Raw genomic sequence first — 57,671 nt, forward strand, 5'->3', positions numbered from 1 at the left:
CTTCTAACGTTTTTAGTAAAGCATTAAAACTGTGGCGAGATAACATATGTACTTCATCGATCAAGTACACTTTAAAGCGTCCACGAGCAGGCTTATACTGAACGTTATCGAGCAATTCACGAGTATCTTCTACTTTGGTACGAGACGCCGCATCTATCTCTAATAGATCAACAAAACGTCCTTCGTCAATTTCACGACATGTTGCACATTTACCACAGGGTGTTGCCGTGATCCCTTCTTCACAGTTCAGTCCTTTAGCAAAGATGCGCGCGATAGTTGTTTTACCCACACCACGAGTACCACTGAACAAGTAAGCATGATGAAGGCGATTTTGCGTTAACGCATTGCCTAAGGCTGTCAACACATGTGACTGACCTACCACATCAGAAAACTGAGATGGACGCCATTTACGGGCCAGAACCTGATAACTCATTAATAACTACCTTACTCTATCTAGACAGCGTCTTATAAATACACTCGCCTCTATTTCTATTATTCTCTAAACCTTATTTTAGGTACTAATAAAACAAATAGTTCGTAGAAAATAAGAGAAATACTAAGACATGATGTATTGATGGTGAAACCTGCGCTAATGCTAGCATATTGCGTATTTTTGAGCGAGAGAAGAGATAATTGAGAGCGCAATCATTAAGCAAATAAACAGTAAGTAAACATCTGGCTTACTTACTGTTCATTATTCTACTTATACTTAGTGGCCTGGGAAGTCACAAATAGCATATACATTTAAGCCTAAGCCTTGAAGACGCGCTTCACCGCCGATATCTGGCAAGTTAATAACAAATGCAGCATCATCGACAATACCACCTAAGCGACGCACTAAATTCGTTGTCGCTTCAATAGTGCCACCTGTTGCCAATAGATCGTCTACAAGCAAAACGCGATCTCCAGGTTTAATTGCATCTTTGTGAATTTCTAAGGTGTCTTTGCCGTATTCTAACTCGTAGCTTTCAGCAATCACTTCACGCGGTAATTTACCTGGCTTACGAACAGGCACAAAACCAACGCCAAGTTCTAAAGCAAGTGGCGCACCAAACAGAAAACCGCGCGCTTCAGTACCGATAATTTTTGTAATACCTTGGTCTTTATACTTTTCAGCTAAAATAGCAATCGTTGCACGGTAAGCTTCAGGCTGCTCCATCAAGCTCGTCACATCACGGAATAAGATCCCCGGCTTTGGGTAATCTTGAATTGATTGAATACTATTTTTAATCAAGTTAAGTGTTTCTTGGTTCATAATCGTTTCCGTGCTTTCACAATGCTGATAAGTATCAAGCGAGAAATAAAATGCTTACTGAATCGTAGGCAATATCATCAACTCCAGCAGATAAATATCAAAATTATCTGTCATGAATTATTGATGCAGTTTATTGGTTTTCCTGTTTCTCAGCAACTAGCTCTACAGCCATAGTTTTATCAATTACTGTCAATCTATTAAAGAAAAAGAGCAATGTCATCGCCATCACCAACAACATCACTTTATGCCACCATAACGGTACAAGAAAAATAGACAGTGCAAAACTACACACTATCATGATGTTTCCACGACGTTTTACTGTAGAAGAGACCGCGCGATGCTGATACCAATTATCTAAAATCGGTCCAAAGGTAGGATGATGACGTAGCCAATGATTTAAACGTGGTGAACCTCGCATAAAACACGCACTGGCTAGTAGTAAAAATGGGGTGGTAGGCAACAGTGGTAAAAAAATCCCTATCACGCCTAAGACAACACAGGTTGCTCCTGTAACTACATATAAAGATGAGACAACTCTTGTTTTTAAATTAGCACTCTGTCGCATTATTGCGTTATTCCTTGTATCCATTACTACCTCCATATTGAAGCAAGAGATAACGTTAGTATAGCGATGATTAAAACTTATAAATCAATAATAACTAACAAGGAAAATAAGTCACAAAATTGACTAGTTTAATAAAATCCCTAGTGAAGTCAGTATTGCTGGCAAGGTAAGTAAAGCAAGTACTAACAACAAAACAAAGACATATTTAGCACTATACGGGTCTTTAAATTCACGACCCATCTCTAAATCCTTATATAAGATAATTGACAGTGCTATGACGGAGCCAAAAAAATTGTTGTTTTTTCTTTATACTTGTTAAGAAATTACTCTATCTGATAATTTTTTTAGTAAAAACCGAAAGAAAATAAGGTTATTGATATAAATTCACACAAAGACTTGATTCAAATCACAACTCAACAATGAATATCGCCTAAACTAAAAATGAACTCGGGGTATTCGCTAATATTTGAAATTTGTCGCTGCTCTCTTGTTTCATATCAATCCCCATAATTAATGACAGTGATGTTTAATTTTCTCTATTGAATCAATCATTACGGCAATGGTAGACATGAATTATCAACAATTTCAGAGCCCGCTAAATACAGAATTTTTAACCCTAGCGGAAGAATTAAAAAATAAAATACAGCTCAATAGCCTAGTTACTGATCCTGCAAAGATTAATGATGCAGAACTTAACGACCTGATTGCGATGGCGAAAGCATCATTCATTCCTGCTCTTTTTGATACTGCAATTCGTCTTGAAAAAGTAGATGCCGCAGTCTGTTCATTTAAACTCGGTATGTATGGTTTATGTACTGATTGTGAAGAAGAAATTGAATACAGTGATTTAGAACAAGATCCAGCACAACCTCGCTGTAAAGCATGCCGTGAACATAGCCGTTATCACCACGACTGATCTTCATTAATAAATGACATATATAGAAAAAGGCAGCGATAGTCGCTGCCTTTTGCTTTTTATAATGTAGCGCAAGTCTTAATTAAAATCGTGCTCTGCCATCCAAATTTTAAACGCTTTTTTATCGTCTTTAGATGCCTTGCTATACCATAACTTTAATTGCGTTAACGCATCACCCGTTATCTGAACTTTTCCTGTTTTATCATCAACTTCTACCACTGTTTTTTGTAAATCGACAGGGTTACCGTTTTCAATAATGATGCCGTTGTTTTTATTATATTCAGCCACAAGTGCAGGCATGTCACTATACGCTCCAAAACCTTCACCGATCAGTTCAACAGTATCTAACGATAGTTTCTCACCACCCTCAGTCTCTAATAACCATTTTGGATCACGGTCAAAATATGCTTTTGCTTGTGATTCTGTTGTTAAACGCGGCAAAGTAATTTCAACATTTTGTTCACCCATATTAATATCGAATAAATAAGGGCGTGTTGTATAAATCACTTTTTTAGAACCACGTTTTACTTCGCCATCAAACCGAACAACCACTTGATGTTTACCAGCAGAAAGTTCAACACTATCTGCTTTTTTAAAGCGTTCTGCTTTCACTGCTTTTCCATCAACCACCAACAAGTCAATTTTATTGCCAACAGATAAGGTTGCAGCATTCACCACACCAGAAAATAATGCGACTAACAATAAGATTTTTTTCATTTTATATCCCTTATATACAGCGTTGGATCATTAAACTCTTTCTATAGCAATTTATATCAACAGCTATAGAAAAAACGTAATAATAAAAAAGCCGCCAAAATGGCGGCTTATTAGCAGTAAACTCTATAATTAGAATTTAACTTCTAGACCTGCAACGTAACCGAAGTCAGCACTACGGTCAGCAAATTTAGCGTCTGTATCACCGATTTCTGCGTATACTTTAACGTTACTGTGAAGCTGTTGCGTTACGTTAGCGTAAACTGCGTAGTTGTCACCAGACTCATCACGGCGATCGTAGTTGTTGTAACCAATCGCAAATGTTGTCTTATCGATTGTGTAATCAGCTGCAACTTGGTATACGTTTGCACGTAATTTGTCTGCACCAAATGAGTTTTTGTACTCAACTTGACCGAAAGAAGCAGCAAGGCCAACAGCACCGAAGCCGTACTCAGCTTCTACGTTGTAACCTTCAACATCAACAACACCGCTGAAGAAAGAAGTTCCTGCTACATTGTCACCTGTGTAGTAGTAAACACGAGCATCAAGGCCCGCTACGCGGTAACCAATACGTGCATCTGTAATTGATGTATCACGATCTTGGAACTCATTACCGTCTTTATCAACAATAACGCCGCTATCTTTAATGTCATGAGATGCACCAAAGTAGAATGTACCGTTATCGTATACGTATTTAACTACTTCGTTACCGTTCGTTTGAACGAAATTGATGCTTTCAGAACCTAACTCGTAATCTTTACCAACACCTGAGTCATCAGAAATCATGTATTGACGACCAAATGTTAGTGTACCGAAATCACCACCAAAACCAGCCCATAGCTCATCGTTACGAACGTCACCACCTTCGTATTCAAAAGCCGTACCTGCAACTGCGTTTAGTTGATCAGAGATAGCAACTGTAGTGTTAATTGCTAGATCTGCATCATCGATACGTAGTTCAGCATCGTTTGATGGTTTGTAATCTTCACGGTACTGAACTTCAGCTGCACCAGATAGGTCAACTTTAACACCGTTTGCGTCATATAGGTTGATGCCTGCATTTGCAGAACCAGCTGTTAGTACAGCAAGAGCTAAAAGAGTTTTTTTCATGATAAGTCCACTGCCTTTCTTTATCTTATTAATGGAGAACCATTCCCGGCACTCCTGTTTATATTCTCCTTGTTACACAACAGTTCTGAAAAATAAAAAACTAAAATAACAAGGAGTTGGTGTTCGTGGTTCGCATCCTGACAGAAGTTCAATATTTTTGTCAAATCTCATAAAAAAAATATAAAAAAACATAAAACGATTTTAATTTTCAATTAGTTACAGTTACAAAACGCAAATAACAAACACTCTCAAAAGGCATTTTTTCTTTTATTTAAACCATTAAAAAGTGTAAATAAACAGAATAAAAAACTAAAAAACCAACACTGAAATAGACATTCAAGCCATTTAAACTTTAAAAAACATTATGGATGGACGATCGTTGTCAGTCGTCATTTCTGGTATTTAATATTGCAGATATCTATTCGTAATCGTGATCCAAAGCACAATACAACTATTATTTGTTTCCGTTTATCACTCCAATCACCCAAATAAATTCCCAACAATCACCTTTCCTGTAATTTCACATTCAATACTTTATGAGGTGTTTATCTTTATTTCTGAAACGCCAGTGCTAATACATATAAAACCTCCACGCAGTTCAACGCCCTGAATTTCATCTCACTCCACGTTATTCACTTTGAACACCGATACTTCATGCTACAATGCCATCCCCTGCCATTATGAAATTTCAGCCATGTTACACAGCCAAGTAAAAACCGATATCAAGCAGTGCTATGAGAATTTAGGAAAACAGCTAGATAACTTTATTCCGCGTCGCGCACAAAACTATTTGGTGTCAGAAATAGCAAAAACGCTGGCTGGGGAATACCACAAAAAAAATCGAATGTTAGTGGCTGAGGCTGGTACAGGGATCGGTAAATCTTTAGCCTATTTACTCGGTGGGATCCCTTTCGCGTTATTCAATAATAAAAAGCTATTGATCTCGACTGCGACCGTTGCGCTGCAAGAACAGCTAATCAACAAAGATCTCCCGTTGTTTAATCAAATTTTTCCGAAAGAATTCAGTTTTATTCTCGCCAAAGGCCGTCAACGCTATTGCTGTAACCATAAGTTAGAAGCGTGCTGTTCACCTGATGGTGATCCTCAACTCGCTATGTGGGAAGAAAAACCTAAAAAATCTGATCTCGATCTGCTAAAGCGAATGCTAAAGGCTACCGAGCAAAAGAAATGGGATGGCGACAGAGACAGTTGGCCGACAACGATTCCCGATCGTGTTTGGATGCAAATCATGGCGGATAAACATAGCTGTCATGCTGGTATGCCTAAACATCGTACATGCCCTTTTGCTAAAGCACGTGAGCACTTAGATAAAGCGGATGTTATTGTGGCTAACCATGCTTTGTTAATGGCTGATATTGAGTTAGGTGGTGGTGTTATCTTGCCTGAGCCTGAGCAAACTATTTATGTGATTGATGAGGCCCACCATCTTCCACAAGTCGCACGTGACTTCTCATCTGCCGCTGCGAGTTTGAAAGGTGCAGCAAGTTGGCTAGAAAAACTCAATCAAAATGTTAGTAAATACGCAGAGCTCGCTGACTATCAAAAAGCCAATCGCTTTCAAAATGCAATACAGGATAATATCCAGCACTTAATTCCAACATTAAGTCAAATTGCCAATAATATTGATCCCGCTATTTTTAACAAAGATGGCGTGTATCGTTTTGAACATGGTGAATTACCACAATGGTTAGAAGAAGAAGCCAAAGGCTGTAAAGAAGCCAGTAAAAAAGTCATGCAATCATTGGGGAAGATCCAAGATTTAATCTCCGAGCGTACGAAAGAAAACGAAATTATTCCTCGATTAGGTGAGCAAGCACTTACTGAAGTCGGTTTTTATCTTCAGCGCGTGGAAAACCTTGAAAAAGTCTGGACACTGATGGCGCAACCAAACAATAAAAAAGGTGCTCCGTTAGCTCGTTGGATAGAAAAAAGTCCTGAACGAGAAAATGACTACATTATTGAAGTGTCACCACTTGAAGTCGGTTATCGTTTAGATCAGCTGCTTTGGAGTCGCGCTGCAGGATCTATTTTAGTTTCAGCAACCTTGCGTGCTTTAAACCAATTTAACTTTTTCTGCCGTCAAGCTGGTGTTTCTGAATCTGATGGAACACGCTTTTTAGCACTGGCATCTCCATTTGATTATCAAAATAATGCGCGCTTAGTGATCCCCTCTTTAAAAATGGAGCCACAGGCTGAAGCGTTTACTGATTTATTGATTGAAATATTACCCGAATACCTTGAAGGTGAAACCGCAAGTTTAGTGTTGTTCTCTTCTTACTGGCAAATGAATAAAGTCGCCGATGCACTACGTCCGCTAGCGAAAAAAAATAAGTGGGAATTATTGGTACAAGGCGAAGAGTCGCGTAATGAAACCCTAAAAAAACATAAAGAAAACTGTAAGAACGGTAAAGCTAGCATCTTATTTGGTACTGGAAGTTTTTCTGAAGGTCTTGATTTACCAGGTGATTTACTTACAAATTTAATTATTACCAAGATTCCGTTTGCAGTACCTACATCACCAGTAGAAGAAGCCCACGCTGAATATATTGAAAGTAGAGGCGGAAATCCCTTCTTGCAAATTTCAGTACCAGAAGCCAGTAAAAAGCTTATTCAATCCGTCGGTCGCTTACTGCGAAAAGAGCAGGACTCTGGTAGAGTAGTGATACTTGACCGTCGAATTATTACCCGTCGATACGGAAAATCATTATTAGACTCTCTGCCTCCTTTTAAACGGGTTATTGAATATAACTAAATGAATAAAAAGAATAATAAATGATTGAGATGATAGAACCGAGTACCTTACTGATACTCGGTATTATTGCCCTCGCCGCAGGCTTTATTGATGCGGTTGCAGGCGGTGGCGGAATGCTCACCGTCCCTGCTTTGCTATCACTAGGATTACCGCCGCATATTGCTTTAGGGACCAATAAACTCGCAGCAAGTTTTGCCTCTGCAACTGCTGCTTGGACTTATTATAAAAAGAATCTATTCTCACCACGCTTTTGGCTTGCTTCCTTTATCGCTACATTTATAGGTGCAATAACAGGGACCTTAATTGTTAATCTAATTAGTAGTGAATGGCTAGAAAAAGGCTTACCTCTGCTTATTTTTGCAGTGGCTATTTATACTATTTGGCATCCCCAGCCAAAACATGAACAATACGTATTACCACCAGTCACCCCTATACTAAAACTAAAGCAATGGCTTCAAGGAACAAGTATCGGTTTCTATGACGGTATTGCAGGCCCAGGTACTGGCGCTTTTTGGACAGTTTCTAGCATGATTTTATATCGTTTAGATATGCTACGTGCATGTGGCCTTGCAAAAGCGATGAATTTCACCAGTAACATTACTTCATTAGTTACTTTCATTATTTTAGGGCAAGTCAATTTTGCACTAGGTTTAACGATGGGGATATGTTTAATGCTAGGTGCTTACATTGGTGCTCATTCTGCTATACGCTTTGGCGCAAAGTTTATTCGACCTGTTTTTGTAACTGTTGTTTTAATTTTAGCGATTAAATTAGCTTGGCAAGCTTGGTTTTAACTTAGCTTGTAATACAAGGTTTCTCTATGATTGACTTATCTCGTCTTATTTCACTGATTGAACAATTAAAGCAACAAGCGGCTGAAGTTGACCGTAAACGTGGTGAATCCTTTAAGCCTCTGTTTGACGAAACGCTGTTTAAAACACGTAGCAAATTGCTTACTCCTTGTGTTAATGAAGTCCATAATGAGCTCCAATTATTACAAAAAGAACAACAAGCAGGACGCTTATTACCCGCAAGAACACAACACCTCTGTGAAAAAATTGTAAGCCAAATTCAAGCTATCCAGCGTGAATTAGCCACACTAAACATTCGTAAAAAAGAGCCGAAAAACCAAGCTGTCTGGCACAGACCAATTAATGAAATATATCAAGACCTTAATCAACATAAAGATTGGGAACGTCGCTTAAAAGCTATGCTTCGTGATAAAGAATTATTAATTAGCCGTTGTGCTTCACAATTTGAGCAACAACAGCTTCAAAAAGAAATTCTTGCGCTTGAAGGTAGGATAAGTCGCTGCCAAGCAGCCTTGATCAAAATCGAAACCGACATCAGTAACAGAGAGAGAAAAGGCTAACAATGCTTCCTCTGATTTATCATTCTCAATACTCGGCTCTAACCTTGCCAGAAAAGCATCGTTACCCGATTAATAAATACCGACTGCTGTTTGAGGCTATTTTTCACTCAGAATTAAGTAACAAGGTAAGTATTCACCAACCCAATAGGGCTGATATTGCCAAAATTAAGGCGATTCATGATAGTGAATATGTTGATGACTTACTCTTTAATCGATTGCCAGCAGCAAAAATGCGCCGTATCGGATTCCCTTGGAGTGATGAATTAATCAATCGAACCCTACTCTCAACAGGCGGAACTCAATTAACTGTTGATTTAGCACTTGAGCACGGTATCGCGATTCATTTAAGTGGTGGTTATCATCACGCCCATCATGACTTTGGTAGTGGTTTTTGTCTATTTAATGACTTAGCCATCGCAGCTAAACATGCTTTATCTTATTCTCATATCGACAAGGTCATGATTATTGATTGTGATGTACATCATGGTGATGGCACTGCAACACTATTTGCCGATAATCCCAACATCATTACCTTCTCAGTGCACTGTGATAAAAACTTCCCTGCTCGTAAGCCTGATTCAGATGTAGACCTTGCTTTAGAAAGAAACACTTCAACAGATGATTACCTCACGGCATTGCAAGGTGTTCTTCCTCTTTTACTGGCTCAGCACCAACCTGACTTGGTGATATACGATGCAGGCGTTGACATCCACCAGCATGATGAACTGGGATATTTTAATATATCTAAACAAGGTTTATACCAACGAGATCATTATATTTTAACCCAATCTAAATCGCAGGATATTCCAGTAGCCGCAGTCATCGGTGGTGGATATAGAACAAGTCATCAAGATTTAGTCGATCTTCACTTACAACTGATTCATGCAGCATTATTCGTACACAACAAATAGCGATAAAGAGAAATTATGTCTGATAACCAACAAACAACAAATACATTAGAGAATGCACCAGAAGAAATAAAACTCGCGGTAGATTTGATCTATTTATTAGAGAGTAATGACATTGCCCCAGAGATCGTACTTTCAGCTTTAGAAATTGTTCGTAAAGACTTTGAAAACAAAGCATAGAAGTCATTTTTTTAATGAATTTGCTCACTTCCCACCAAAGATAAAAGATACAACTTATCACCATTAGTATCTTTTATCGACTTAACCAAATATTTAAAATGGTAATGGTATACCATAATGGCATGTTTGTTTAATTAGCCGTTATATTAAAGTGTGAAACAAATTTCATTATGTCATTTACAGTAAAAAAAATGTTTCAATTAGCTTTGTTAGCTATTTTAATTGCTACGCCTATTACATTTACATACTTAAATATTAGGTGTGATAATTTAAGTAAAGATATTGCGATCGCATTAAATAAAACTTTAAATAAACGTATATCTAGCGTTTTACATCTACCAGAGAACCAACCAGATGCAAAAAGTATGCATGAATTGGTTACATTAGTTCTTTCATCTCGCTCACTACGAAGTGTTGCATACTTTCAAAACAATCATTACATCTATTCAGATCGTAATGCCTCTTTGCATACTCCAATTTCACCTAGCCTGATTGAACGATTAAAAAAAGATAAATTACCGCTACTTTATCGCAAACGTAGTTCACTTAATCAGGTCGATGAATTACACCTTGTCGTTAAAGGTACAAAGGGCTTTTATCAGTTATTTATAAACGCACCTTATATGGATGACTGGTTAACTAATGCGGATGAGTATTTACGAGGTTATGTCGTTACCAATAAAGGTAATATATTAATTAATAATAAGAAAAATTACTTATTCCATAAGTCATATCACTCTGCTCAATTTCCTTTTAAAGTGATTGTTGGCGCTAAATCTTCTCAGGTGTTATTAGGCATTTGCGCATTGTCTGCATTTATTTTTATTTTATGCATGCTCATTGTCCTTATAATTAATTACATTCAAACTAATAACTTCTCATTTAAAAAGGATATAGACAGAGCAATAAAAAATAATGAGTTTATTCCTTATTATCAACCTATTGTGTGTAATAAAACTCACCAGATAATTGGAGCTGAATTACTCTGTCGCTGGCTATATCGCCATGCCCGATTGATTTCTCCAAATCAATTTATTACGAAAGTAGAGTCGAATGGGCAAATAAAACCGATAACGTTACATTTATTAAAACAGCTTTCAATTGATAAGCCTTTAATAGCTCATTCAAATAAAGATTTTTACGTTTCTATAAACGTTACTCTATCTATGCTCAACGATCCCAGATTTGTTGATGATGTTATATTGTTAATTAAGCAGAATCCGACATTACAACAAGGCTTAGTCTTTGAAATGACAGAAAGAGAAAACACAACCAATGCATTCATCAAATTAGATAAGATCATGCAACGTTTTCGTACCTTAGGCGTTCGTTGGGCTCTTGATGATTTTGGAACGGGTTATTCCAGCCTATCGAGCTTAAAAGAGCTCAATTTTGATATTATTAAAATCGATAAGCTGTTTGTAAATTCTGCAGATACAGATGCAGTTACGAGCTCAATTTTGAATAACATCGCTTCACTAGGCAAAGAGTTACAATGTAAGTTAGTCGCAGAAGGAGTGGAGACAGAGACGCAGTTAAATACTCTAAAATCGTTGCTAATTGACTATACCCAAGGGTTTTACTTTAGCGCTCCAACTAGCCGTTGTGATTTTATAGAGTTTAAAACAGAGCATAATGACCAGATTCTAAAGACAATGAATAAATATGCAAATCGTTGTGTTGCATTAAAATATCATGGTCCTACTCTTAATATTTAACACGTTGAAACTTTATCGTACTGGATGGCAATAAAAAAGGGCTGATAATAATCAGCCCTTCGAATATATATTAAGTATCAATTAGATACCAGCACGCTTTAACAAGCCAGCCATTAATGCTGAGCTTGATTTCACTTGCTTAGACTTATTTTTAAACTCTTTAGCTAATGACACATCTTTAATTTCATTAGCAATATAAATCATAGAGTTGTACATATCTTTTGGCGTTTTTACACGATCTTTATCATTCAAAGGCTTCAACAACGTCACAACGTCTGCACCTTTCATTTTATTTTCAGTCGTGTATGCAAGCATTGATTCTAGTAGCTTATCCATATCTACCATAAACTCAGAGTTTTCAATGCCCTGCTTTTTCATTTCTTTCAGGTTTTTCTTACGTACCTGCTTAATCACAAATGCAGGTTGGTTAATTTTCTTATAACCATAAATACCGGCAATGATTAATAAAACCACGCCACCTGCTACATAACCCCACACTGAACCTGAAGACTCAGCAACCGGCTGAGCGACAGCAGCAATATTTGCAACAGACTCTGGTACATCAGACATATTTGTAACCTTTTACTTTAGGAATTCGGAATGCGGCGAGACATTATCACCAACTCGGTAAACAACAATGTGTTTTATGAAAAATTAATTCAAATAGAGTGACCGAGTTCAAATGTGAGGCTATTCTGCCGTTTTCACTGACAAAAATAAAGCATTAACTGCACACTTTTTAACCGCATATTGTTAACTAGTTGTCTCACCACAAAAAGTTCGCACTATTATCTCATGCTATTCGTTATTTGCTATGAATAATTATAGACAATTACACATTACCTATTATTTTGTGATCCTATTTGCACCTACTGTATATCAGCATAAGATTTATGATTATAGTTTAGTCAATTTAGCGTCAACCCAGTCATAGTAAGCCTCTTTAGCTTAAGACGTTGTTGCTGTAGCAAAGAAAAATAGATACCAGAAAGAAATGGGAAACTTATCAGTAGCTATACTGACGGTATGTAGAATACAAAGTGTTTAAAGTAACTTATGGGAAGTAAAGCAGGTAGGTAAAACAGGAATAGCAGATGGGTGGAAGCCCCCACCAGCCACATCCCGGCACACACATCGCCTGCTGCGGTTGCTCCCTTCCGGGCCTGGCCGAGTTCACAAGTTAGTGTTGCGGGAGGACCAATGGGGGCCTCCATAGATTCTTTGTCTCTTGCGAGAACGGAGAGGATTATCTATTAAGCGCATCGATATTGCAAGTTGTTATATAACAACAATCGTTCAAGTGTGCGTTATTTATCCAAACACTAAGATATTGAAAATAAAACCATCACCTTGATTCATTTAACTTACTCTTCTTCCTCGGGATCTTCTAATAACGATTCACCAAGTAACCCACCACCTAGTACGAGTAACCAAGATACTAATATCGGATTAGCAACATCAAATTGCGGCATAATGACTAGCGTGGCAAAACCAACAGCGGGTAATACACAGGCCAATTTAGGGATCCATTCATCAAGATGTAATTTATCTAAAGACTGAAGTGCAGCAATAATCCCAGTAACACATAGAGCCAATAATGCGGCATGCTCCATGCCACCAACCCATAATGGGATCACGAGTAAAAGCGGCCACCACGTATTGCCTTCTACAGGCCGCCAACTTCTAGCAGCAAACCAAATAATGGCAATACCAATAATTTGAATAACAGTCGCACCAATAGAGCCCGGCAGTTTACCCTCTGCTTGTAATGCCATTAAACCTGCATTCATGGCTAATACAATAGAGATCATCAATGAACCTAATTGCCAACATCCCTTAGGCGATGTACAAATCATCAAAATAGGTAACATCATAAATAAACTGACAGACAACGCGACAGGTTGTTCAGGCAACACATAACCAAATGCACCTAATCCAATCAATAATAGCCATGCAGCAACCCCACCTTGAGGTAGCAGCCATAATGCTGGAATCGCAAGGGCAATAATAGGTAAATCTCCCTGACTATGTGCCAAGGCATTAACCCCTAATACGGTCAATAGTAAAGTGACAATGATTAGTAGTGTTTTATACAACATGGCAACACCTCCTTGCGTTATCCTGTTGTTTAAGAAAAGATGAGGGTTTTATCTCTAATTATAAATATGGACGATTTTTCTCAGCAAATCTACAGTCAGGTGTATCAAATACCTATTGGTAAAATATCGACTTATGGCGATATTGCTAAATTTGCAGGATTTCCTGGCTATGCACGTCAAGTAGGCCGCTTACTCTCGAACCTTCCCCAAGGTTCAACGTTACCTTGGCACCGTGTTATTAATAGCCAAGGAAAAATATCATTATGTGAAGACGGTAGAGCTCGCCAAATAGAAGCATTGCGTAATGAAGGAGTTGTTGTGACGGAACAAGGACGAGTAAGCCTTAAAGCATATCGTTGGGATGGGTACCCTGAATAACAAAATGCCCGACCTTCTTATTTCGATGAAAAAAATAGAAGAAATCGGGCATTGCTAATCTTGTTTAAAACGGTTGGATTACACTTTCACTAATGGAATATCTAGGTGTGTCGTTTTTAACGGTTCAATACTTAAATCTACTGTTGATTGACTACTGAATAACACTTCATCATTGATTTCAATCTTAGCAATAACACGATATAAGGTATCTGGCTTTAATTTACTTTTCACATAATTCAATGTGAAAGCAACAGGCGGCTGTTCACCTTCTGCTAAAAATGAATGTTGGCTGATAACTTTACTCTTACCATGATCGGCTTGAGTAGACTGTTCAACCAATGACACAATTATGCGCGCATTATTCGGTAACACTACACGCTCACGATAACTCACTGTTCCACTTAATGTTCCAACATCACTGTCGGTCGGCATGAAGTTAGTACAAGCAGTGATCACTAGCGCCGCAATCAAAACCCCAAACCATGCAAAAGAATTTTTCATATTCTTCTCTATTAATCCCTAATCTATATTGCTATAAAGCTCAAATATAATAAAACCAATCCAATCTCTATTTGAACTTGATTTCCCTAAATCGTACTGATAGTAACATAATTAATGGTGCTTAGATGAGTAAAGAACTGAATGAACTTCTCAATCTTCTACAGTTAGAACAACTTGAACTTGATCTTTTCAGAGGTCAAAGTGAAAACCTCGGTCTACCGCAAGTTTATGGTGGACAAGTGATTGGGCAGTCCTTATCCGCAGCTAAGCAGACGGTAGAAAAAGAACGTTACTTACACTCCTTTCATAGCTATTTTTTACGTCCTGGTAATTCTGAAAAACCAATTATTTATGATGTGGAAAAATTACGTGATGGTAAAAGCTTTAGTACTCGTCGTGTAAAAGCAATTCAGAATGGTGAGCCTATCTTTTTCTTAACAGCTTCTTACCAAGCAAATGAAGAAGGATTTAACCACCAATCAACAATGCCTAATGTAGCAGGACCTGAAGGTTTAGCATCTGAAACTCAACTTGTTGATGCCATTGCGCAATATCTACCACCCAAAATAGTGGAAACCTTTGGTAAGAAGCGCCCTGTTGAAGTGCGCCCAGTAACTATTATTAATCCATTAAAACCAACCGTTGCTGAGCCTAAACAATATTTATGGATTAAAGCCAATGGCACAATGCCAGAAGATCTTAATATCCATCACTACCTATTGGCGTATGCATCGGATTGGGGCTTTCTTGTAACATCAATGCATCCGCATGGTGTAACGCTATTTAGCCCGAATATGCAAGTGGCAACTATTGATCATTCTATGTGGTTCCACCGTCCATTTAAGATGGATGAATGGTTGCTTTACGCTATTGATAGCCCATCGGCTAGTGGCTCTCGCGGTATTGTTCGCGGTGAAATTTATAACCAGAAAGGTGAACTCGTTGCATCAGCCGTTCAGGAAGGTTTGATCCGTCAACGATAAACTCGTCGTCTTAAGGTTAACGCAATCAAGGCAGCCACTAGTAATAAATAGTGGCTGCCTTGATTATATAACCTATACAGGTAATGCTGTGGTGTACTTAAGGGGCTCCATAGCAAATGTCGATGTTACATTTGTCAGTCCCTCAATGCTGTTCACCAATTTCTTATAAAACAGATCAAAAGCCTGCATATCTGCTACTTGTACTTTCATCATATAATCGTAATCGCCCGCCATACGGTAGAATTCCATCACCTCAGGAAACTCTTCAACCGCATGAACAAAACCGTTATACCACTCCTTAGAATGATTACTGGTTTTAATCTGCACAAATGCTATAAATGACAATCCAAGTTTTGCCGCATCTAACAGTGCAACACGTTGACGTAATATGCCGTCTTCTTCTAAACGCTTTAACCTTTTCCAGCATGGTGTGGTCGTTAAATTAACAGCTTCTGCTAATTCCGATAACGCTAACGTTGCGTCTTGTTGCAACAAACGCAGTAATGTTCTATCTACAGCATCCAAACTTGACATTCCATACCACCAATAAACAATAAAATAGAAAAATTTTCTAAATTTTATCGTTTTATTGCAAAACAAAGCAAAGACTTTTCCCTATAACTTGGTAATATAATTGTTAAGCAGTCAACATAAAGACAACAACAATAATAAAATCAATACAGTGGAGTCACGCTATGACACAACAACTAAACAATCAATGGGTTAATAACGCCATTCGTAAAATTGATGCTGATTACCAACGCTCAGCAGATACCCACTTAATTAAATTAGAGTTACCTAGCCTAGACGGTATTGATATTTATCTTAAAGATGAAAGCACGCATCCAACAGGAAGCTTAAAGCATCGTCTTGCTCGTTCGTTATTCCTATATGCTTTATGTAACGGTTGGATTAAAGAAGGTACACCGATCATTGAATCATCATCAGGTAGTACCGCCGTTTCTGAAGCGTATTTTGCACGTTTACTTGGATTACCATTTATTGCTGTCGTGCCACGTAAAACAGCGTGCAAAAAAATAGAACAAATTAAGTTTTATGGTGGTAGCGCCCATTTTGTTGACTCTCCTGCTGCGATTTATGACGAATCTCGCCGTTTAGCAAAAGAGTTAAATGGTCATTACATGGATCAATTTACCTATGCTGAACGTGCCACCGACTGGCGTGGTAATAACAACATCGCTAACAGTATTTTTGATCAAATGAAGTTAGAGCGCTTCCCTATCCCAAGTTGGATTGTAATGAGCCCTGGTACTGGTGGTACATCAGCAACAATTGGTCGTTATATTCGTTACCAAATGCAACCAACACAACTGTGTGTGGTTGATCCAGAGAACTCAGTATTCCACGACTACTTTATGCAGCGTGATAATACGATTACTGGCAACACAGGCAGCCGTATTGAAGGTATTGGTCGTCCTCGAGTTGAGCCAAGCTTTATTCCTGATGTGATCAATGAAATGCGTAAGATCCCAGATGCGGCAAGTGTTGCCACTGTTCACTGGTTAGAAAAAATTATTGGCCGTAAAGCCGGTGCATCTACAGGTACAAACCTATTTGGTGTCCTACAAATCGCAGCCGAAATGAAACAACGTGGCGAAACAGGCTCTATCGTTACGCTGTTATGTGATAGTGGCGAGCGTTACCTAGACACCTACTACAACCCTGAATGGATCAGCGAAAATATTGGCGATTTATCAGCATATACCGAACAGTTAGAACAATTGGAAAAATTCGGTCAATGGTAAGTATCACGCTTCAATGAACAACCCCTTGGGGAGGTTAGCCACAGCGCCTCCCCCCTCTATTAAACTTTGTGTCTGTGTACGTTGAACGTTGATAAACCAAGTACTGCCTTAACTTGGATAATCTTTAAACGCGATACGTTATTTTGCCGTACTTTATGTGCGGCTTTTTTTCGTCTATTACATCTAAAACTTTGCAGCGGACAACAGCTGAGTTAGCATAGATAGACGTTCTAAAGAATGTCTATCTACCGACTGTTTCTCGGTAATTTTTCAAAAAAGGAACACTTAAATGTCAAAAGCAGTTGTTGTTTTCAGTGGCGGTCAAGATTCGACTACGTGCCTTATTCAAGCTCTGGCGCATTACGATGAAGTGCACTGTATTACATTTGATTATGGTCAACGCCATAAATTAGAGATTGAAGTGGCAGAAGCTATTGCCAAAGATCTTGGCGTAACAGCGCATAAAGTAATGGATGTCGGCCTATTAAATGAATTAGCCATTAGTTCACTAACACGTGACAATATTGCTGTCTCTCATGAACTACAAGAAAACGGATTACCGAACTCCTTTGTTCCTGGTCGTAATATTCTATTTTTAACCTTGGCTGGTATTTACGCCTACCAAATTGGTGCTGAAACCGTTATCACCGGTGTATGTGAAACTGACTTTTCTGGCTACCCTGATTGCCGTGATGAATTTGTTAAATCATTAAACCAATCATTAGTGCTAGGGATGGATCGTCCATTAACGATTGCAACACCATTAATGTGGCTAAATAAAGCAGAAACATGGGCGCTAGCAGATCAATACGAAAAACTAGACTATGTTCGTGAAAAAACACTGACTTGCTATAACGGTATTATTGGTGACGGTTGTGGTGATTGCCCATCTTGTGATTTGCGCCGAGCAGGACTTACTGATTACTTAGATCATAAAACCACTGTGATGAATGCTCTGAAAGCAAAGCAAGCGCAGCAAGCATAATAACCACTGAGTAACCTATAAAAACGGCATGATAGTACTGAGAAAGTAACCATCATGCCGTTTTTCTTAATCGTGTTTAACTGCGCTTTAATTAGTCGCGAAAAGCCGCAAAATCATCTGCACAATCAACAAGCTGATCACGTGTTAACAAAAACACACCATGACCACCATTTTCAAACTCTAACCATGTGAATGGAATATGCGGATATTGATCTTCCATGTGGATCATGGAGTTACCCACTTCACAGATCAAGAAGCCATCATCTTTTAGGTAATCGGGTGCATTCGCTAAAATACGACGCACTAAATCTAAACCATCAAACCCTGCCGCAAGACCGAGTTCAGGCTCGTGACGGAACTCATCAGGTAGACTATCCATATCTTCTTGATCCACATACGGTGGATTAGACACGATAAAGTCGTACTTATCTTTTGGTACATCACGAAGCAAATCAGAACGAAGTGGGATCACTTGTTGCTCTAAGCCGTGATCAGCGATATTCTGCTCAGCAACAGCCAGTGCTTCAGGTGAAATATCAACGATATCCACTTCCGCTTCTGGGAACATGTGTGCACACGCAATACCAATACAACCACTACCCGTACATAAGTCCATAATACGTGTAGGCTCTTGGTTTAAAAGTGGCTCAAAACGGTTTTCAATCAATTCGCCAATCGGAGAACGTGGAATAAGAACACGCTCATCAACGAAGAATTCCATACCACAGAAATAAGCAATATTTGTTAGGTATGATACGGGTGTACGATCGTCGATACGGCGAATAACGCGCTCAACAATACTCTGACGCTCACTACGAGTTAAACGAGAATCTCGAACTTCAGGTGGAACATCTAACGGTAAATACAATGTAGGAAGAACAAGCTGAACTGCTTCATCCCACGCATTATCGGTACCGTGACCATAAAATAGACCTGCGGCATTGAAACGACTTACCGTCCAACGTAACATGTCTTGCAATGTATGAAGTTCGTTGACAGCTTCGTCGACAAAAATCTTATCCAAAATAGCCTCCGAAAAACGCGACATTACCGCTATATAGTTGTTGGAATTTCATTATGAGTAAAAAAGATCCAAACCTTGATGAAGAGATGGCTCTCTTCAAAGATGCGATAAAAGGCGTAAAAAAGTTTTCGCATGATACCATAATCGCGCCACGCAAACAGACTACAAAAGCTGATAAAGCAAAAGTCATGGGTAAAGAAAGTCAAAACCATGACTTTTATTTCTCAGATGAGTTTGAGCCTCATCTTAATGAAAATGGCCCAGTGCAATATGCGCGCGACGGCGTTTCTAAGTATGAAGTAAAAAAGTTACGTCGTGGTGTTTACGTACCTGACATTTATTTAGATATGCACGGCATGACGCAACAAGAAGCTAAGCGAGAACTCGCCGCTATGATTGCGGCCTGTATTAAAGAGAATGTGTCTTGTGCGTGTGTGATGCACGGTATCGGAAAGCATATTTTGAAACAAAAAGCGCCGATGTGGTTAGCTCAACATCCGGATGTACTCGCTTTTCACCAAGCTCCCCTTGAATTTGGTGGGAATGGTGCACTACTCGTGCTTATCGAAGTACCTGAAAGATAAAAGAACATCGAGTAAGCAAGATGCACATCGCAATATCACTTACTCGGTTGTTCTATTTAATAGCTCGGTTTTACTATATGCCCAACCTTCACTACTTTACCGTGATTAAATAGCGTCACTTCTCCAGTGGCGCATATTTTTAAACGTCGTTTAATCACTGTTTCATCGTAAAAGTATTCACAGTCATCATTTCGTGCACTATCAATACGCGCAAAGATACGAATAGGCCCTTCACCGATCGCATTGGAATAATTAGCAAAGGTCAATGTACTTCCCGTACTCGATACATGCATACCTTCTTTTCTTCCATCAGACCATTTGATCATACCATTTGCTGAAATACGTATTGGCTCAGCGGTAGAAGCGCAGCCCATTAGCAATATCGAAGTGAGAAAAGAAATTAACGCTACTTTTACCATAACCAGCACTTACCTATTGTCTGTCATCAAAGCCATATTATTGTGGTACGTTTTGCCAAACTAATTCTGCACTATCCATGTCAGGATCGTAATCAATCGCAGCAATGGCTGAAGTACTAAACATAGGGGGCTGTATGCCTGCCACCAGCTCTGAGGTTAAATATCCCACAAGAGGTAAATGTGAAACTAATAGTACCGATTGTGGCTTTTCAACCCCAATCATTGCTTTTAAATAATCGACTACCGTTGCAGCATCACCATAAGGGGTGATCTCATCACTCACTTGAACATTTGCAACACCCGGTAATACACTTTCCATACATTGCCATGTTTGCTGCGCGCGTAAATACGTGCTCACCAGTACAGTATCTAATGGTTGATTTAATTGCTGGGCTAGCATTTCCGCCATCTGTTTTGATTGACGTGAACCGCGCTCTGTCAACGGGCGCTCTGCATCACTCGCCGCAAAATTTTCAGCTTCACCGTGACGCATAATATAAATTCGCATAAGTTTCCGTTTCTCTTCGTTAAACAGGTCGTTCAATTAGTTGTGATAATGAGGCTTATTTTATTACTAATTGACATGCTAATGCATTTTTTTCAACGTATCTCTCTATCATGCTAGCAACTCCCTTTCATATCGCATACTCCTTAAGCAAATTTGATAACGAATCCGTGACAAGGTTAGCCAACCTGAACAAATCATTTCGTAAAATAGGATTAAGCCTTGACGTTAGGTTTTCATATCACGCTCATAACTACGTAAATAAAGTTAACTATCAGTTTGCCAGTCTGTGTATTGGAGGTCATAATTGATCCAATTCTCCTTTAAAAATAGGCTCTTCCTGTGCATATAAGCCCAAATGATCACAAGCAGTATCGCTATCTTACTTTAGCGAATGAACTACGCGTATTGCTGGTTCATGATGCTGAAGCGCCTCGCTCCGCTGCTGCCTTATCCGTCGAAATTGGTCATTTTGATGATCCTCTCGATCGTCAAGGTATGGCACACTTTCTCGAACATATGCTGTTTCTCGGTACAGAAAAATATCCGCGTGTAGGGGAATTTCAAACCTTCATCAATCGTAGTGGCGGGAGTAACAATGCATGGACGGGAACAGAAAACACGACGTTCTTCTTCGAAGTGAGCCCCCATGCTTTTGAAGAGGGATTAGATCGTTTTGGGCAGTTTTTCACTGCACCATTGTTTAATGAAGAAGCCGTTGATAAAGAAAGGCAAGCCGTTGATTCTGAATATAAATTAAAAATAAAAGATGATGTCCGCCGCCTTTATCAAGTACAAAAAGAAACCATTAATCCAGAGCACCCTTTTGCTAAATTTTCAGTCGGTGATCTTACGACACTAGACGATCGTGATGGCAAATCCGTACGGGATGATTTATTAGCTTTTTATCATGAACATTATTCTGCGGATGTAATGGGCTTAGTCTTATTAGGTCCCCAGTCATTAGATGAATTAGAACAATTCACGAATAACTTTTTTAGCCATATTCCCAAAACAGATGTAGTAAAAACACCGCTTACTACGCCGTTTGTGACCGAAAAAGAACAACAACAATTTATTCAAATTGAACCAATAAAAGAGCTACGAAAGTTAACGCTTTCATTTTCTCTGCCGTGTGTAGATGAGTTTTATACCGCGAAACCCTTATCTTATATTGCCCATTTACTGGGCAATGAAGGTCAAGGTAGTTTGATGTCAGTTCTCAAAAAACGAGGCTTTATTAACACCTTAACGGCCGGTGGTGGCGTTAGCGGCAGTAACTTCAGAGAATTTACCGTAGGTTTGAATTTAACACCGAAAGGTCAAGATCACATTGACGATATAGTCACTAGCGTTTTTCAGTGCCTTAAACTCATCAAGCTACATGGCTTAGCTCAATGGCGACAACAAGAGAAGAAAGCAGTTCTTGAAATGGCTTTCCGCTATCAAGAAAAAAGCCGCCCATTAGATACTGTCAGTTATTTGGTTTTAAATCTGTTGCATTATAAACCGGAAGATATCATCTACGGTGATTATATGATGGAGCAATACGATCATACCTTAATCGAGCAGATCTTAGATTATCTTGAGCCAACCAATATGCGATTAACCTTAGTTGCCCAAGGTGGTGATTATGATCGCACCGCTCAATGGTATGACACGCCTTACTCAGTAACACCATTTACCGCGGAACAAAAAGCGTTATGGCAGGATATTGAACTGGATCCTGAATTAACACTACCCGAGCGCAATATTTATCTTTGTGATAATTTTGAGCCTTTACCACTTGAGTCAGGCTCAGAATTACCTCCTCAGTTAATTCAAGATTTACCAGGATTTCGTTTATGGCATAAACAAGAACATGATTTCCGTGTTCCTAAAGGTATTGTTTATGTTGCTATTGATAGCCCACACGCAGTGAGTTCACCACGAAATATCGTAAAAACTCGCCTTTGTGTTGAAATGCTATTAGAAGCGATAAATGAGACCGCTTATCCCGCAGAAATAGCAGGTATGTCTTATAATCTTTATGCTCACCAAGGGGGAGTGACGCTTCAGTTATCTGGCTTTAGTGAAAAACAACCTTTGCTTATGAAGCTGATACTTGAGCGCTTTGCCGGACGAACATTTGATAAAGATCGCTTTACCAATATCAAAGCACAAATGCTACGTAATTGGCGTAACGCAGCTGAAGATAAACCGATTTCACAATTGTTTAATCAGCTAACAGGATTACTACAACCCAATAATCCGCCCTATCCAGTTATGATTGAAGCATTAGAATCCATTGAGTTAGATGAACTACCTGGCTTTGTTGATGAAATGTTTGCAGAGCTGCATATTGATGCCTTTGTGTATGGCAATTGGCTAAAAAAAGATGCGTTAGCATTAGCTGAAATATTAAAAGATGCATTCCGAGTGACTGACCAACTATATGGTGAATCACAACGTCCGCTAGTTCATTTAGACAATGCAGGCACATTAACGTATGAGTTAGATTGTAATCATGAAGATTCAGCAATCTTAATGTATTACCAATCTCAGGAAACTACACCTGAGCAAATTGCGATTTATACGTTAGCTAATCATTTAATGTCGACCACGTTCTTCCATGAGTTACGCACGAAACAACAACTAGGTTATATGGTAGGAACGGCCAATCTACCGCTTAATCGTCATCCAGGGTTGATCTTATATATTCAATCGCCTGTTGCCGATCCAAGTTACTTATCAGAGGCAATTGATGATTTTACCAATGCTTTTGCACTCGTATTGCTCGAATTGAATGAAGCGCAATGGCAAGACAGTAAGCAAGGTTTAATTGCTCAAATTTCAGAGCCAGATACTAATTTACGATCTCGCGCTCAACGTTTTTGGGTAAGTATCGGCAATAAAGATGAAACGTTCCAACAACGTCAGCGTGTTGTTGATGCACTTAAACAGTTAGATCGTGTAGATATGATCAAATTTGTTGTTGATACCATTAAACCAAGAACAGCGAATAGATTAGTCATGTATTACAAAGGTAAAGCGCATAGTGATTACGCACCTTTAGAGATAGGTCAGCCAATTGAATCTGTGAAAGAATTTCAAGATAATGCTTATTAAGCTGGTATAACTTGTCTCGTCTAACAATTAAGACAACCGTTTAAATAACGAGCCATATCTACAAATAAATGTAGAATATGGCTTTTTTGTCGATTGTCATTCGTTATTTATAACATTTATCACCCATACTATTACTACAGCCATAACATCTAATTAAAACCTATCTATTTGATTAATAATATTTATTAAGAGCATTAACAGTGAAAAAATATTGTCCTCATTGTCAAACGGAGATTGATACTCCTGCAATGTCTGCCTATGACGAATATTTCAGTTGTCCACACTGCGGTATCGCATTAATGCATGATGAAAAGGATATTTTTATTTACGCGATTGCGTTTATTATTGCGATCACTTTACCGCTTATTTTACTTTTTAACATCAATAGCTTTATTGCCATTGCTATTGCTTTAGTCGGCTACCGTTTCCTTCGGCCTCATATTTTTGAACCACGATTTCGCATTAAGAACTTTATTGAATAACAAAAAAAAACCGATGGCCTAAGCTCATCGGTTTTTTTAATTAATCTATTGGCTAATAAAAAGTTTTCTCTTCTTTAGCCATATCAAGTAGTCGCTCGCACGGTTTAAAACGATCGCCATACTTATCTGTGTACTCGTTTAGCATATCAACAACACGCGTTATCCCAATATGATCCATATAACGGAATGGCCCGCCTAAGAACGGTGGGAAACCAATACCGAAAATAGCACCAATATCACCATCTCTTGCCGAACGGATCACGCCTTCATCTAAACATCTCGCCGCTTCATTCAACATCATTAAACTACAACGAACCGCGATTTCAGTTTCAGATTCCTTAATCTTTGGTTCCAGCTCAAGCAGCTTATAAACCGACTTATCGACTTCTTTTTTCTTGGTATTATAACGATAAAAACCTTTACCGCTTTTACGTCCCTTGCGATCATCCTTCAGCAATAAATCAAACACATCTGGCGCTTCAAATCGATCACCTAGTTCAGCTAACAGAATAGGGCTTATCTTCGCGCCAACATCAACACCAACTTCGTCCAATAATGTGATAGGCCCAACAGGGAAACCAAAATTAAGCAAAGCTGTATCTATGTGTTCAATCGGCTCACCACTGAGAAGTACGCGTGCCGCTTCATTCATGTAAGGCGCTAATATACGATTAACGTAAAAGCCTGCTTTATCGCCGACTACTATCGGGGTTTTACCTTGTTTTTTGGCCAAGGCTACAACTGTTGCAATCGTTTCTTCTGATGTTCCGCTTCCCGTTTCCGTGCCTTGATGTGGAATCACCTCAACCAATGGCATTTTTTCTACTGGGCTAAAATAGTGAAGGCCGACAACATTTTCTGGTCGCTCTGCCGCTTGTGCTATTTGATTGATCGGCAGTGAGGAAGTATTAGTGGCAAATATTGTATTGAACTTAGCATGCTCTTCAACATCTTTTACCATTTGATGTTTGAGTGCTAAATCTTCAAATACCGCTTCAATCACTACATCGGCCTGATTAAAACCAGTAAAATCAGTCCCGCCAGTTATGGTTAACATTTGTTTTTGTAATGTGGCTTTCGAGATAATTTTACGCTTACGCTTTTTATCAAGTAGCTTGAAATTGTACGCCAGCGCATTTTGGATACCATCATTACTGATATCTTTGATCCGTACCGGATAACCCGCTTTCGTTGCTGTAACATGGCTAATACCACCGCCCATTAAACCGCCACCCAATACAGCGACTCGTTCAACAGTTAATGGTTCAGCCTCTGAACCCGTTTCTTTTTTCATTGCTGTTGTGGCAAAAAAGATACTACGAAGCGCGGCGGATTCAGGTGACATCACTAATTCACCAAATACTTTAGCCTCTTGCTCTAATCCTTTTTCCATCCCATGCTGTAAGCCATATTTCACAACAGCTAAAATGGCATCAACGGCAGGATAATTACCACGCGTTTTCTCATGTGCTTTTTTCGCCGCTTGATCAAACACCACTGAGCGACCTAATGGATTTCCACCCAATGCCCAATTTTGCATGGATGATTTGCGGCTAGGTTTTGGCGATAAAGCTACTTGCTCGGCGACATTTAATAAAATACTTTCAGGGACAACTTGATCGATCACCCCTAACTTCATCGCTTTTTTCGCGCGTAATTGTTTACCCGATAAAATCATATCAAGCGCATTAGCTACGCCAATCAAACGAGGTAAACGCTGAGTTCCGCCAGAGCCTGGGAGTAGCCCCAATTGTACTTCAGGTAAACCTAATCGGGTTTTATCACCATCACTACAAACTCGGCTATGACAAGCAAGAGCAAGCTCTAAACCGCCCCCTAAACATGGGCCGTGAATCGCTGCAACCACATGAAAAGGCAGTTGCTCTAACTGTGAAAATAAAACCTGCCCTTTTTTAGCTAAGGCTTGTGCCTCTTGTGCTGTTTCACAGGCTGACAACATACGAATATCAGCGCCAGCGACAAAGTTATCAGGCTTACCTGAATAGACAACAAGCCCTTTAATATCAGAACGTGCTTTAAGCTCTGCGAGCACTGACGTTATTTGCTCTGAAAATTCAGCTTGTAAGGTGTTCATTTTCTCGTTTGGCACATCTATTTTTAGCCAAGCAACACCATTATCTTTGTACGATAAACTAAATGCAGATTGCGTCATTATTCAGCCTCCAAAATCATTGCCGCACCTAAACCACCAGCTGCACATGCCGTATTCAATGCAAAGCCACCACCACGACGTTTTAACTCACGCAAAGTTTGGGTGATCATACGTGCGCCTGTTGCTGCAAATGGATGCCCGTAAGCCAATGAGCCACCTAACACATTGAATTTATCCATATCAACTTCACCAATCGCATCAATACGGCCTAACTTTTCACGCGCAAACTTAGTAGAAGCAAACATTTTTAAATTTGCTAATGTTTGGGCAGCAAAAGCCTCATGCATGTCAATCAAGGTAAGATCGGATAAGTTTAAACCTGCACGTTCCAGTGCAACAGGTGTCGCGTAAGAAGGTCCCATCAGCATATCGCTTTCAACCCCTATTGCGGAAAACGCGTAGGAACGAATATACCCTAATGGTGTTAACCCTAATTCCTTAGCTCGCCCTTCTCGCATCATCAGTATTGCGGCTGCGCCATCCGTTAATGGCGTCGCATTTGCTGCTGTGACTGAGCCATATTTACGATCAAAGGCTGGTCGTAATTTGGCATAAGATTCAAGAGTCGATTCTTCACGAATGTTGTTATCTTTATCTATCCACTGGCGATAAGGTTGTGGGAATGCCGTCATCACTTCATCACGGATCAAACCATCTCGCCATGCTTGTGCCGCTAATGTATGTGAACGGTGAGCCAGTGCATCTTGATCTTCACGACTAATGCCATGTGTTTTTGCCATCTGCTCTGCGGTTTGTCCCATGCTTAATCCTGTTGAATATTCAGCAACGGCAGGCGGCACAGGCATTAAATCTTTCATGCTAAGCGAACTTAATAACTTAAGCCGTTTTGACATGGTTTTCGCTTTACTGAGTGCAAGCAAAGTCGCAGCCATTTTTTTACTCACACCAATAGGTAATACCGATGATGAATCAGCACCACCTGCAATACCAATATCGATAGTGCCTGAGATAATACTCTCAGCAACGTTAGCAGCAGCTTGAAAACTAGTGGCACAGGCACGGGTAACACTGTAAGCATCTGTATGAATGTTCATACCAGTACCGAGGACGATTTCACGCGCGATATTTGGCGCTTCTGGCATTTGTACCACTTGCCCAAACACCACTTGCTCAATGAGCATCGGATCAAAATCAAGCGTTTGTAGCATATCATTGACAACCAGCTTTCCGAGATCCAAAGCAGGAACACCATCGAAAGCGGTAGCTTGACGAGCAAATGGAGTACGTAAACCGCTAACAACGGCAATACGTTCCCCTTGACGAGTAGTAAGATTTTGGAGACGTGTCATCGCAACTCCTTTTGATAATTTGGCTTACAGTAAGCCGTTCGGCACACCGTGCACTAGAGGTCAGACCTCACAATTGTAAGCTAAATGTTACCAAATTCAATCAAGTGTTTAAATTTTACGGGAGAAGTGTCAAAGATTGTGATCTACCCTCTCAGTTTTAAAACGCTATTAAGCGGTAAAATGCAGATAATTAGAGAGAGAGTTAGAAAAGGTATAAAACTAGAGGTAAACAGAGAAAAATAGGCAAAAAAAAACCATACCTTATAAGGTATGGTCATAATTCACGCGGAAAGCAATCTGCGTAATGAATAAGTCAATCAACATAAAGCTAATTGCAAATCAGGAAAACCTGATAGGAGAAAGTAAAGTCAGCCTTCAAAAGGAAGTTGTCATCTTGCTCAACAGATAGCATTACAATAGCCGGTTTTGCAACCCACCATCTCGCTATCAGATGACGCAGTCACTATAACGCGCTGCTGGAATCAAATTTTGAACCAGATCAATTTTAGTGCGAATTCACGGTTTAATTATAAAAAAGAAGCGTAAATACCTTATGAACATCTCTATTCATAAGGCTTTAGTAAGGACAACGACGGATATTGCCATGCTCAAAAAATTTTTTGGTAAGAAAAAACATGATCCCTCGGTCTCTTTAAATATGGACAAACAAAGAAGATATGAGGCCCTTGTTAGGGCTTGGCATCGGGATCTCTACCGTTACGCATATTGGTTGTGCCACGACCAGCATATTGCTGAAGACTTGGTACAAGAAACATGCTTACGCGCATGGCGCTCCCTTGATAGCCTACAGGATGATAAAGCTGCTAAGGCATGGTTAATTACCATACTTAGGCGTGAAAACGCACGTCGGTTTGAAAGAAAACAATTTGATTTGGTTGATATTGATGACCATGCAATTGCAGATTCCACACCCAGTGTTGAAATGAATACAGAGCAACATATGCTCCAACGTTTAATCATGAATTTAGCACCGGAGTATAGAGAACCACTGATTTTACAGGTCATGGCTGGCTTTAATGGTGATGAGATTGCTGAGATCCTTGAACTTAACCGAAATACTGTGATGACTCGCTTATTTCGTGCCCGTAATCAATTAAAAGAGCAACTTGAAAACAAAGAGTCAAAAAGGGGGAATCAGAATGGATGAACTAGAATTTAGACGGAGATTATTAGCTGATCCACATGATAATGATCCCAAAGTGACAGCATGTAAACATCAATCTATCGCAAATAAAAAGTTTGCCGATGAATTACAACAACTTGATATGCAATTAGAGCAAGCGCTAAAAGTCGACGTGCCTGATGATCTGGCTGATAAAATTTTATTTCATCAAGCAGGTGAAGAAACAAGCAAAAAAGGAATTCAGAGCTATTGGTCTTATGGCCTCGCCGCCTCTGTTGCTTTTGCTATTGGTCTATTTTTTGGGCAAATGAATTTTTTACCGAGCCAACAGTTACCAATCAATAGTCTTGCCAATGTCGCGCTTGAACATGTTTCTTATGAATCACAATATGTCGATAACATCGATGAAAAAGCAACGTTGCAACAAGTAAATGCCAAACTGCAATCTTTTGGAACGGAAATGAAAGACTTACCTGGGCACATTTATTATGTGAACTATTGTGGCTTTGATGGCAAACGCTCATTACATATGGTGATGGATTCACCTCAAGGTAAAGTCACGGTATTTGTTGTTCCAACCCCAAGTCATTCTATTTCTAACTCAACAGACAATAGCAATGAAAGTTTAGTCGTACCGATCAGAGAGGCAAGTTTGATTATTGTTGGCGATAAGGGTCAAAACTTAATGCCTGTTGCGAGTAAAATTAAAAACGACCTTAGCTGGGAAATCTAATTTTCCTACTGATTTTTAGTCCTTCTTATAACGGCAACAAACGCTATGTTGCCGTTTTTTTCATTTCTGATATTTGTCGTTAAAACAATCCAAAACAACAATAATTGATACCAAAATCACTATAAATTTCGTTAAAAAGTATTTTTACTTAAACATAACACTGGTCAGATTTGATTAAGTCAGTACACCCCCTACAATCATCGCAAATTAGCCAACATAGGCTAATAAAAAACAATAATATATATAATTAGGAATTATTCTAAGCATGAATAAGAAGCAAATTTTTACACGCTCAGTGATTACTGCTGCTATCGCCTTAGCTTCATCACAATCTATGGCAGCGGGCTTTCAGCTGAATGCACAATCTGCAACAGGTCTTGGCCGTGCATTTTCAGGTGACGGTGTTATTGCAGACAACGCATCAACAATGGCAAAAAACGCTGCCTCAATGACACTATTTGATGCACCTGCACTTTCTCTTGGTGTTATCGCCATTGATACTGACGTTAAAGTAAAAGATACAACATACAATGGTTCTCAGATCCCTGACGATCAAATTGGTGGTACTAGTTACGCGCCAAACATCTACTACATTCAGCCTATAAACGATAAATTCGCTGTAGGTGCATCACTTTACTCAAACTTCGGTACAAAAACTGAATTTAGTGATAACTACGCTGCAAATGCATTTGGTGGTTTAACTGATGTAAAAAGCATGAACTTAGGTTTAAGTGCTGCTTACCGCATTAACCAACAACTAAGCATTGGTGGTGGTTTAGACGTAATTTACGGCAGTGGTAAACTAAATCGCTATATACCTGCAGGAAAAATTCCAACACCTAATGGTACGATCAATACACCAAAAATTGATTTACTTGATGTTGATGCCGATGGTGTAGCGCTTGGCTTTAACCTAGGTACTATCTACGAACTCGATCAAAACAACCGTTTTGGCTTATCTTACCGCTATAGCCCAACATTAGAAGCTAAAGGTGATATGCACTATGCGGGCAACGACCTTAGCGATCAGAAGCTAAAAATGCCATTACCAGATATGGCAGAATTTTCTGGTTTCAATAAGCTAAATGATAAATTTGCGGTTCACTACAGCATTCAATGGATCCGCTGGAGCGAGTTTGACGTTCTAGAAACAACTGGTGGCGTTAAATTAAATGATTACCAATGGCAAGATGGATGGCACTACTCTATCGGTGGTACTTACTACCTAAACGATCAGTGGACACTTCGTGCTGGTTACATGCATGACACTAGCGCACAGGATTCAAAAACATCTATTTCTGTACCTGATTCAGATCGTAACTGGTTATCTGGCGGCTTTAGCTACCACTTAGACAGCAAGTCTACCATCGACTTTGGCTTAACTTACCTTATTGGTAAAAATGTTAAAGCAGATGAAACCAATCCGCTCGGTATGTCGGTTGACGCAACCACTCGTGCAAATGCATGGTTGTACGGTCTACAATACAGCCGCTCATTCTAATTTCAGCGTACACTTGAACGCTAAAATGATTAAAAGGAGCCGTTTGGCTCCTTTTTTAATCTTTTCTCCATCATTTCAACCTCACTTTCCTTTCATTAATTCACTCTACACGTTCAAAATTTGTATAAATAACAATCAGAACAATACAACAACTGGTACATGTGTACGCTGAAAACAGATCAGACCAGAACATCGCGAACAAAAAGTAACGGATATAAATCCAAAACTAAAAAATTAAAAGAATATTACTTCAATAAGTGGAATTTATAGCGATAAATCGTCACGTTATTAATTGTTAAGGGTATTATTCGCGACTTAGTTTCAGCGAACAATTAGCGATTAATATTAAAATGATGAATAAAAATAAAATTACATTATCTTTAACTGCTGCATTAGCATTAGGCATGAGCTCTAACGCCCTAGCTGCTGGATTCCAATTAGCTGAATATTCAGCAACAGGTTTAGGCCGCGCATTTGCTGGTGAAGCAGCAATGGCTGACAATGCCAGCGCCCAATTCCGTAACCCTGCAATGCTGACATACCTTGAAGGTACACAAATATCAGTGGGAGCAATTTACGTTGACCCAAATATTGATGTTAAAGGAAACCTACAGCTTAATGATCAAACCATAGATCAAACTGAATCTCGTGATATTGCTAATAGTGCCGTAATTCCCAATTTTTATATTTCTCGTCAATTGAACGATAAAGCAACATTAGGCCTAGCATTTGGTACAAACTTTGGTATGCGTACAGACTTGGGCACTGACTTTTTAGGTTCACAATTTGGTAATCAAGCAGAAGTGCATACCGTTGAAATCAACCCTAACCTTGGTTACAAAATTAATGACCAATTTAGCGTCGGTGCCGGTGTACGTTATATTATGGCAAAAGGCCACTTCGGCGCGGCACTGCCAAAACCTTTAGGTGGACTACCTCTAAAATACATGGAAGGTGAAGATAACGCTTGGGGTTGGCAAGCTGGTGCAGCATGGCAAATCACCCCTAGTAACCGTATTGGTGTAAGCTACCATTCAGCAGTTAAACTAAATCTAACTGGACATGCCAATGGTATTGCTTATGACAAAGCTTATGCAGTTCAAGGCAAAATGCCATTAACACAATATGCAGGCTCTTTACCTCTTGAATTACCAGCATCAGCTGAAATTGCAAGCTTCCATCAGTTAAATGACCAGTGGTCAGTTCACGCTAGCATTAACTGGACAGATTGGAGCAGCTTTAAAAAGCTACAAGCAAGTATTCCAAATATGCCCGAAAATGTAGAGCATATTAAAGATGAGAATTGGAAAGATAACTACCGCTTTGCTATTGGTACCACTTACCAAGCAACAGAAAAGTTAGCACTTCGCTCTGGTATTGCCTATGACATGGCTGCAGTTGATGAAGCCCACCGAACTCAAACGATCCCTGAAACAGATCGTACTTGGTTAAGTCTTGGTGCGGGTTACCAATGGTCTAAGAATTTGACATTAGATGCAGGCCTTACCTACGTTTATGCAAAAAAAGCACACATGCTTGAAAAAGACAAAGAGCATCCAATGTTTGGACAATTTGCAGGAACAACGTCTGGTGATGTTTGGTTAGCGGGTGTACAAGCAAGCTACCGTTTCTAAGTAAAATAAAATTTATTTTATAAAAAACGCCTCTTAGTAAGAGGCGTTGTGTCTTTGTTTATATTGATAAAAATTCACTTTACCTACTTGCGTAGACCAAAAAACTATTTTTAGCTCAAAAAATAATCTAGATCTAGTATTGAGTATCGATTATTATCCTTGAAAACGTTGATACTGATACTTTCATAAGTAGACCCTGATACTGACCTAAATACTGTTAATTCCAACTTAATATTGGTTACTAACGCCTTATTTCGCATCAATATCCTTCAGTAAATTATTCAACAAGATCACTGAGAATTCATATTGCCTTACTAATATGAAAATCTTATCGCCTCTATATTGTAAGGAAAATAAAACACTTAATTATAAGTGGGTATTTTCTTGCGCTTTTATTGACCGGAATATATGAAACAACGAAAATATCTATTAATACTTAGTGCTCTATTAACTAATACCGCTTTTGCTATTGAGAATGGTCAGGAAGTTCCATCTAACAAACATCAAACTATTATTTACAGTACAAACAACGACTGTACAGGTAGTCTTATTGCGGGTAGTTGGGTATTGACAGCTCAACATTGCACAAAAAATAACTCTAATGCGATCACAACCTTTGATGGTCAACACGTATCTGTTAAAAAACGATTTAATTACAAGGATAGTCCCTATTACAATGGCAAAGATATCGATATCGAATTATGGGAATTAAACAGTACAGCTAAATTTAATAAAATAACGCCAATATCAATTATTCCTGAAGTCTCTGGCGAACAAGCTTATATTTATGGATACGGTAAAACAGGAAATAAATTAAACAAAGCCCCCCTAACTGTTGTATCTCAACCTAATGATGAATCTACGACAATTAAAGCTCATAGCCTGCAATATAGCGGCGTATTAGTAGGTGGGGATTCTGGAGCCCCTTATATAAATTCAAAGAATGAACTCTTTGCTGTACATCAAGGTATAGACCGAGACTTATACACTGCAACACCTATTAATATAGCTAAAGACTTCATTTTAAATGCAATTAATGGCTGGAGTTACCCAACACAGTTAACGAATGTGAAAGGTAAGCAAACTATCACAGTTCAAAGTCTGCATGAAAATGACGTAGTAGATCAAGCTTACACCGATGGCGACGTGAATATTGATACAAGTCTATCCACTTGTCTTACAGGTAATATAAGTCCATTTCAAACTTGTACCTATGTTATAAGTAGCAATGGTTATGAGGGCTCATTAATATTATCACCAACAGAAACAGTAAGTATAAATTTAGGTAAAAAAGACGATAGCACAGGGAAAGATAATACGACGAGTACTGTTAAACCTAATACTGACGATGGTTCATCAGGTGGTGGCGCATTAAATTTAACGATTATACTATCATTATTATTATTTGCTTTTTCACGACGTCAATTTACTCGATAAATTATGCATCTAAATTAGACAATATTTAATAGCAAATGTATATATAGCTATACATTCATTGCCTATTAATTACCTAATTAAAAACGTTACCAGATATAAAAAGACCTCCTTAATGGAGGTCTTTTTTTAGTTAACTAATATGTTACTGATCATCAATTTCATCAAGATAACTATCATCAAAAGTATCTGCTTGTTGCTCTTGATCAACTTTACCGTCACTGGCGATAAAGTCTTTATATTGAATATATGCATCACGAGTAAATACATAAGGATCAGGTGAATTCTCTAGCATTGCTTCTTGTTGTACTAAAGCTGCGCGATCTTCCATACCTTCAAATAGCCACTTACCTAATCCTTCCCAGAAATTCAGTAAGCCAAGCATCGGATACAATTCATCAACTCCGTCACCAAAGCCTCGGAACGTCACTGGGCCATAAATAGGTAACATTAAATAAGGGCCATTTGGTACGCCGTAATAACCTAACGTGTCACCGAATCGACGATCTGCCGGTTTATTTATGTCGGCCGCTGATGCGATATCAATTAATCCACCCAAACCAAAGACTGTGTTGATCCAAAAACGATTAAAATGGGTGACAGCAGCTTTACCATTTAGTGATAGCAAGCTATTAACCATACTCGCAGGCTCATCTAAATTTGATAAAAAATTCATGATGCCTTTGCGAACAGGGGTTGGCGTATAATCGACATAAGCCAATGATACTGGGCGAGCGATATACGGATCTAGATAGTTAAAATTGAGATCCCACATAGCACGGTTAAAACCCTCTAATGGGTCATAAACGCCATTACTATCACTATTACTGTCAGCATCAATATGATCAGTAATATTGTTAGAGGTAATTTGTTTTGACGGTTCATCTGGTGTTTGCGCACAGCCGACTAAACCCAGAGAAAGCCAAATTATAAGTAATAAAATTCTATTCAAAACATATATCCAATAAAAAAGCAGGCGGGACAATCATATCCAGCCTGCTCTATTTGTTCCAGTATTGAATTAATATTGTTTATTAATTAATACTTTTGTATCACCGCCAAGCATCACTTTCTGGCTTTCACCATACCAGTCACCTTGCTTCGTCATGACGTTACCATCACTATCAATACGAGCACGGACAATCATTTCAGATAATGACGACAGCTTACGCTGCGGCATCATACTGTCTTTATCCGTTAACGTAATCGTTAATGGGAAAGGCGTTGTCAGCGGTAGTTTTACAGCCGCAATTGGCATTGGTGCACCATCAGCACTATGAACAGAGATAATAATATCACCCTGCTTTGGCATCACTACGTTTGGTGCTAATGAAATTGTCGCCACTACCTGCTGTTTTGCTTGTTCAGCACTAACTTTTGGCGCAGCTTCTGCTGCCACAGTTGCAGCTGCACCATTTACGATAGCCTTCGCTTTATCATCAGCATTCAAACGTGCTTGTGCGCGTTCGATGCTACGATCAAGCATAGGTGCACGCGAATCATCCGGTCCGATAATTTTCTTCATCATAGACCAATAAGCAATCGCTTGTTCAAACTTGTTTTGCTCAAACGCATCGAAAGCTAATAGCGATAATGCTTGCACGTTAGTATGATCTTTCTTAATGACATTACGTAATAACTGACGAGCCATGTCACTTGCGCCCGGCTTACCACTAAGCATTAATGACTGTGCGTAACCTAACTGAATGTCCCCATCAACAGGGTTTAAGTCATAGGCTTTTTTCATTGCCATTTCAGCGGTTTCACCATCACGGTTTGCCATTGCGATACGGCCTAACAATAACCATCCCATAGGATCATCACCGTCATCGTGCAATTTAGTACGTAATGCTAAAGTCAGATCAGACATATCTTGATCAGACAATGGTTCATTGGCTGCGTTATCACCCAGTAAGCGTTGAGAAAGTTGAGGCAAACGGTTTACCGCATCATGCCACGCTTCTACTTTCTGAATGCCACCCACAGAGGCGTACATACCATAGCTCACACCAACAATTAAGATAATACCAGGTAGCAACATCCCAGCACTAACATGAACAGACTTCTTCACTTCACTTTCAGGTATATCATCTAGCAATGACTGTTGAAGCTCAGAAACTAATTCTTGGCGATTCTCAACCAAGCCTTCTTCTGATTCATGTTCAAGTTCATGAATACGATCTTTAAAGAATGCTTTGTTCAATTCATCTCGGCTTGCTACATCATCGTACTCTTTGCCATACAACATAGGCACAGCAAAAAATGCTATCGCAATAAGTACTAAGACAGCAGTTATAATCCAAAACAGCGTCATTTGTTTACCTTTGATTGAGTATCAACACTTTCAACATCTTGCTGTTCCATCTCTGCAAGCAGTGCTTTTAATCGTTTAGCTTCTTCCTCATCTAATTGAGCCTGCTCAACTTTTTCACCGTTTTTACGCGTACGATAAACCAGAACAGTAAAGCCAATAACGATAAACAGAATAGGACCAACCCATAAAATTGCAGTCGAAGCAGTCATCGGTGGATTGTACGTAACAAAGTTGCCGTAACGCGCAATCATGTAATCAATAATTTGCTGACTGGTTTTGCCTTCTTGAAGAAGCTCAAATGTTTTCTGACGCATATCTTGCGCTAGGGTCGCATTTGAATCAGCAATATTATTGTTCTGACACTTAGGGCAACGTAATGTTGCCGTTAACTCTTGGAACTGCTTTTCTTGTTCCGCATTTTTAAAGTCATAAACATCAATCGATGCAAATGCTGGTAACGCCGCGGTTAACGCAATCGTTGCAGCTATAACAAGGGCAAATAAACGTTTCATTAGCCTTTTGCCTCCGCTTTTAGCTTGTTGTACAACGGCTCAAGCGTTTCCTTCCAATTTTCAGGGTTAACATCACCCACATGGCGGTAACGAATAATACCGTTAGCATCAATCAGGAATGTTTCTGGTGCACCATACACACCTAAATCCATACCTAACATACCGTTACCGTCATAAAGTGTATGTAAATAAGGATTACCCAATTCAGTTAACCAACCAATTGCTTTCTCACGCTGATCTTTGTAGTTCAGACCAATGATTTTAACGCCTTGTTTAGCTAACGTATTTAAGTATTGGTGCTCTGCATAACATGTCGGACACCATGTAGCCCACACGTTAAGCAATAATGGTTCACCTTTGAAAATCGTTTGTTGATACTCTTTTCCAGGTTGAAACAAATCTTCTAACTTAAACGTTGGCACTGGTTTGCCAACCAATACCGATTCTAATTTTGTTGGATCATCACCATCAGCATTGCGGGTTAACTGCACCATAAACATAATGACCAGTGCAATGAACAGGACTAACGGAATAAAGAGAAATTTCTTATTCATGGGTTAATTTTGCCTCTGACGATTTATTACTCACTGTTGCAGGTTTGCGGAAACGGTAACGTTTATCACTGATCGCTAATGCGCCACCTAACGCCATTAACAATGCACCCGCCCACATCCAGTTCACAAATGGTTTGTAGTAAATACGAACAGCCCATGCGCCATCACCAAGCTTCTCACCCATAGCAACATATAAATCGCGAGTAATCCCGCTATCAATTGCCGCTTCTGTCATCATAGAACCCGCAACACTGTAGAAACGTTTTTCAGCATGCAGTGTTGTTACGTTAATACCACGACGGCTAATGTTGAAATCAGCAATATATCCATCATAGTTAGGACCATCTGCATCACGTAATCCGGCAAAATGGAAATCATAACCTTTCACGTTAACAGACTGACCCGGTGATAAACGTAAATCACGTTCGATATCGTAGTTAGATACTAGCGTGATACCAATGATAGATATCGCTAAGCCAATATGGCCTAACACCATCGCCCAATGACTACGACCTAATTTACCTAAGCCATCAACAAATGTATGACGGTGTGTCGCACGCTCGAATAACTCAAATCCATGCATCACAATGATCCAAACAGCCATCATCATCCCTAACACCGCAAGCGGTTCAACCACACTTGCCGTAAAGTAAATAACAAGGTACGAAAATGGAATCGTGATCAGTGCAGAAATAATCATTGGCTTGCGAACATGTTTGAAATTATCGCGCTTCCAACGTACAAGAGGACCAATACCCATAATAAAGGCAAACGGGATCATCAACCATGTAAATAGCATGTTGAAGAAAGGTACACCGATAGAAACAGAGCCTAAACCAATTTGCTTATGTACTAATGGTAATAATGTACCAATAAGTACAACCATTAAGCCTGCAACAAGTAAAATGTTGTTTGCTAGTAATAGGTTTTCACGTGAGAACAAGCTGTAGTTACCACGAGAGCGAATTTGACCACCACGTAATGCATACAGCAGTAAAGAACCACCGATAACAACCACAAGGAAACCAAGAATAAACATACCGCGAGCCGGATCTGACGCAAATGCGTGTACAGAAACCAATACGCCAGAACGAACTAAGAACGTACCTAATAGACTTAATGAGAATGCAGAGATCGCAAGTAGTACTGTCCACGCTTTAAATGTGCCACGCTTTTCTGTAACCGATAGCGAGTGCATTAACGCAGTACCTGCAAGCCATGGCATAAACGATGCGTTTTCTACTGGATCCCAGAACCACCAGCCACCCCAGCCAAGTTCGTAGTAAGCCCACCATGAACCTAGCGCGATACCTACCGTTAGGAATGACCATGCAGCGATTGTCCATGGACGAGACCAACGTGCCCAAGCCGTATCTAAACGACCAGTCATTAACGATGCAATAGCAAAAGAGAACGCAACAGAGAAGCCAACGTAGCCCATGTAAAGCATTGGCGGGTGAATGATTAGACCCGGATCTTGCAATAACGGGTTTAGATCACGCCCTTCAACAGGGAATACCGGTAGCGTACGTAAAAATGGGTTAGAAGTAATGATAATAAACAGTAAGAAACCCACTGCGATCATACCCATTACCGATAAGACACGAGAAACAGATTCTAGTGGCATATCACGGCTAAAACGCGCCACAGCAGCAGCCCAACCTGCTTGGATAAGTACCCAAAGCAGTAATGAGCCTTCGTGCGCGCCCCATACCGCTGTAATGCGATAATACCACGGTAATAAACTTGTTGAGTTACTAGCTACATACGCAACAGTAAAATCATTGTTATAGAATGACCAACATAAAATAACAAAAGATAATGATAAGAAAGCAAAAATACCGTATGCCAATGGTCGTGCCATGCGCATCATTGCTTGGTTACCGACTGCAGCACCATATAGCGGATAAATACTGGCCAGCACCGATAAGGCAAGGGCAGTAATAAGGGCAAAATGGCCTATTTCAGGGATCATTGAGCACTACCTTGTAGTTGTTCTTCAGTATATTGAAGTTTTGAGTGATTTTTCTTCATCGCATCAGCGACTTCAGGCGGCATATAATTTTCATCATGCTTAGCCAGTACTTCGTGTGCTTTTATTGTTGTCGGGCCAACGAGTACACCTTGCGCGACAATACCCTGCCCTTCACGGAAGAGATCAGGCAAAATACCATCATAAGTGACGGTAACTGAAGGGCCGACATCAGCAACTTTAAAACTAACTTCTAAAGATTGAGGATCACGTTTTACAGAACCTTTCACCACCATGCCACCAATACGTAAACGCTGACCAACAGATGGTTTGGTGCCATCAGGCTTACCATTGACAAGTTCTGTTGGTGTATAGAATAAATCCATATTTTGATTTAACGCATAAAGCACTAAACCAATGGTAGCACCAAGGCCTAAAACAAGCGCTAACACTAAAGCGAGACGCTTCTTACGTCTTGGAGTCATAGCGTATTCTCCATCTTTTTCGCATCTTTAATACGTTGTTCACGTGCGATTTTATTTTTAATATCACCTAATACGCGACGATGGGTAGCCATACTAGAAAAGAGGATCCATAGCATCGCCACAAATGAGATGCCAAACGAACTCCATACATAAGCAGCGTAGCCACCCATTGCAAAAAAGTCGCTCATAGAATCAAAATGCATACTAACCTCACTTCACTAGCTCACGCACCCAAGGGCGGTGACTTTCGCGGATAAGAATTTCATTACGTAGACGGATCATAGTCACCGCACCAAAGAAACAAGCAAAACCGACAATACCAATCAGCAACGGCCACAGCATATCTGTTGACATAGAAGGCTTAGCAAATTTAGTGATGGTTGCACCTTGGTGAAGGGTATTCCACCACTCGACAGAGAAGTGAATGATAGGAATATTGATCACACCAACAATCGCTAAAATACCCGCCGCTTTGGCTGCTGTTTTTTGATCATCAAAAGCGTTATACAACGCAATAACACCAAGATATAAAAATAGAAGAATGAGTTCAGATGTTAAACGCGCATCCCATACCCACCATGTGCCCCACATTGGCTTGCCCCAAATAGCACCAGTGATCAGTGCAATAAAGGTAAACACTGCACCAATCGGCGCCATCGCAGCAGCCGCCATATCCGATAATCGAATCTGCCACACTAAACCAATGAATGCGGCAATAGCCATTGATACATAAGCACCCATAGACCAAATTGCAGCTGGAACATGCAAGTAAATAATTCTAAAGCTATCACCTTGTTGATAATCTGTTGGCGCAAACATTAAGCCCCAAATAGAACTGACAACAATGGCAATTAAGCTAATAATGGAAAACCAAGGGAGTAACTTACCGCACAAGCGATAGGTATTCTCGGCTTTAGCGTAGGGATGTAACCACTTCCACATAATGCTCTCTACTCGTTATATAGTTATAAATACGTCATTAAAGCCAAGTTACGTCACAAAATAATAGAATTTTGTGCCATCACTTAGCCTTATAAATCTTTATCTGTTGGATAAACACACAAAATGGAAGACATCATCGCTCCCACTATTGATTTAGTTCACACTGATCCTCAGCGATGCCGCAACTGCAAACGGTGCTAATGTTAAAGACGCCACCAACATTGCCGCCATTAATGCTAATTGCCCGTTATATGCCATCCCTAAACCTGCAGCTTCTATTGCAGAGGTTGCGAATATAAGCACAGGTATATATAACGGTAATATGAGCAAGCTCAATAAAACGCCACCTTTTCGTAATCCAACCGTTAAAGCGACACCAATTGCCCCTAAAAAACTTAATGTTGGTGTGCCCACTAGCAATGTGAGTACAACAGCTACCCATGTATCCCAGTTTAGGGATAGTAAAATCGCTAATAGCGGACTGATTAAAATCAGCGGTAAACCAGTCAACAACCAATGCGCAAGCATTTTAGCAAAGGCTGATACCGCTAATGGTGTCGGCATTAATAACATTTGCTCAAGCGAGCCATCGGCATAATCATCGCGGAAAAGGCGCTCCATTGATAATAACGCAGCTAACAATGCCGCTACCCATATAATCCCAGGCGCAATACGTGCAAGCAATTTAGGCTCAGGACCAATACTTAATGGAAATAAGGTGATCACAATAATAAAGAACCACAATGGGTTCATCACATCGGCACGTCGACGAAAAGCAATGAGCAATTCACGACGAATAATTTGAACAATAGAATTAAGCACCGTGATCACTGCCCTAACTTGATTTTTCGTAAATGATTACTATCCGTAAACATATCTTGGTGCGTGGTTAATAACACCATGCCACCACGTTCAACGTGAGATAAAAACAAGTTTTCAAGTACCTTGACACCTTGCTTATCAATCGCCGTTAATGGCTCATCAAGCACCCATAATTTATGATTACTTAACCATAAACGCGCTAATGCAACACGGCGTTGCTGACCTGCAGATAGTTGTCCTGCTGGCACATCTTCACGCCCAGCTAACCCAACATGCGCCAATGCTTGCCATAATGCGTCCTCACCCATAACTTGTGGTGAACCCTTGAGATCTGAGCCTTGATTGCATTTATGCATTGCTTGAAAAAAAGCCAAGTTCTCAAAGGCGGTAAGTTCACGCTTCACACCAGTTTGGTGACCAAGAAACAACAACTCTTGATGGTAATCTTCTCGCGCAACCTGAATATCTTCTTGATTCCAAAAAACTTGCCCACTATCAGCGCGGCCTAACCCAGCGATAATACGTAACAGTGTGGTTTTACCTGCGCCATTATGGCCTTCAATTTGAACTAACTCGCCACTTGATATAGTGAAACTGAGTTCATCAAACAATAAACGTTCGTCACGAACGCAGCTTAAGTCTGCTACAGACAACATATAAATGATGTATCCTAGGTGTCACAAATCAGTCCGCATGATACCACAATGGCTAATAATTTAGCTAAACTACGGACATATTCATCGTTAGCTAACGTAAGTAAATGTGAAATAAATGCGCATCAATTTAACGCCACCTCACTCCCCTAGCGCAGCAAAAGCTGCACAAGTTGAGAAACCTTTATCCGGTAATATAAATAGCCAATCACCGTTATTTACTAACGCTGGAGGAAAAGAGCAAAATCTTATTTCTCAATTACCGCAATTATTGTTATCCATAAACAGCTTGCAACGTTTAGTTACACTTTTATCTACCCCGTTAAACTCTGGTACAGCTAAATTAGCCACATCGCCTTCTAACAGCCTAAATACTATTTTCCAGCAGCTCTTTGCACCTCAAAATCAAGCCAGCTTAATCGCTTGGTTACAACAAGGTGGAGAACGAAAACCTTTAGCCCTGTTATTACAGCAACTATCTCAGCCACAAAGCCAATTAAACCAATGGTTAAAAACGTTAAGCCCAGAACAACAGCAAGATATCCCTGCACTCTTAAGGCTTGCCGCTGAACAACGTGGACCTGAAACACAACGTACACAAGATACCAATAGCATTTATCTACAGTGGCCGGTAAATAACAACCAATCTATTGATATTAAAATAAAAAATGAGCATGAAGATTCCAGCTCAAATGCTGACAAGAATATCAACTCTTGTTGGACGGTCAAATTGGCATTACCTATTGGTGCAATAGATATACTTAATGTTACAGCCCAATGGAAAAACAGCACATTAGCAACTGTATTTGAAACAGTGAATCCATTGTTGTTACATAAAATTGAGCAAGTCTCACCGCTACTTTTTTCTCGTATGTCACAGTTAGGTATTAACTGCGAATCCCCTAAATTTCTGCAAGCTTCAGAAAAAGAGTCTAATGACCATCTAGCCTCTTCTAATGGCTTATTGATTAAGGTCTGAGTAATGACAACAGATAAAAAAACACCCACCCATGCAATTGCACTTAAGTATGATGGTGAAAAGTCCCCCTATATTACAGCCAAAGGCCACCAGCAATTAGCTGAACATATAATTGAACAAGTGAAACAGCACGGTGGCTTAATTCATCAAGATCCCGTACTTGCACAATATCTAAATAGCTTTGATGTCGGCGATGAAATCCCACAAGAGTTATATTTGATTATTGCCGAACTGATTGCCTTTTCATGGTATTTAAACGGAAAAACCCCTCCGGGATGGGAGGGGCTTGAAGATATTGATATATCAGTATAACGATTAACGTCGACGGTGTTTTTGCATCGTCTGCTGTAAGCGAAGCAGTAATTCAGCTTCTGCTTTAGGTAAATCACACTCATTCATCAGTTCATGTACATCAGCGCCTAACTCTACCATTTTACTGGCACGACTATATAAACGCCCTTCGGGATCGTTCATCATTATCTCTGTTTGACGATCTTCAACGACTTCTAACTGATGTGACATATCCGCCAATTTGTGGCTCATACCCATAGTACCTGCCCGCAATTCATTGAACTCTTTACTCAAGCGTTCATTTTGTAAGCGGGCATTTTTTAATACAGTTTCAATGGCGGCAAATTTTGTTTCTAAACTCCGTCGCGCTTTGCGCTCGCGAAGCAATAACACTGTAAAGATTATAACCGCCAATACACTAATAACAGTAGGTATCCACTGTAGCAGAACAGTATTCATTACAAGTACGCCATCTCATCCCATTCTTCATCAGATAGCAGCTTATTAAGATCAACTAAAATAAGTAATTGCCCTTCGCGGTTACTTACACCTTGAATAAACTTCGCACTCTCTTCAGTACCCACACTTGGCGTACTATCAATTTCAGAACTACGCAGATAAACCACTTCAGCAACACTATCGACAAGAATACCAATCACTTGTTTTTCTGCTTCAATAATAACAATACGTGTATTATCAGATATCTCACCCGGAACTAAGCCAAAACGAGAGCGAGTATCGATAACCGTCACGACGTTGCCGCGAAGATTAATAATACCGAGCACATAATCGGGTGCACCTGGCACTGGCGCGATTTCTGAATAGCGCAAAACCTCACGGACTTGCATAACATTAATACCGTAAGTCTCATCTTCTAGCTGAAATGTCACCCATTGCAGAACCTGATCATTCGCTCCGTCTTTTTGGATCTCAGCGATATTTACCTGTGACATGCTATTCCCTCTTAAGGTCCTGTATTACTCAATACTATTTACATCCAATCCATTATTTAGCATCGCTATTAACGCATTAACATGGACAAGTGCACACATTTTATCTTTTACCATACCCGCAAGCCAAGGCCGTTTTCCTGCTTTCTCTCGCCAGCGAATATCATTGCCATTCAACATTTTGGTACCGTGCAGTTTATCGCTAGCCAGCCCCCATTGGCTATCGCCAAGCATCACAATATAACGATAATTATCACGATACTCATCACCAACTAGCTTCTCTGGCATCACCCAACGTGCAGTATCAACTACATCTAACTTTTGCTCGCGTGTTGACTGTAGACCCAAATACCAATTGGGACGCCCAAGTAAACGGTTAAGATCGCCAAGTTGATGAATACCACCGAGTTCAGTGAGTGCAACCGCAAATGTCACACCATTAACTTCAAAAAATAACGCTTGAAACGCTTGCTCCATCCCATGATGTATCCACTGGTCTGGCGGAATTAGCCCAGCATCTTGAGCAATTTTAGCGGTTTCAATAACCTCTGTTTCAACGATATCTTCCGCTATATTTTCAGCACTAGCAAACGTTGGTTCTGCTTCTTTAATAGAAGTTAGTTGCTCTGGTATTGCTTGTTCTGTTTCTGAAAAAATTTGTTGTGGATTTGCAGTTTGTACGACATTTTCTTGAATATCATCAACATGATTTTCATCAACTTGACGCAATAGTCGTTCAATATCTTGTCGATTTGACGGCTCTGCATAATCAACAGCAACATTAGGCTGTGGCTTTAATACATTTAACTTAGGTTGAATTAACGTAGGCGCTACTTCAACGTTTTCAATACTTGGTTTATCGACGTCTAAAACAGGATCTTGAATCTCCGCAGATATAGCAACTTCATTTGATTCTTCTAATAAATCAAAAAAATAATCATCTAAGGCTTGATCACTTGAAAGTGGCTTACTATGCATGATTGTCTAACCGTTCTACATATTTTAATAACGTTTTGTAAGCAAACACACCACGACAATTTCGGGCATATAATGATGGTGGCATATGTTTAATACTGGCATCACGGAACTTTGTATCAATAGGTACCGCTGACGCCCAAACTTGTTCAGGGAAACGAACCTTGAGTTCTTGTAAAGTTTGGAGTGATGCCCGTGTTCGTTTATCGTACATAGTTGGAACAATCGTGACATTAAAACCAGACGGCTTAGAGCGCTGCATAATTTGTAATGTCCTCATCATTCTTTCCAAGCCTTTCATAGCTAAAAACTCTGTTTGTACTGGTATAAGAATGCGATCGCTCGCCGCCAATGCATTGACCATCATCACCCCCAAAATGGGTGGGCAATCTATCAGTACGTAATCATAGTCATCAACCAAGCTGTGTAGCGCTTTTTTTAACACTAACCCCATACCACTGCGATTTCCCATCACACGATCAAGTGTTGCCAGTGACATATGAGCAGGAATAATATCAATATTATTAAATGCAGTTTTAAGAATAAGTGGTTTTACACTGGCTTTATTCACTACGGGTAATTGAAACAAATCAAATAAACTCGCGGGTACTTGCTCTGAATCAAAATTTAAATACGTTGTTAACGATGCATGTGGATCGGTATCGACTAATAAAACACGCTTATTTTGCTCACTCAGCAATCCTGCTAATGTAATCGTGGTTGTGGTTTTCCCCACCCCACCTTTTTGATTAGCAATACTCCAAACAATCACCCCTTGATCCTCACTGTAAACCTAATTCGATTAACATACATTCAGCAATACGATCTAGAGGTAAGTCATGGCTTGATATGCCCGCTTTAGCAACAGCTTGAGGCATACCGTATACCACACAACTGTCTTCATCTTGCGCCCAAATAGTTGAACCACTATTTTTTAGCATTCTTGCACCATCTCGACCATCAGCGCCCATTCCGGTTAATACCATTGATAGGACTTTATCTTGATAGACTTTAGCCGCAGAACCAAATGTTACATCAACGCATGGTTTATAATTCATGCGCTCACCGCTATCAATAATACGTAACCTTGATGCGCCAGGTCGACCATCAAGCATCATTTGTTTACCGCCTGGAGCGAGATACGCCATACCGGGTTTCAACATATCCCCATTTTCCGCTTCTTTAACTCCAATTTTGCACAGCTGATCTAATCGTGCCGCAAAAGCTGCGGTAAATGTCGCAGGCATATGCTGAATAAGCACTATCGGATATGGAAAGTTAGCGGGTAGTTGAGTCAATATTTTTTGTAATGCGACTGGGCCACCAGTCGATGTACCAATTGCAACAATCTGGTACTTTTTTCCTGACGCTTTAAAACGTAATGCAGGTTTGACAACAGATGCACGGGCACTTCTTGAAGATGAAACAGATGAAGGTTCAGCCTGCAAGCGTGACGTTAGCGTTGGTTTCGTCGTCGATGTATGAGTGCTTGTTAATGGCGATGATGGAATAGATGTTGAACGCGTAGTCGCACTTCGGCGCATAAAAATACGTTTACGTGCAAGCTCTGCAACACGTTTTTGAAGCAGTTCAACGGCTTCATCACGATTACGCGCAATATCTTCAAATTTCTTTGGCAAGAAATCTAACGCACCGGCATCAAGGGCATCAAGTGTCGCCTTTGCACCATCATGAGTTAACGAAGAGAACATTAAGATCGGAGTTGGTGAAACTTTCATGATTTCGCGAACGGCTGTAATACCATCCATCACGGGCATTTCGATGTCCATTGTGATCACGTCAGGTTGCAGTTTTTGGGTTAACTCTACCGCTTCTTTGCCATTAACGGCATTGCCAACAACTTCCAACCGACTATCAGCATTAATTATTTCACTTACTCTTCGACGGAAAAAACTTGAGTCATCAACTACTAATACTTTAACTGCCATGTTACTTTCATCCCGTTGAAACGCTTAAACAAAGGGGGTCATCGCCCCCCTCTTTTATTATTATTTGTCGTGCTAATTAATGACCAGCGTAGTGTTTTAATAAGCTTGGCACATCAAGAATTAATGCAATATGACCATCACTGGTAATTGTTGCGCCAGCCATTCCTGGCGTACCTTGAAGTAAGCTATCTAGTGGTTTTATCACGACTTCTTCTTGACCGATTAAGGTATCAACCACAAAACCAATTCGCTGATGGCCAATTTGAACAATAACGACATGACCATGCCCACGATCTTTATTCGTACCGACTGTCATATTTGACAACCAATCTTGTAGATAAAACAGAGGTATCGCTTTATCACGAACAATAATTGTTAACTGACCATCAACAGTATTGGTTTTATTCAAATCAAGGTGGAATATTTCATTGACACTTGCCAATGGCAATGCAAATGGTTGTTCACCGACGCCTACCATTAATGTAGGTAAAATAGCTAACGTTAACGGTACTTTAATGTCAATTCGAGTGCCTTTGCCTAGCACTGAATCAATATGAATTGAACCATTAAGCTGATTAATTCCTGTTTTTACAACATCCATTCCCACACCACGACCAGAAATATCAGAGATTTCTTTTTTGGTCGAGAAACCAGGCGCAAAAATGAGATTATACGCTTCATTGTCAGTGATACGAGAAGCAGCATCAGCATCCATTACACCGCGTTCAACGGCAATACTGCGGAGCTTTTCTGCATCCATACCACCACCATCATCTTCGATGGTAAGTAAAATATGATCGCCTTCTTGTGATGCTGACAATAGTACTGTTCCCGTACGAGGCTTACCTACCTGCTCACGAACATCCGGCATTTCAATGCCATGATCTACAGAGTTTCGTACTAAGTGGACTAGTGGATCAGCAAGAGCTTCCACTAAGTTTTTATCTAAATCTGTTTCCTCACCGCGCATTTCCAGTACGATATCTTTCTTTAAGCTACGCGCTAAATCACGTACAACACGAGGAAAACGACCAAATACTTTCTTGATTGGCTGCATGCGAGTTTTCATCACAGCGCCTTGAAGATCTGCTGTTACAACATCAAGATTTGAGACCGCTTTCGACATTTCTTCATCATTGGTGTTTAAACCAAGACTAACTAAACGATTTCGTACTAAAACCAATTCACCGACCATATTCATAATGGTATCAAGCGTTGAAGTATCAACACGAACTGTCGCATCAGCTTGTGGTTTTGACTTCTCTTTGACCGCAACAGGTTTAGCTGAACGCTCTGCTGGCAGTTGATGTGTCGCAGAAGCTGGCGGAGTGACCATCGCCGTTGATTGAGCCGAAGGAACAGTAGTTTCAACCTCGGTTAAATCATTCGCTGTAGATTGAGCAGCAGACGCTTGTTCTTCCAGAGACGGGCTTTTACCTGCACCATGTAATTCATCAAGCAGACGTTCAAATTCATCATCTGTCATCAAATCATCACTATCACCAGCACCTGTATCTTCTGGTACGGTAGAAGATGATGGTGTTACTGGCGATGCTGTTGACGATGATGGTGTTGAAACACCAGCAGAGGACGTATCACTATTCCCCGGCCCTTTACCAGAACCGTGTAATTCGTCTAACAAACGTTCGAATTCATCATCAGTAATATCACCGCTATCAAAATTTAATTGTGCTTCTACATTATTTTGCGCAGTTGGTTCTGGTGTCGTTGGCTTGGATGGGCTTTGCCCTGTACCATGAAGTTCATCAAGTAAACGATCAAACTCATCTTGAGTCATGTCGTCAACACTGTCGCCAGTGGTAACATTATCATTGTTTGACGTGATCACAGGTTCAGGCATCACCTCCGTAATATTATCAACCGATGGGGCTTCAACGGGCTTAGAAATAGGAGCGAGTTCATCTGCTGTTGCTGGCTGGCTGTAATAATGTAAGGCATCTAATAAACGTTGCTCTGCACGATCAAGAGGCTGATGCTCTTTCACTTGCTCAAACATCACATTGATACAGTCAAGTGCTTCTAAAATCACATCCATCAATTCAGATGTTACGCTACGCTTGCCTGTTCGCAGCAAGTCAAAAACGTTTTCCGCACCGTGACAAGCATCAACTAGTTCGGTTAAAGAAAGAAATCCTGCTCCACCTTTTACCGTATGGAAACCACGGAAAATAGCATTCAATAACTCAGAATCATCGGGGCTTCGTTCAAGCTCTACCAATTGTTCAGAAAGCAATTCAAGAATTTCGCCTGCTTCTATTAAAAAGTCCTGCAGGATATCTTCGTCTAAATCAAAGCTCATAAATTTCCCCTAAAATCCAAGACTCGAAAGTAAATCATCAACATCATCTTGTGATTCAACAACATCATTACGTTGCTCTGGATTAATGATTGGCCCTTCAGGCTTTAAGGCATCTTTCTTATCATCAATCACAGTATTCGCGTCTTGTTCCATGCCAAAAGCTTTAAGAATTTCAACTAACCTATCTTCAACTTCATGAACTAACTCAATGACTCGTCGAATGATTTGTCCAGTGAGATCTTGGTAGTCCTGAGCCATAAGGATATCGGTAAGGTGGGTACGCAGTGTACTGCTATCGCCTTCAATTTGAACAAGCAATAAATCAATATCGTGGCACAATGTTTTAAATTCAGTAAGACCAATCTTACCTGCCATTAAACGCTGCCACTGAGGATGTACTTGCAATAACGTGTTATGCAGTTTGTCAGCAATTGGTAATGTGCTTTCAACTGCGTCCATCGTTTTATTGGCGGCTTGCTCCGTTTTATCGATAACATAAAGCAATCGTTCACGAGCATCAGGAATATCAGTTTTCGCTAAATCGTTAACCCGAGGGTCAAGGCGAAAATTAAGTAAAGAATCATGCAACTGGCGAGTAATTTTACCCACCTCTGCAAACATTGGTTCATGGCTATCGGCAACTAATGTTTGTACAAGCGAATTGGCTTCAGCTTGTTGTCCGTTTTCTAGCAAGCTGACAAGCTGTTTTGCCTGTTCAAGTGAAATCATGCTTCTTTATCGTCCTTATGCACTACTGATGGTTATTGTTAGCGATCGTTACTGCAAACGTTCGAAAATTTTATCCAATTTTTCTTTCAACGTTGCTGCGGTAAATGGTTTAACAATATAACCATTAACACCTGCTTGTGCGGCTTCAATGATCTGCTCACGCTTTGCTTCAGCAGTAATCATCAATACAGGCAAATGCTTCAATTGATCATCAGAACGAATATGACGAAGCAAATCAATACCTTGCATTCCAGGCATGTTCCAATCCGTCACAACGAAGTCGAAATCACCCTTTTTAAGCATAGGTAAAGCGGTTAATCCATCATCTGCTTCTAAGGTGTTGTTAAAACCTAAATCACGAAGCAGGTTTTTAACAATACGGCGCATTGTTGAGAAGTCATCAACAATGAGAATTTTCATGTTTTTATTCAAGTTTGCCTCCACTGAGAGCCAGTGTTCTTCTAGTTCTAAAAATAAATAATTATTAAGCAGTCCATGCTGTTAATTTTGCACGTAATCGCTGCATTGCTTGGCTGTGTATCTGACAAATTCGTGATTCACTCACACCGATTACCGCACCAATTTCTTTTAAATTAAGCTCTTCGTCGTAATAAAGTGATAACACTAACGCCTCTCGTTCAGGGAGGGTTTTTATCGCTTCAGCCAATGACGCACGAAAGTTATCATCAACAACACCTTGAAAGGGGGTGTTTTCACCAATACTTTCTTCATTAGCAACGGTATCTTCTGCCACCCCAAGATCACTAATACCGACTAAGCGTCCACAATTAACATCATTTAATGCTTGATGGTACTGTTCTAACGGCATATCGAGATATTGCGCAATTTCTTGGTCATTAGGATCGCGTCCTAATTCATTTTCAAGGTGAGATATCGCTTCACTTATCTTTCGGCTATTTTTGTATACCGAGCGAGGAACCCAATCACCACGACGAATATCATCAAGCATTGCACCACGAATACGAATTCCGGCAAACGTTTCAAAGCTTGCCCCTTTCGTGGGATCATAATTTTGTTGTGCTTCAAGTAAACCTATCATGCCTGCTTGAATTAAATCTTCCACTAAAACACTCGGCGGTAAACGAACCATTAAGTGATGAGCAATGCGTTTAACTAACGATGAGTAACGTTCGATAAATGCTTGTGGACTCTGCTGATATTGACCATAAGCCATCGCTTTATTCACTGTATGGCACCTCCATGGCCTGAGAACGTTTTATTAATAAACGCTCAACAAAAAACTCCAGATGTCCACCTGGGTTATGCGGGATAGGCCACGTCATCGCTTTGGTTGATAATGAATTCAACGCCAATGCAGCAGGGCTACGAGGAAAAGCTTCTACCACTATCTTCTGACGTTTAACGGCTTGTCGAACATTATCATCAAGCGGAATACATGCCACGAGCTCTAAATTAGCATCTAAGAATCGTTCAGTAACACGCGTCAATTTGGTAAACAGATCGCGTCCTTCACGATAACTACGCACCATATTGGCAACAATTTTAAAGCGTTGAACATCATACTCACGACTTAAGATTTTAATCAATGCATAAGCATCTGTAATTGATGTTGGTTCATCACAGACAACAACCAGCACATCTTGCGCAGCGCGAGCAAAACTAAGCACCATGTCTGAAATACCTGCAGCGGTATCTACCAATAGAAAATCAAGATCGTCTTGTAAATTACCAAAAGCGCGAATTAACCCAGCATGCTGCGCTGGTGTTAACTCTGCCATATTTTGAGTACCCGAAGCAGCAGGAATAATCTTTAACCCGTATGGGCCTTCAATAATGATATCTTCCAGCTCACAGATACCCGCCAAAACGTGAGATAAGTTACGCCCAGCACGAAGTCCTAGCATCACATCAACGTTCGCAAGGCCAAGATCAGCATCCAATACCATGACCCGCTTACCTTGACGTGCCATCGACATCGCCATATTTAGCGTAACATTGGTTTTACCGACACCACCTTTACCACCGGTTACAGTAATCACTTTGGTTGAGGTTAACTGAGTCATTCGACGTAAACCGCTTGCTTGATCGTACATTCTGCTCTCAATCATAATAATCTGCCGCCTTATTATCTGAACTATCACTAGACCAGAAATGTGATTGCTGGCTTATCTCTATCTCCAATAATTCATTAGCACGTGACACTAGGTAGTTCCCCGATGCTATTTTGATATCTTCTGGTACACGCTGACCATCCGCTAAATAAGCGATTGGTAATGCATTTTGAATCGCCACGCAGATGATCTCTCCTAAACTTAATGACTCATCAAGCTTTGTTAATACGCAACCAGAAAGCGGAATACGACGAAAATGTTCAATCGTTTCCTGCAACACTCGACGCTGTGATGTCGCTGGCATCACTAAGTAGCTACGAATATGTGCTCCGCTATTTTTCATTAATGTGTCTAGCTGTTCAGATAACCGAATATCACGCTGTCCCATCCCTGCGGTATCAAGCAATACCAATCGACGATGTCGCAACTGATGTAAGATATCGGCAAGTTCTTCAGCATCTTTAGCAACTCTTACCGGACAGCCCATAATTCGACCATAAGTCGCTAATTGCTCATGGGCACCAATACGATATGTGTCTGTCGTTACTAGAGCAATTTGATCAGGACCAAACTCCATTGCCGCACGTGCAGCCAATTTTGCAATTGTCGTGGTTTTACCTACACCTGTTGGGCCTAATAAAGCCACTACACCGCCCGTATCTAAAATACAATCGTCAGTGGTAATAATTTGATCTGATAACAAGTCAAGTAACGCAGGCCATGCTTCATTGGGTTGAATATCTTCAGGGATATAACACGCTAATTGATCGGCTAATTGCTCCGATAGTCCCATTTTTTCAAGGCGCTTAATCATCATGGCGCGCATTGGTTCACGGCGTTCAACTTCTTGCCACATTAAGCCTGATAGCTGATGTTCTAATAAGCGACGTATCGAGATCATTTCAGATCGCACTTGATCCAGTTCATCTTTACTCGGTTGTGCTTTGGACTCGTAACGAGAAGGATCTAATCGTGGCTTTTGCGGTGACTGTTCACGTCCATTCATACCATGATCATGCTGAGGGCTATCAAATAACCCGCGACCAACAGATAGATCGCGTTCATATTGCTTTGATGATGGGCGACGATAATCTCCGATATCTAAATCATGCTTATTCGTTTCAGGCTGACGACGTTGGAATAATGGTGACGTTGATGATGAACGATTATCACGTGATGAAGGAGCATCTGCATACTGTTGGTCAGAATAACGAGAGTAGCCACCTGCCTTTTGTTGCGATGATCGTTCATTTTGCGGACTGTATGCTGGCTTATGCTCATGTCGAAATGCATTCGCTTCTGAATATAAGCTGTGGCTATCCCCTTGCTCGCGCAATTTCGATTGGCGATCAAGTAATGCACTAAGAGAATCAACCTCATTAGGTTGCTCATTTTGCTCTTGGGTTGAGGCATAGTTTTGTAACACGCTAGCAAATTTCTGCGCCGTTGATTGGTTCAACTGTACCTTGTCATCAGCAAGTTTACGTCTTGCTTGACTTAACCCTTGAGAAACTTCGTCACGAGAACGATGCTGAGTACTTTGCGCTGCTGGAGGCGTTGTATCAACATCCACCGCTGCCACAATCTCAACACCACCTGAAACTTTCTTATTCGACATAATGACGGCATCTGGCCCAAGCTCTTCTTTGACTTCGCTAAGTGCCGTTCTCATATCCTTGGCAAAAAATCGTTTAATTTTCAAAATATCGTCCTATCTCAGAAAGGGCTTAGGCCGCATCTACAACCACTAACATTAATTACCTACCGCGTTCACAATTCGAATTTGTTTTTCATCAGGCACTTCCTGATATGACAATACCCGTAAACTTGGGATCGTATTTTTAACAAATTTAGCTAATGTTGAACGCAACACACCTGAGGTCAACAATACCGCAGGCTCACCTTTCAATTCTTGTTGCTGAGTCGCTTCTGTTAATGAACGTTGTAAGCGTTCCGCTAATCCAGGCTCAATACCTGAAGATTCGCCACCAGCAGATTGCATGGTTTGATGCAATATTTGTTCCAATTCAGGGACTAAGGTAATCACTGGTAGCTCAACTTCTATTCCATTGATTTCTTGGCAAATTAATCGTTTCAGACCAATACGAACAGCAGCGGTTAATATGTCAGGATCTTGACTCTTACTTGAATACTCCGACAAAGTTTGGACAATGGTTCGAATATCACGTAGTGGAATACCTTCATTTAATAAGTTCTGCATCACTTTCACCACAACCCCAAGAGGTAATTGATCAGGAACAAAACCATCAACCAATTTAGGTGTCGTTTGACCTAACATCTCTAATAGGTTTTGCACCTCTTCATGACCCAGTAACTGTGATGCATGATTTGTCAGTAATTGACTTAAATGGGTCGCCAATACAGTTGCTGAATCAACAACGGTATAACCTAATGCTTGCGCATGTTCACGTTGTGAGTCTTGTACCCATACCGCTTCAAGACCAAACGCAGGATCAGTTGTCATTTCACCATCAATAGAGCCGAAGACTTGGCCGGGATTAATTGCAAGATCCATTTTTGGATGAATATTTGCTTCACCACAGGCGACGCCCATTAAACTAATGCGGTAACTGTTAGGTGGGAGCTCTAAGTTATCGCGAATATGAACCGGCGGGATAAGGAAACCAAAGTCTTGCGATAACTTTTTACGAACACCTTTCACGCGCTCTAACAACTCACCACCTTGATCTTTATCGACCATTGAAATTAAACGGTAACCCACTTCTAAGCCAATGGTATCAACAGGCTGTACATCATCCCATGATAGTTCTTTTAGTGGTTGAGTCGGCGCTAACTCTGTCGGCGGCGCTTGTTTTTCCACAAGAGCTTCAGCTTTCTCTTTCTTTATTCGCCAATAAGCGGCACCACCAATAATGGCGGCAAGCAATAAGAAAGGAATATGAGGCATACCTGGAACAATACCCATAACAAATAAAATCACACCTGTGATGATCAACGCTTGAGGATTGTTAAACATCTGAAAATACATTTGCTGCCCCATGTCCTCGTCAGTATTTTGACGAGTTACCATCATTGCAGCGCCGATGGATAAGAGTAACGATGGGATTTGAGCAACAAGACCATCACCAATGGTCAATAAACTGTAAATCTCTAAGGCTTGACCAAATGTCAGACCATGCTGACCCATACCAATGATTAAACCACCAATGATATTGATAAAGAGGATCAAAATACCAGCAATGGCATCACCTTTAACAAACTTAGAGGCACCATCCATAGAACCATAGAAGTCAGCTTCTTTTGTTACTTCAAAACGACGAGTACGCGCTTGCTCTTGATCGATAAGCCCTGCATTTAAGTCGGCATCAATTGCCATTTGCTTACCCGGTAAGGCATCAAGGGTAAAGCGAGCACTAACTTCTGAAATACGACCCGCACCTTTGGTTACAACCATAAAGTTAATGATCATCAAAATAAGGAAGACCACTAAACCCACGGCATAGTTGCCACCAATAACAACCGAGCCAAATGCATCAATAACTTGTCCTGCCGCATCAGGTCCTTCATGGCCGTGCAATAAAACAACACGAGTCGATGCAACGTTTAGTGCTAAACGTAATAGCGTGGCAATAAGTAGTACGGTAGGAAAAGCAGCAAAATCAAGCGGACGACGGGTATACACCGTCACCAATAACACCACCAATGAAAGAGCGATATTAAAGGTAAACGTCATATCCAATAGCAACGGTGGCATTGGTAAAATGATCATCGCTAACGTTGCCAATACCATTATAGGCGCACCTATTGATGGCATAGACTTGATACTGGCTAACGGCAATCTATCTGCAAAGGGAATTGAAAGCTTCATTCTGTCTAGTGATCTATTCTTTTATTATTGGTATCAATGTTCGTTTTATAAACAAAAGAAGATAATTAAATAGTCCGTTATTTAATAAAGACGATGAACCATGAATGCATAAAATAAGGTAAAGCAATTATCATGCCTTACATATAAGTCATTTTTTTGACAGTCCAGAAAGACTACCAAATTCATAACAGAAAGATAAAAACAAACGCTATATTTGTGACTTCCTGTCTAATATAAACATTTAATTAAATAACGAGCCTTAATACAATTAATTCCACCAAGGAATTAACGATTAATATACATACAACACAGTTTTAGCCATAATATACTTAATTATCAATCCAATAATAATTCATCTAAAAATTAATGGCGTAATTCTTCAGGTATATCCATTGCAGCTTTAGATAGTGTTGGTTTTTTGCCTTTACCTTTGCGATATTCTTTTAACTGAAATACATAGGCTAATATTTGAGCAACGGCGACAAATAAACCATCTGGAATTTGCTGTTCTAATTCAGTCGTATAATAAATAGCACGAGCTAATGGCGCTGCTGGAACAATATCAATATTGTGTTTATTGGCTATCTCCCTGATCTTAAGCGCTAAATGATCGCCCCCTTTCGCAATAACAACGGGCGCAGAGTCTAACTTAGGATCGTAGCGAAGTGCGACAGAGAAGTGCTCAGGGTTAGTAATTACCACGTCAGCTTGCGGCACATCTGCCATCATACGTCGCTGAGCCATTTCACGTTGCAGCATTCTAATACGCCCTTTTACTTCAGGCTTACCTTCCGAATCTTTGTATTCATCTTTAATTTCTTGTTTGGTCATTTTTAATTGTTGATTAAAGTTCCAAATTTGAAATGGCACATCAATAGCAACAACAATAAGCAGTGAGCAACAAATTAAAAGGACAAAGTTTAGTAAAATATCGATAGCATGAAAGTAATTGGCAGGGAAAACTTCAGTACTGAGTTGAAAAAAGTCTTCTAAACTCGAAAAAATTA

Annotated in this window: 58 protein-coding genes and 1 other RNA gene (2 of these 59 cut by a window edge); 21 read left to right on the plus strand and 38 right to left on the minus strand. The window is 40.0% G+C overall.

Annotation, left to right across the window (positions count from 1 at the left end):
* The 3 genes from dnaX to BTO08_RS08470 all read right to left on the minus strand — a co-directional run.
* Positions 1 to 433 carry the beginning of a DNA polymerase III subunit gamma/tau gene (dnaX, locus tag BTO08_RS08460; protein WP_105060662.1) on the minus strand. 1,793 nt of this gene lie to the left of the window's left edge, so the window shows 433 of its 2,226 coding nt (coding positions 1-433); it begins with the start codon at positions 431 to 433; its stop codon lies beyond the left edge, outside the window.
* A 276-nt stretch (positions 434 to 709) separates the two neighbouring features.
* Positions 710 to 1,255 (minus strand): adenine phosphoribosyltransferase, encoded by a 546-nt coding sequence (gene apt / locus BTO08_RS08465; RefSeq protein WP_005370463.1) that lies wholly within the window; start codon positions 1,253 to 1,255, stop codon positions 710 to 712.
* Between the two features lie 130 nt (positions 1,256 to 1,385).
* The gene (locus tag BTO08_RS08470) at positions 1,386 to 1,820 is read right to left on the minus strand and encodes a YbaN family protein (RefSeq protein WP_105060663.1); all 435 of its coding nucleotides are present in this window, start codon (positions 1,818 to 1,820) and stop codon (positions 1,386 to 1,388) included.
* A gap of 568 nt (positions 1,821 to 2,388) precedes the next feature.
* On the opposite strand from BTO08_RS08470, the gene BTO08_RS08475 reads away from it, so the two are divergent.
* Positions 2,389 to 2,736 carry a hypothetical protein gene (locus BTO08_RS08475; RefSeq protein WP_005370461.1) on the plus strand — a complete coding sequence of 116 codons (348 nt, stop codon included), beginning with the start codon at positions 2,389 to 2,391 and terminating at the stop codon, positions 2,734 to 2,736.
* 78 nt (positions 2,737 to 2,814) lie between these two features.
* Here the strand turns inward: BTO08_RS08475 and BTO08_RS08480 are convergent, their stop codons facing one another.
* Both BTO08_RS08480 and BTO08_RS08485 read right to left on the minus strand, forming a co-directional pair.
* Positions 2,815 to 3,453 (minus strand): YccT family protein, encoded by a 639-nt coding sequence (locus BTO08_RS08480; RefSeq protein WP_105060664.1) that lies wholly within the window; start codon positions 3,451 to 3,453, stop codon positions 2,815 to 2,817.
* Positions 3,454 to 3,582: 129 nt separating this feature from the next.
* The gene (locus BTO08_RS08485) at positions 3,583 to 4,560 is read right to left on the minus strand and encodes a porin (RefSeq protein WP_045151049.1); all 978 of its coding nucleotides are present in this window, start codon (positions 4,558 to 4,560) and stop codon (positions 3,583 to 3,585) included.
* 694 nt (positions 4,561 to 5,254) lie between these two features.
* On the opposite strand from BTO08_RS08485, the gene dinG reads away from it, so the two are divergent.
* The 6 genes from dinG (at position 5,255) to BTO08_RS08515 (ending at position 11,511) form a co-directional block, all read left to right on the plus strand.
* A complete protein-coding gene (dinG, locus tag BTO08_RS08490) occupies positions 5,255 to 7,333 on the plus strand; it encodes an ATP-dependent DNA helicase DinG (RefSeq protein WP_105060665.1) in 2,079 nt (692 codons plus the stop codon).
* 20 nt (positions 7,334 to 7,353) lie between these two features.
* Positions 7,354 to 8,127 (plus strand): sulfite exporter TauE/SafE family protein, encoded by a 774-nt coding sequence (locus BTO08_RS08495; RefSeq protein ID WP_198038427.1) that lies wholly within the window; start codon positions 7,354 to 7,356, stop codon positions 8,125 to 8,127.
* A gap of 26 nt (positions 8,128 to 8,153) precedes the next feature.
* Positions 8,154 to 8,705 carry a primosomal replication protein PriC gene (priC, locus tag BTO08_RS08500; protein WP_105060666.1) on the plus strand — a complete coding sequence of 184 codons (552 nt, stop codon included), beginning with the start codon at positions 8,154 to 8,156 and terminating at the stop codon, positions 8,703 to 8,705.
* 2 nt (positions 8,706 to 8,707) lie between these two features.
* Positions 8,708 to 9,616, plus strand: coding sequence for a histone deacetylase family protein (locus BTO08_RS08505; RefSeq protein WP_105060667.1), 909 nt, complete (start codon positions 8,708 to 8,710; stop codon positions 9,614 to 9,616).
* A gap of 15 nt (positions 9,617 to 9,631) precedes the next feature.
* Positions 9,632 to 9,793, plus strand: a complete 162-nt coding sequence (gene rsmS / locus BTO08_RS08510) for a pleiotropic regulatory protein RsmS (RefSeq protein ID WP_105060668.1) — start codon at positions 9,632 to 9,634, stop codon at positions 9,791 to 9,793.
* Between the two features lie 191 nt (positions 9,794 to 9,984).
* A complete protein-coding gene (locus BTO08_RS08515; RefSeq protein WP_242446248.1) occupies positions 9,985 to 11,511 on the plus strand; it encodes an EAL domain-containing protein in 1,527 nt (508 codons plus the stop codon).
* 81 nt (positions 11,512 to 11,592) lie between these two features.
* On the opposite strand, the gene BTO08_RS08520 is transcribed toward BTO08_RS08515, so the two are convergent.
* From BTO08_RS08520 to BTO08_RS08530, 3 genes are all read right to left on the minus strand, one after another.
* Positions 11,593 to 12,081, minus strand: coding sequence for a hypothetical protein (locus BTO08_RS08520; protein ID WP_005370451.1), 489 nt, complete (start codon positions 12,079 to 12,081; stop codon positions 11,593 to 11,595).
* A gap of 536 nt (positions 12,082 to 12,617) precedes the next feature.
* Positions 12,618 to 12,714: signal recognition particle sRNA small type (gene ffs / locus BTO08_RS08525), an RNA gene on the minus strand.
* A 161-nt stretch (positions 12,715 to 12,875) separates the two neighbouring features.
* Positions 12,876 to 13,610, minus strand: a complete 735-nt coding sequence (locus BTO08_RS08530; RefSeq protein ID WP_105060670.1) for a hypothetical protein — start codon at positions 13,608 to 13,610, stop codon at positions 12,876 to 12,878.
* Between the two features lie 66 nt (positions 13,611 to 13,676).
* Between BTO08_RS08530 and BTO08_RS08535 the strand changes: the two genes are divergently transcribed.
* Positions 13,677 to 13,988, plus strand: coding sequence for an MGMT family protein (locus BTO08_RS08535; RefSeq protein ID WP_105060671.1), 312 nt, complete (start codon positions 13,677 to 13,679; stop codon positions 13,986 to 13,988).
* A gap of 78 nt (positions 13,989 to 14,066) precedes the next feature.
* On the opposite strand, the gene BTO08_RS08540 is transcribed toward BTO08_RS08535, so the two are convergent.
* Complete coding sequence (locus BTO08_RS08540) at positions 14,067 to 14,489, minus strand: YbaY family lipoprotein (protein ID WP_105060672.1); 423 nt, start codon at positions 14,487 to 14,489, stop codon at positions 14,067 to 14,069.
* A gap of 125 nt (positions 14,490 to 14,614) precedes the next feature.
* Here BTO08_RS08540 and tesB point away from each other — a divergent pair, with 125 nt between their 5' ends.
* On the plus strand, positions 14,615 to 15,472 hold the full coding sequence (gene tesB / locus BTO08_RS08545; protein ID WP_105060673.1) for an acyl-CoA thioesterase II: 858 nt from the start codon (positions 14,615 to 14,617) through the stop codon (positions 15,470 to 15,472).
* Positions 15,473 to 15,544: 72 nt separating this feature from the next.
* Here tesB and BTO08_RS08550 read toward each other — a convergent pair whose 3' ends face one another.
* Positions 15,545 to 16,006, minus strand: a complete 462-nt coding sequence (locus BTO08_RS08550) for an Lrp/AsnC family transcriptional regulator (RefSeq protein WP_105060674.1) — start codon at positions 16,004 to 16,006, stop codon at positions 15,545 to 15,547.
* Positions 16,007 to 16,167: 161 nt separating this feature from the next.
* On the opposite strand from BTO08_RS08550, the gene BTO08_RS08555 reads away from it, so the two are divergent.
* Both BTO08_RS08555 and queC read left to right on the plus strand, forming a co-directional pair.
* On the plus strand, positions 16,168 to 17,238 hold the full coding sequence (locus BTO08_RS08555; RefSeq protein WP_045148102.1) for a PLP-dependent cysteine synthase family protein: 1,071 nt from the start codon (positions 16,168 to 16,170) through the stop codon (positions 17,236 to 17,238).
* A 289-nt stretch (positions 17,239 to 17,527) separates the two neighbouring features.
* Positions 17,528 to 18,223, plus strand: coding sequence for a 7-cyano-7-deazaguanine synthase QueC (gene queC, locus BTO08_RS08560; protein ID WP_105060675.1), 696 nt, complete (start codon positions 17,528 to 17,530; stop codon positions 18,221 to 18,223).
* Between the two features lie 91 nt (positions 18,224 to 18,314).
* Here the strand turns inward: queC and prmB are convergent, their stop codons facing one another.
* Positions 18,315 to 19,247 carry a 50S ribosomal protein L3 N(5)-glutamine methyltransferase gene (gene prmB / locus BTO08_RS08565; protein WP_005370403.1) on the minus strand — a complete coding sequence of 311 codons (933 nt, stop codon included), beginning with the start codon at positions 19,245 to 19,247 and terminating at the stop codon, positions 18,315 to 18,317.
* A gap of 53 nt (positions 19,248 to 19,300) precedes the next feature.
* Between prmB and smrB the strand changes: the two genes are divergently transcribed.
* On the plus strand, positions 19,301 to 19,831 hold the full coding sequence (smrB, locus tag BTO08_RS08570) for an endonuclease SmrB (protein ID WP_105060676.1): 531 nt from the start codon (positions 19,301 to 19,303) through the stop codon (positions 19,829 to 19,831).
* A 56-nt stretch (positions 19,832 to 19,887) separates the two neighbouring features.
* Here the strand turns inward: smrB and BTO08_RS08575 are convergent, their stop codons facing one another.
* Both BTO08_RS08575 and sixA read right to left on the minus strand, forming a co-directional pair.
* Positions 19,888 to 20,250 (minus strand): hypothetical protein, encoded by a 363-nt coding sequence (locus BTO08_RS08575; RefSeq protein WP_230626854.1) that lies wholly within the window; start codon positions 20,248 to 20,250, stop codon positions 19,888 to 19,890.
* Between the two features lie 37 nt (positions 20,251 to 20,287).
* Positions 20,288 to 20,758, minus strand: a complete 471-nt coding sequence (gene sixA / locus BTO08_RS08580; protein ID WP_105060677.1) for a phosphohistidine phosphatase SixA — start codon at positions 20,756 to 20,758, stop codon at positions 20,288 to 20,290.
* A 339-nt stretch (positions 20,759 to 21,097) separates the two neighbouring features.
* Between sixA and BTO08_RS08585 the strand changes: the two genes are divergently transcribed.
* Entirely contained in the window at positions 21,098 to 23,863 is a 2,766-nt protein-coding gene (locus BTO08_RS08585) for an insulinase family protein (protein ID WP_105060678.1), read from the plus strand.
* A gap of 200 nt (positions 23,864 to 24,063) precedes the next feature.
* Positions 24,064 to 24,345 carry a hypothetical protein gene (locus tag BTO08_RS08590; protein ID WP_105060679.1) on the plus strand — a complete coding sequence of 94 codons (282 nt, stop codon included), beginning with the start codon at positions 24,064 to 24,066 and terminating at the stop codon, positions 24,343 to 24,345.
* A gap of 52 nt (positions 24,346 to 24,397) precedes the next feature.
* On the opposite strand, the gene fadJ is transcribed toward BTO08_RS08590, so the two are convergent.
* Positions 24,398 to 26,518: a fatty acid oxidation complex subunit alpha FadJ gene (gene fadJ, locus BTO08_RS08595; RefSeq protein WP_105060680.1), complete on the minus strand. Its 2,121-nt coding sequence runs from the start codon at positions 26,516 to 26,518 to the stop codon at positions 24,398 to 24,400.
* Positions 26,518 to 27,828 carry an acetyl-CoA C-acyltransferase FadI gene (fadI, locus tag BTO08_RS08600; protein WP_105060681.1) on the minus strand — a complete coding sequence of 437 codons (1,311 nt, stop codon included), beginning with the start codon at positions 27,826 to 27,828 and terminating at the stop codon, positions 26,518 to 26,520. The genes fadJ and fadI overlap by 1 nt, the downstream gene beginning before the upstream one ends.
* Positions 27,829 to 28,432: 604 nt before the next feature.
* On the opposite strand from fadI, the gene BTO08_RS08605 reads away from it, so the two are divergent.
* The 5 genes from BTO08_RS08605 (at position 28,433) to BTO08_RS08625 (ending at position 34,277) form a co-directional block, all read left to right on the plus strand.
* Positions 28,433 to 28,996 carry a sigma-70 family RNA polymerase sigma factor gene (locus tag BTO08_RS08605; RefSeq protein WP_105061330.1) on the plus strand — a complete coding sequence of 188 codons (564 nt, stop codon included), beginning with the start codon at positions 28,433 to 28,435 and terminating at the stop codon, positions 28,994 to 28,996.
* Entirely contained in the window at positions 28,989 to 29,705 is a 717-nt protein-coding gene (locus BTO08_RS08610; protein WP_105060682.1) for a DUF3379 family protein, read from the plus strand. Before BTO08_RS08605 ends, BTO08_RS08610 begins: the two co-directional genes overlap by 8 nt.
* A 265-nt stretch (positions 29,706 to 29,970) precedes the next feature.
* A complete protein-coding gene (locus tag BTO08_RS08615) occupies positions 29,971 to 31,206 on the plus strand; it encodes an outer membrane protein transport protein (protein WP_105060683.1) in 1,236 nt (411 codons plus the stop codon).
* Between the two features lie 353 nt (positions 31,207 to 31,559).
* Positions 31,560 to 32,840, plus strand: coding sequence for an outer membrane protein transport protein (locus BTO08_RS08620; RefSeq protein WP_198038455.1), 1,281 nt, complete (start codon positions 31,560 to 31,562; stop codon positions 32,838 to 32,840).
* Between the two features lie 408 nt (positions 32,841 to 33,248).
* Positions 33,249 to 34,277, plus strand: coding sequence for a trypsin-like serine protease (locus tag BTO08_RS08625; RefSeq protein WP_105060685.1), 1,029 nt, complete (start codon positions 33,249 to 33,251; stop codon positions 34,275 to 34,277).
* Between the two features lie 142 nt (positions 34,278 to 34,419).
* Here BTO08_RS08625 and BTO08_RS08630 read toward each other — a convergent pair whose 3' ends face one another.
* The 10 genes from BTO08_RS08630 to ccmA all read right to left on the minus strand — a co-directional run bounded on the left by BTO08_RS08630 (position 34,420) and on the right by ccmA (position 42,531).
* A complete protein-coding gene (locus tag BTO08_RS08630; RefSeq protein ID WP_105060686.1) occupies positions 34,420 to 35,226 on the minus strand; it encodes an MlaA family lipoprotein in 807 nt (268 codons plus the stop codon).
* Between the two features lie 69 nt (positions 35,227 to 35,295).
* A complete protein-coding gene (gene ccmI, locus BTO08_RS08635; RefSeq protein ID WP_105060687.1) occupies positions 35,296 to 36,588 on the minus strand; it encodes a c-type cytochrome biogenesis protein CcmI in 1,293 nt (430 codons plus the stop codon).
* Entirely contained in the window at positions 36,585 to 37,100 is a 516-nt protein-coding gene (locus tag BTO08_RS08640) for a cytochrome c-type biogenesis protein (RefSeq protein WP_105060688.1), read from the minus strand. The genes ccmI and BTO08_RS08640 overlap by 4 nt, the downstream gene beginning before the upstream one ends.
* Positions 37,100 to 37,654, minus strand: a complete 555-nt coding sequence (locus tag BTO08_RS08645; RefSeq protein ID WP_005370356.1) for a DsbE family thiol:disulfide interchange protein — start codon at positions 37,652 to 37,654, stop codon at positions 37,100 to 37,102. Before BTO08_RS08645 ends, BTO08_RS08640 begins: the two co-directional genes overlap by 1 nt.
* Positions 37,647 to 39,629: a heme lyase CcmF/NrfE family subunit gene (locus BTO08_RS08650; protein ID WP_105060689.1), complete on the minus strand. Its 1,983-nt coding sequence runs from the start codon at positions 39,627 to 39,629 to the stop codon at positions 37,647 to 37,649. The genes BTO08_RS08645 and BTO08_RS08650 overlap by 8 nt, the downstream gene beginning before the upstream one ends.
* Positions 39,626 to 40,111 (minus strand): cytochrome c maturation protein CcmE, encoded by a 486-nt coding sequence (ccmE, locus tag BTO08_RS08655; protein WP_105060690.1) that lies wholly within the window; start codon positions 40,109 to 40,111, stop codon positions 39,626 to 39,628. Before ccmE ends, BTO08_RS08650 begins: the two co-directional genes overlap by 4 nt.
* Positions 40,108 to 40,314: a heme exporter protein CcmD gene (gene ccmD / locus BTO08_RS08660; RefSeq protein WP_105060691.1), complete on the minus strand. Its 207-nt coding sequence runs from the start codon at positions 40,312 to 40,314 to the stop codon at positions 40,108 to 40,110. Before ccmD ends, ccmE begins: the two co-directional genes overlap by 4 nt.
* Before the next feature lie 7 nt (positions 40,315 to 40,321).
* Positions 40,322 to 41,053 carry a heme ABC transporter permease gene (locus tag BTO08_RS08665; RefSeq protein ID WP_105060692.1) on the minus strand — a complete coding sequence of 244 codons (732 nt, stop codon included), beginning with the start codon at positions 41,051 to 41,053 and terminating at the stop codon, positions 40,322 to 40,324.
* 153 nt (positions 41,054 to 41,206) lie between these two features.
* Positions 41,207 to 41,875: a heme exporter protein CcmB gene (ccmB, locus tag BTO08_RS08670; RefSeq protein WP_005370346.1), complete on the minus strand. Its 669-nt coding sequence runs from the start codon at positions 41,873 to 41,875 to the stop codon at positions 41,207 to 41,209.
* Between the two features lie 5 nt (positions 41,876 to 41,880).
* Entirely contained in the window at positions 41,881 to 42,531 is a 651-nt protein-coding gene (gene ccmA, locus BTO08_RS08675) for a cytochrome c biogenesis heme-transporting ATPase CcmA (protein WP_005370344.1), read from the minus strand.
* Between the two features lie 115 nt (positions 42,532 to 42,646).
* On the opposite strand from ccmA, the gene BTO08_RS08680 reads away from it, so the two are divergent.
* Positions 42,647 to 43,507, plus strand: a complete 861-nt coding sequence (locus BTO08_RS08680) for a hypothetical protein (protein ID WP_105060693.1) — start codon at positions 42,647 to 42,649, stop codon at positions 43,505 to 43,507.
* A gap of 3 nt (positions 43,508 to 43,510) precedes the next feature.
* Positions 43,511 to 43,819 carry an EscU/YscU/HrcU family type III secretion system export apparatus switch protein gene (locus tag BTO08_RS08685; RefSeq protein WP_105060694.1) on the plus strand — a complete coding sequence of 103 codons (309 nt, stop codon included), beginning with the start codon at positions 43,511 to 43,513 and terminating at the stop codon, positions 43,817 to 43,819.
* A 3-nt stretch (positions 43,820 to 43,822) separates the two neighbouring features.
* Here the strand turns inward: BTO08_RS08685 and BTO08_RS08690 are convergent, their stop codons facing one another.
* From BTO08_RS08690 to flhB, 13 genes are all read right to left on the minus strand, one after another.
* Positions 43,823 to 44,257, minus strand: coding sequence for a DUF2802 domain-containing protein (locus tag BTO08_RS08690; protein WP_105060695.1), 435 nt, complete (start codon positions 44,255 to 44,257; stop codon positions 43,823 to 43,825).
* Positions 44,257 to 44,751 carry a chemotaxis protein CheW gene (locus BTO08_RS08695; protein ID WP_105060696.1) on the minus strand — a complete coding sequence of 165 codons (495 nt, stop codon included), beginning with the start codon at positions 44,749 to 44,751 and terminating at the stop codon, positions 44,257 to 44,259. Before BTO08_RS08695 ends, BTO08_RS08690 begins: the two co-directional genes overlap by 1 nt.
* A gap of 24 nt (positions 44,752 to 44,775) precedes the next feature.
* Positions 44,776 to 45,726 (minus strand): chemotaxis protein CheW, encoded by a 951-nt coding sequence (locus BTO08_RS08700; RefSeq protein ID WP_105060697.1) that lies wholly within the window; start codon positions 45,724 to 45,726, stop codon positions 44,776 to 44,778.
* A complete protein-coding gene (locus tag BTO08_RS08705; RefSeq protein WP_105060698.1) occupies positions 45,719 to 46,495 on the minus strand; it encodes a ParA family protein in 777 nt (258 codons plus the stop codon). Before BTO08_RS08705 ends, BTO08_RS08700 begins: the two co-directional genes overlap by 8 nt.
* Positions 46,496 to 46,505: 10 nt before the next feature.
* Entirely contained in the window at positions 46,506 to 47,672 is a 1,167-nt protein-coding gene (locus BTO08_RS08710; RefSeq protein WP_105060699.1) for a protein-glutamate methylesterase/protein-glutamine glutaminase, read from the minus strand.
* Between the two features lie 76 nt (positions 47,673 to 47,748).
* Positions 47,749 to 49,992 carry a chemotaxis protein CheA gene (locus BTO08_RS08715; protein ID WP_105060700.1) on the minus strand — a complete coding sequence of 748 codons (2,244 nt, stop codon included), beginning with the start codon at positions 49,990 to 49,992 and terminating at the stop codon, positions 47,749 to 47,751.
* A gap of 9 nt (positions 49,993 to 50,001) precedes the next feature.
* Complete coding sequence (locus BTO08_RS08720) at positions 50,002 to 50,721, minus strand: protein phosphatase CheZ (protein ID WP_005370327.1); 720 nt, start codon at positions 50,719 to 50,721, stop codon at positions 50,002 to 50,004.
* 48 nt (positions 50,722 to 50,769) lie between these two features.
* Positions 50,770 to 51,141, minus strand: a complete 372-nt coding sequence (gene cheY, locus BTO08_RS08725; RefSeq protein WP_005370326.1) for a chemotaxis response regulator CheY — start codon at positions 51,139 to 51,141, stop codon at positions 50,770 to 50,772.
* Between the two features lie 64 nt (positions 51,142 to 51,205).
* A complete protein-coding gene (locus tag BTO08_RS08730) occupies positions 51,206 to 51,928 on the minus strand; it encodes an RNA polymerase sigma factor FliA (protein ID WP_045082753.1) in 723 nt (240 codons plus the stop codon).
* Positions 51,921 to 52,811: a MinD/ParA family protein gene (locus tag BTO08_RS08735; protein WP_005370324.1), complete on the minus strand. Its 891-nt coding sequence runs from the start codon at positions 52,809 to 52,811 to the stop codon at positions 51,921 to 51,923. Before BTO08_RS08735 ends, BTO08_RS08730 begins: the two co-directional genes overlap by 8 nt.
* Positions 52,804 to 54,516, minus strand: coding sequence for a flagellar biosynthesis protein FlhF (gene flhF, locus BTO08_RS08740; protein ID WP_105060701.1), 1,713 nt, complete (start codon positions 54,514 to 54,516; stop codon positions 52,804 to 52,806). The genes BTO08_RS08735 and flhF overlap by 8 nt, the downstream gene beginning before the upstream one ends.
* Positions 54,517 to 54,567: 51 nt before the next feature.
* Positions 54,568 to 56,664, minus strand: coding sequence for a flagellar biosynthesis protein FlhA (gene flhA, locus BTO08_RS08745; protein ID WP_039872604.1), 2,097 nt, complete (start codon positions 56,662 to 56,664; stop codon positions 54,568 to 54,570).
* 363 nt (positions 56,665 to 57,027) lie between these two features.
* On the minus strand, positions 57,028 to 57,671 hold the 3' portion of the coding sequence (flhB, locus tag BTO08_RS08750) for a flagellar biosynthesis protein FlhB (RefSeq protein WP_105060702.1). Its footprint extends 487 nt past the window's final position; 644 of the gene's 1,131 nt are visible here — the last part of the coding sequence; its start codon lies beyond the right edge, outside the window — the gene reads right to left on this strand; it ends in the stop codon at positions 57,028 to 57,030.

This window comes from Photobacterium angustum (genome assembly GCF_002954615.1).
GTDB lineage: Bacteria > Pseudomonadota > Gammaproteobacteria > Enterobacterales > Vibrionaceae > Photobacterium > Photobacterium angustum_A.

What these genes read in the sequence shown, in the direction of transcription:
- apt (WP_005370463.1), bottom strand. Translation starts at nt 1,255, where the DNA reads ATGAACCAAGAAACACTTAACTTGATTAAAAATAGTATTCAATCAATT.
- BTO08_RS08470 (WP_105060663.1), bottom strand. Translation starts at nt 1,820, where the DNA reads ATGCGACAGAGTGCTAATTTAAAAACAAGAGTTGTCTCATCTTTATAT.
- BTO08_RS08475 (WP_005370461.1), top strand. Translation starts at nt 2,389, where the DNA reads ATGAATTATCAACAATTTCAGAGCCCGCTAAATACAGAATTTTTAACC.
- BTO08_RS08480 (WP_105060664.1), bottom strand. Translation starts at nt 3,453, where the DNA reads ATGAAAAAAATCTTATTGTTAGTCGCATTATTTTCTGGTGTGGTGAAT.
- BTO08_RS08485 (WP_045151049.1), bottom strand. Translation starts at nt 4,560, where the DNA reads ATGAAAAAAACTCTTTTAGCTCTTGCTGTACTAACAGCTGGTTCTGCA.
- dinG (WP_105060665.1), top strand. Translation starts at nt 5,255, where the DNA reads ATGTTACACAGCCAAGTAAAAACCGATATCAAGCAGTGCTATGAGAAT.
- BTO08_RS08495 (WP_198038427.1), top strand. Translation starts at nt 7,354, where the DNA reads ATGATTGAGATGATAGAACCGAGTACCTTACTGATACTCGGTATTATT.
- priC (WP_105060666.1), top strand. Translation starts at nt 8,154, where the DNA reads ATGATTGACTTATCTCGTCTTATTTCACTGATTGAACAATTAAAGCAA.
- BTO08_RS08505 (WP_105060667.1), top strand. Translation starts at nt 8,708, where the DNA reads ATGCTTCCTCTGATTTATCATTCTCAATACTCGGCTCTAACCTTGCCA.
- rsmS (WP_105060668.1), top strand. Translation starts at nt 9,632, where the DNA reads ATGTCTGATAACCAACAAACAACAAATACATTAGAGAATGCACCAGAA.
- BTO08_RS08515 (WP_242446248.1), top strand. Translation starts at nt 9,985, where the DNA reads ATGTTTCAATTAGCTTTGTTAGCTATTTTAATTGCTACGCCTATTACA.
- BTO08_RS08520 (WP_005370451.1), bottom strand. Translation starts at nt 12,081, where the DNA reads ATGTCTGATGTACCAGAGTCTGTTGCAAATATTGCTGCTGTCGCTCAG.
- BTO08_RS08530 (WP_105060670.1), bottom strand. Translation starts at nt 13,610, where the DNA reads ATGTTGTATAAAACACTACTAATCATTGTCACTTTACTATTGACCGTA.
- BTO08_RS08535 (WP_105060671.1), top strand. Translation starts at nt 13,677, where the DNA reads ATGGACGATTTTTCTCAGCAAATCTACAGTCAGGTGTATCAAATACCT.
- BTO08_RS08540 (WP_105060672.1), bottom strand. Translation starts at nt 14,489, where the DNA reads ATGAAAAATTCTTTTGCATGGTTTGGGGTTTTGATTGCGGCGCTAGTG.
- tesB (WP_105060673.1), top strand. Translation starts at nt 14,615, where the DNA reads ATGAGTAAAGAACTGAATGAACTTCTCAATCTTCTACAGTTAGAACAA.
- BTO08_RS08550 (WP_105060674.1), bottom strand. Translation starts at nt 16,006, where the DNA reads ATGTCAAGTTTGGATGCTGTAGATAGAACATTACTGCGTTTGTTGCAA.
- BTO08_RS08555 (WP_045148102.1), top strand. Translation starts at nt 16,168, where the DNA reads ATGACACAACAACTAAACAATCAATGGGTTAATAACGCCATTCGTAAA.
- queC (WP_105060675.1), top strand. Translation starts at nt 17,528, where the DNA reads ATGTCAAAAGCAGTTGTTGTTTTCAGTGGCGGTCAAGATTCGACTACG.
- smrB (WP_105060676.1), top strand. Translation starts at nt 19,301, where the DNA reads ATGAGTAAAAAAGATCCAAACCTTGATGAAGAGATGGCTCTCTTCAAA.
- BTO08_RS08575 (WP_230626854.1), bottom strand. Translation starts at nt 20,250, where the DNA reads ATGGTAAAAGTAGCGTTAATTTCTTTTCTCACTTCGATATTGCTAATG.
- sixA (WP_105060677.1), bottom strand. Translation starts at nt 20,758, where the DNA reads ATGCGAATTTATATTATGCGTCACGGTGAAGCTGAAAATTTTGCGGCG.
- fadJ (WP_105060680.1), bottom strand. Translation starts at nt 26,518, where the DNA reads ATGACGCAATCTGCATTTAGTTTATCGTACAAAGATAATGGTGTTGCT.
- fadI (WP_105060681.1), bottom strand. Translation starts at nt 27,828, where the DNA reads ATGACACGTCTCCAAAATCTTACTACTCGTCAAGGGGAACGTATTGCC.
- BTO08_RS08605 (WP_105061330.1), top strand. Translation starts at nt 28,433, where the DNA reads ATGCTCAAAAAATTTTTTGGTAAGAAAAAACATGATCCCTCGGTCTCT.
- BTO08_RS08610 (WP_105060682.1), top strand. Translation starts at nt 28,989, where the DNA reads ATGGATGAACTAGAATTTAGACGGAGATTATTAGCTGATCCACATGAT.
- BTO08_RS08615 (WP_105060683.1), top strand. Translation starts at nt 29,971, where the DNA reads ATGAATAAGAAGCAAATTTTTACACGCTCAGTGATTACTGCTGCTATC.
- BTO08_RS08620 (WP_198038455.1), top strand. Translation starts at nt 31,560, where the DNA reads ATGAATAAAAATAAAATTACATTATCTTTAACTGCTGCATTAGCATTA.
- BTO08_RS08625 (WP_105060685.1), top strand. Translation starts at nt 33,249, where the DNA reads ATGAAACAACGAAAATATCTATTAATACTTAGTGCTCTATTAACTAAT.
- ccmI (WP_105060687.1), bottom strand. Translation starts at nt 36,588, where the DNA reads ATGACGCTGTTTTGGATTATAACTGCTGTCTTAGTACTTATTGCGATA.
- BTO08_RS08640 (WP_105060688.1), bottom strand. Translation starts at nt 37,100, where the DNA reads ATGAAACGTTTATTTGCCCTTGTTATAGCTGCAACGATTGCGTTAACC.
- BTO08_RS08645 (WP_005370356.1), bottom strand. Translation starts at nt 37,654, where the DNA reads ATGAATAAGAAATTTCTCTTTATTCCGTTAGTCCTGTTCATTGCACTG.
- BTO08_RS08650 (WP_105060689.1), bottom strand. Translation starts at nt 39,629, where the DNA reads ATGATCCCTGAAATAGGCCATTTTGCCCTTATTACTGCCCTTGCCTTA.
- ccmE (WP_105060690.1), bottom strand. Translation starts at nt 40,111, where the DNA reads ATGACTCCAAGACGTAAGAAGCGTCTCGCTTTAGTGTTAGCGCTTGTT.
- ccmD (WP_105060691.1), bottom strand. Translation starts at nt 40,314, where the DNA reads ATGCATTTTGATTCTATGAGCGACTTTTTTGCAATGGGTGGCTACGCT.
- BTO08_RS08665 (WP_105060692.1), bottom strand. Translation starts at nt 41,053, where the DNA reads ATGTGGAAGTGGTTACATCCCTACGCTAAAGCCGAGAATACCTATCGC.
- ccmA (WP_005370344.1), bottom strand. Translation starts at nt 42,531, where the DNA reads ATGTTGTCTGTAGCAGACTTAAGCTGCGTTCGTGACGAACGTTTATTG.
- BTO08_RS08680 (WP_105060693.1), top strand. Translation starts at nt 42,647, where the DNA reads ATGCGCATCAATTTAACGCCACCTCACTCCCCTAGCGCAGCAAAAGCT.
- BTO08_RS08685 (WP_105060694.1), top strand. Translation starts at nt 43,511, where the DNA reads ATGACAACAGATAAAAAAACACCCACCCATGCAATTGCACTTAAGTAT.
- BTO08_RS08690 (WP_105060695.1), bottom strand. Translation starts at nt 44,257, where the DNA reads ATGAATACTGTTCTGCTACAGTGGATACCTACTGTTATTAGTGTATTG.
- BTO08_RS08695 (WP_105060696.1), bottom strand. Translation starts at nt 44,751, where the DNA reads ATGTCACAGGTAAATATCGCTGAGATCCAAAAAGACGGAGCGAATGAT.
- BTO08_RS08700 (WP_105060697.1), bottom strand. Translation starts at nt 45,726, where the DNA reads ATGCATAGTAAGCCACTTTCAAGTGATCAAGCCTTAGATGATTATTTT.
- BTO08_RS08710 (WP_105060699.1), bottom strand. Translation starts at nt 47,672, where the DNA reads ATGGCAGTTAAAGTATTAGTAGTTGATGACTCAAGTTTTTTCCGTCGA.
- BTO08_RS08715 (WP_105060700.1), bottom strand. Translation starts at nt 49,992, where the DNA reads ATGAGCTTTGATTTAGACGAAGATATCCTGCAGGACTTTTTAATAGAA.
- BTO08_RS08720 (WP_005370327.1), bottom strand. Translation starts at nt 50,721, where the DNA reads ATGATTTCACTTGAACAGGCAAAACAGCTTGTCAGCTTGCTAGAAAAC.
- cheY (WP_005370326.1), bottom strand. Translation starts at nt 51,141, where the DNA reads ATGAAAATTCTCATTGTTGATGACTTCTCAACAATGCGCCGTATTGTT.
- BTO08_RS08735 (WP_005370324.1), bottom strand. Translation starts at nt 52,811, where the DNA reads ATGATTGAGAGCAGAATGTACGATCAAGCAAGCGGTTTACGTCGAATG.
- flhA (WP_039872604.1), bottom strand. Translation starts at nt 56,664, where the DNA reads ATGAAGCTTTCAATTCCCTTTGCAGATAGATTGCCGTTAGCCAGTATC.